Below are 57,671 nucleotides of genomic sequence, written 5' to 3' on the forward strand. Positions count from 1 at the left end.
TGTGCCTATGTTATCCAGAACCCATGGCCAACCAGCAACTCCCACAACCATGGGCAAGGAGTTAGTCAATTTTGTCGCTCGACTCAAAAGACCCCAACAGCAAATATGTGAAGTGTTGATTCCTGGTAAATTCAATGGTGCTGTTGGTAACTATAACGCCCATACTATTGCTTATCCCGAGGTAGATTGGCGAAAACATTGTGCTAACTTTGTTACATCACTGGGTTTATCTTTCAATGCTTATACGACCCAAATTGAGCCACATGACGGTTTGGCAGAAGTATCACAAATTATGGTGCGTATTAACAATATATTGCTCGACTATACTCAAGACATTTGGAGTTATATTTCTCTTGGCTACTTTAAACAAAAAACTGTAGCGGAAGAAGTTGGATCATCCACTATGCCTCATAAAGTTAATCCCATTGACTTTGAAAATGCAGAAGGAAATTTAGGGATGGCCAATGCTCTATTTATTCATTTTGCCAATAAGCTTACTCAATCACGATTACAACGAGATTTATCAGATTCTACTGTATTGCGTAATATAGGGATGGCGTTTTCTTATAGCCTAATTGCCTACTTATCTCTAGCAAAAGGCAATGATAAATTACAAATAAATAAACGTGCTTTACAAGAGGATTTAAAGGCAAATTGGGAAGTATTGGCAGAAGCAGTACAAACCATGATGCGACGTTATAATTTGCCTGATGCATATGAACAATTAAAATCGTTAACCCGTGGCCATGGAATTGATGAGCAAAGTCTCAAACAATTCATTCAAGAGTTAGCGATACCTGAAAAAGCCAAAGAGCAATTACTAAAACTTACCCCAGAGAACTATACGGGCCTAGCAACCCAGTTAGTAAAGGCCTTTTTATGAGTAATATGCTCTCCCAACAAGGGCAAACCTTTGAATTTGATGTCCTTGTTATGGGTACAGGGCTGGCAGGACTGCAATATTGTTTACAGCTTATCAGCCTGCAACCCCGATTAAAAATTGCTCTGATCAGTAAGGCTGAAGCGATTGAGTGTAACAGTCGCTATGCTCAAGGTGGAATTGCTGCTGTTTTTTCTGCAGAAGACTCCTTAGAATCACACATTTCGGATACTTTGGTAGCCGGCGATGGATTGTGTTATTTACCCGCAGTTGAATTCATAATTCGACAAGGTCCCGACATGATAAAACAACTGGGCCAGTATAATGTCCACTTTAAACAAGACAACAAAGGAAGTTTTCATCTTGCAAAAGAAGGCGGGCATTCACACCGACGTATTTTTAATTGCGGTGATCAAACCGGTTTATCGATTACGCAAACAATGAATCAGTTGGCAAAACAACAGCCCCAAATTCATTTTTTTGAGCATCACGTCGCTGTAAACCTAATCACTTATTACCATCCCCATCGTACCGACATTCAAGGAGAGATTTTAGGAGCTTATGTTCTGGATTGTGCCGCAAATCGAATTCATACTTTTTTAGCCAACTGTGTGGTGTTAGCAACAGGCGGTGCAGGTAAAACCTACCGGTATACGACCAATCCCATGGTTGCGACCGGAGATGGCGTGGCGATGGCATATCGAGCTGGGGCTCGTGTTGGGAATATGGAATTTTACCAATTCCACCCTACTCTTCTGCATCATCATACTTTAAATAATTTCCTCATCTCAGAAGCGGTACGCGGAGAAGGTGCTTTCCTTAAAAATGCTGAAACAGGCGAACGATTCATGAAACGTTATGCTCCAGAGCAAATGGAGCTGTCAACACGTGATGTAGTCGCACGTGCTATTTTTAGTGAGATTGAACGCAGTCAAATGGGATATGTTTATCTTGACATTACCCATCAGTCCAAAGAATTCTTAAAAAAACGTTTTCCACAAATTTATGCGACATTATTATCCATTGGCATTGATATGAGCCAAGATATGATTCCGGTTGTCCCCGCGGCCCATTATCAGTGTGGGGGTGTACTAACAGACATTGATGGACGTACTGATTTAAAACGACTTTACGCCATTGGCGAAGTTGCTTTTACAGGGTTACATGGCGCCAATCGTCTCGCAAGTAATTCGTTGCTCGAAGCATTAGTCATGGGATCCAATGCAGCTCGGTGTACTTTAAAAGATATTTCTGCTCCTTGGAAATACTCGGAACATATTCCAAATTGGAGCGCGCCCAGTGAAGTCAACGCCAGACGTGCCAGCCAAATCAATGCACAGTGGCGAGGTTTAAGAGGAGAAATGACTTCTTATGCGGGCATTGTACGAACAGAGGCAGGACTTGAAGATCTACTACAATTAATAATGAAACGTAAAAAAATAATTGAAGAATATTATTGGAAGCATTCCATCACTCGAGATTTTCTTGAGCTAAGAAATATTATTCTCAATGCTGAATTAATTGTAAGGGCTGCTCTAGCAAGACGAGAATCACGTGGGGGACACTTTCGTGAAGATTATCCGAATAAAAAAGCCGAGGCACAAGAAAGCATTGCTAAACTTGGTCTGATGGATACTTCACCAGAATAATAAATTAGCCTGGGTAGCGAAAGTATAACCAAGCTACAATATACTTAAGAGATCAGTTTAAATTGAATTGAGGCCAATAGATGTTTAAAAACTCCACACTTTACAAACCTGAAGCCACATTAATGCACATCAGAAATGATATGAGCATTTGTCAGAGTGACTACCCAATTGACTGGTATCAAGAAGAGTTTATTCCATATGCCCAGGAATACCAAGCTCTTCCAGATCGAAAACTTACGACCGTTTTAGCATGGATGACTCCTTATCTTAAAAAAGCTCAGGATCATTTTGGTGAGCGATTACTCCTTTTAGCTCATTATTACATGGGTGGGGATATTGTTCGCCTGGTTGAACAATTTGGAGGACTTATCGGTGACTCCTATCAATTAGCTTTGATGGCAGCGGAACACCCGGAAAAATCCGTCATCATTGAATCTGCAGTGCATTTCATGGCGGAATCAATTAGTATTTTGGCGAATAAAAACCAACACGTTTATATCACCAATCCTAAGTCGGGTTGCACAATGGAAATGCTTGCCAAAGATTTCATGGTTGAACCTGCTTTCCTTGATTTGAATGAGCGGTATGGTTCCGAAAATATTTTACCGGTTTGCTATATGAACACATCAGGTCGAGTCAAGGCGTTGACTGGTGCTCAAGGTGGAGCCGTTTGCACAAGTTCCAACGTAAAAAAAATATTTCAATGGGCACTCAAACAAAATAAAAAGATTCTTTTTATTCCAGATCAACATATGGGTGAAAACGTCGCCTATTGGTTAGGGATAAAAAATCTTGCCTATTGGCCTGGTGGAACTGCAGGGGCTCAATATTCACTTGCGAATCAAGATTCAAAAACTCTAAAACAGTTTGATGAAGCACAGTTAATATTATTCGCAAGCCAATGTGCCGTACATACCCATTATCAACCCGAAATGTGCGATTATTGGCATAATCAAGGATACACCACAATCGTTCATCCCGAATGCCGAAACTCCGTAATTAAAATAGCACAACACTCAGGTTCCACAGCGTTCATCTGGGATTATGTAGTTCATGATCGCGCCAAAACCAAACGTTATGCTATTGGTACCGAAAATCACATGGTAGAAAATCTCAAACAACACTGTAAAAGTTTGAATATAGACGTAGTTAACTTAGCGGAAGCCCCTAACAAAGAAAATGCAAAAGGAATAGGTTGTGGCTGCGCAACCATGTCACGCAACGACCCCCCGCATCTGGTTGCACTGGTCGATTTACTTAGACAAGGAAAAACCATGTCTTATAATGAAGTTAAAGCTGGTGATGTAGTCAATGAATTTACGGGAAGTAGAAACAGATTGCCTGAACAAGATCAGCAATGGGTTATTAATAATGCTAAAAAGTCCCTCCAAATGATGATCGATATCACTGAGGATCGTATTTAAGCATCTAAAATATAATTGGGATTAATATTAAGCCCGGATGTTCGATCCGGGCTATAGTTATCCCCCACTAATAGCCGAGGGATGAGTGCTTAATGACAAGCACAAGTAGGTGATTGTACACCGTCCTTACATCTTAAATAACCTGTAGTTGCATCACATTGAGCTACCCCTCCATGTTTTGAACAACAGCCTTTAGCACTTGTAGTTGTTGTGGTAGTTGATTTAGTTTTAGTAGCGGGTGTAGTAGTTGATTTTCCACCCCACCAGCTTTTTGACTTAGTTGTTGTCGTTGTAGTGGTTGCTGGAGCAGTTTTTTTAATGGTATGGGATTTTGTAGTTGTACTTTTGGTTTTCTTACACTTACACGAGGGAGAAGCGGTACCATCCTTACACATCTGGACTCCAGTAGTACCATTACAAGAAGCCCCCCCCCCATGGCCAGAACAACAAGCGGCATAAGCTCCAATCACTGGACTGCTCAATAAAAAAAGAACTGCTATAATTCGATTTGCCCATCTTGAAGCTAAATTAGCATTTTTCATTTGCAAACTCCATTTCAGTAAATGACATTAAATAATATAGACCATATTTATTAAAGCCATGATAACGAATGGAACTTCAGAAAACTTAAAATAACTTGCAAAATCATATGAAGGTCTAGCTCATATTGTATAAAATTGGCATTGCTCTAATCCTTGCGTACAGACGAAGCCGCCCAAGGTATCAATCCAATTATAGTCAAGACGAGATGGAATTTTGGTACGCACTTGCCACCAAATTGAGTAATCGCCTGCTGAATTTCTATAAGTGCAAACCACTCCTTGACCATATCCAGCAATTAAAATATTTGCCCGTAGGAAATAAGTATCTTTATCCCCCTGTGGGCGATTAGGTGAATAGGGATTCTCTTCCCAAGGAGGCGGAGGAATACCCCATTTTAAAGATGTGGTTTGTGGATCCGGGCAATTCACTGCATAACTAAGAGTCATAAGGTGGGCAAGAAAAAAACTAAAAATAATAAAATGATATCTCTTCACAAATCCCCCTTTAATCCTTCGTTATTTTTTAAATAATATATATAAAAATCCATTGTGAGAATTTATTTCTTTGTTATAATGGCCGCTCAAATGCCTGGGTGGCGGAATTGGTAGACGCGCCGGATTCAAAATCCGGTGGTGGTGACACCGTGTGGGTTCGAGTCCCACCCTAGGTACCATAATTTATTTTCTTATTATTCACTCTCTTATTCAAATTTTTCATAATAAATTCATAAAGACATCGCTTCCTCAAGCCTAATTGTATTCATCTAAATCTCGTATTCACTTAACTTTAATCCCTCTTCCTAATATTACATTTAGATAATTTAAATTAATTGTTCTATATTTAATCTTATAGGTGAATGTTTAATCGTTAAAAGGAATAGGTGATCATTATGAATAAAAAGGTATCGAGCGACTATGAAGCGCTTCTAAAGCATGTAACTCAAAGTAAAAATATGGATCTCCCTCTTACAATTACACAAAAAGAGGCAGAGGCCATTTTACATGTCGTGCATGACGTGGGTGGAGAACCCGATGGTCCACTTGATAAATCGGAACATAAAACTGCTTTCTGGGAAAAAAGTACTCATTGTGTTGCAGAGTGTTTGGCTTGGCGTGGACATTGGTGTTCTGAAGAAAGACGTCGTCGGGAGAATGATTTGGGTGAAACCATATATTTCGCCACCCCTTACTATGCACGTTGGTTGTTGGCTATAGCAAAGATGCTAATTGAAAAAGGTTTGATTACTCCAGATGAGTTAATTCAGAAAATGGATGTAATCCGTCGACGGGAGGGATATATCAAATGAATAAATTTAAGATTGGTGATCGTGTCATTGTTAAAGATTTACCCTCATTATTTCATACACGGACACAGGGATATACCCGCAACCATATAGGTGAAGTTGTTATGTTAAGACCAGATTGGGTTATTCCTGAGGATGAAGCCTGGGGACGAGAAGATGGTCGAGCTGAACCTTTTTATATGGTTCGATTTAAACTTGCTGATTTATGGTCAGATTATACAGGAGAGCCAATTGATACCTTAGAAACAGAGTTTTCTGAGCGTTGGCTTGACTTTCCACCAGACAAATAAATCAGGATAACTTAAAGAGAGGATGCTATGAGCAAGCAACATGAACATGAGCATGAGCATGATAAAATCGAAGAGAACGATGAAGCTTATGAATTTACTGTTTTAGAGGCTACTATTAGAGAATTAGCCATTGAAAAAGGATTATTTTCGGCCGAAGATTATCGTCGTTTTATGGAATGGCATGATGATATGGAGTCCTCCAAAGGCGGAGCACGAGTTGTGGCGCGTGCCTGGGTCGATCCGGAATTTAAAAAGCGACTGCTCGCAGATGGCGTAGCGGCCTGTAAAGAGTTGGGCATTGATTGGCTTAGACCAACTGGTTCTGGTACTCCCAGTGATTATACTTACTTCGTTGTCTATGAAAATACACCAAAATTGCATAATACAATGGTTTGCACCTTGTGTTCTTGCTACCCGAGGCCTGTATTAGGGTTTGCACCAGCTTGGTATGAACGGCCCAATTATAGACGCCGCTTAGTTCGATGGCCACGAGAGGTTTTGGCTGAATTCGGTACTATAATTCCGCCTGATGTAGAAGTGCGTGTGCATGATTCGAATCAGAAATCGCGCTTTATGATGTTACCTTTGCGACCTAAAGGCACGGAAGATTGGAGTGAAGAAAAATTAGCAACAATCGTGACTCGAGATACGATGATAGGAGTATCCATTCCTCGTATTGATTGGACATCATCATCAACTCCAGGAAAATAACCACATGATTGAAAAATGTCGTGAGGATTTATTATCCCTACTTTACGCCGCGGGCCAGGGACATATCGATATAATAAAACGGTTTATTAAATCGGGTATGGACATTAATCAAGCTGGAAAAAATGGCATGAGCGCATTAATGGTCGCGGCGGAATATGGCCAATCTGATGTTGTAGCCGCCCTTTTAGAAGCAGGAGTAAACATAGATCAAAGTAATCATACTGGGCATACCGCTTTGATGTTTGCCGCAGAATACGGTCACGAAGACGTTGTAAACCAGTTATTAAAAGCTCGAGCTGACGCTTCACTGACTAATTATAATGGCGCAACTGCTCTAAGTCTTGCCAAAAAATATGAACATTTTACGGTAGTTAACCTATTATCAAAGCAAGATGGTATTTCCGATGAGACGTACAGAGCAAATTGAACTGCTTTAACTGGGGATGATGCTGTTGTTCACTTATGTTTATGCCGATGGTGGATATCAGGATAATGCGGATGCGAATGCTTCATAAGCGGATGCACATGAGCATGAATGTGAGGCTCCTTACCGTCCCATGGGAAATCATGACTATGCTGGTGGTGTTCATCATGGAGATGAGAATGGGTATGAGCAAGCGTTTCATGCCTGTGTATATGTTGATGGTGTTCCGAGAGATGCAACCAAACACCAATGACAATTAGCACCATTGCAATCCAAAAAGAAATGGAGGTAGCCTCATGAAAAAATACAATTGCAATAAGTGCGCCGATAAATGGTGCGGTAGAAAAATAAGCTCCGGTTCTTCCAGTACCAAGCTCACGTATAGCAAGCACGAATAAAACCAGGCTGGCTCCGTAACCAATAAAACCAGTTAACAAGGCATAACTCATAATTACGTAATTGGGTAATTTTATTCCCCAGGAAAGAGATATAGCGACAATTACAATTCCCGAAACGAGTCCTTTAATTCCCGCTATGAAAAAAGGTTCCCCAGCAGAAATTTTTTGAGTCAAATTATTGTCAATAGCCCAAAATAAGCATGCACCTGCGATGCAAATAAAGCCAAATATATTTTCTGGAGTCACAGTACCATGAGGGACAGATAATAAAATACCTCCGGCTACAATTAAAAACATACCAAGCACAATACGCTTTGTTGTATGTTCTTTAAAAATAAACCAAGCAATCAAAGCAGTAAAAACTGCTTCCAAATTCAAAAGTAAGGATGCACTTGCTGCATTTATTTGTTGCAAACCCTCCATTAATAAAATGGGACCCAGTACTCCGCCACAAATCATCATACCTAATAACCAAAACCAATCGCCTTTTACCAGACCAGAAGGGCTAAAGCCCCGATCTTTGATCACGCGGATTATAATTAATCCTGAACCACTACCAATATAAAGTAACCCAGCCAACAATATAGGAGAAATTTGACCAACAAGATATTTTGCGAATGGAGTACTTGCACCAAAAAATAGGGCCGCGACCAGTACGGCTAAGGTTGGAGAAGTAGCAGCAAACCTAAACAATAGATTCGTGCTATTTTTTAAGTAACGATTCAATTTTAGATACCTGTACATGGGTCATTGAATAAGTAAGAAATAAATAACGCATATTTTTTATTATGTTTCCTTATAATCAGGGGTTACTAAAATTATAGCAACATTCCCAATTTACAAGATGGCAGAATAGGGCAAGGATTTCATTGTGAACGAGCTTCCTACTATTTGGGATTGGCTTGGTTTGATTTTAATAGCCACTATAGAAAGCAGTCGCATTTATTTATAAATACTAACTTGACAATGTTGTGCTAATTTTATTACCCCATGCCATAGGCTGGCCAATAATCTAAATTATCACTGGACTTCTCTTATCGCGTTCAGTGTATTGCGACCAGACTAAAAAATACATGCAATTAACTTATTATTGTATTGGATTTAATTGGCCTTCTTTCTCTACAGTGTTTAGGTCTTGTCGGATTTCTTTAGTTTGATTTTTGATCAAAATCAAAAAAGGGATAAACGCTAAAGCAAATAAAATAGAAAGTTCATACAAACCAACCCACCCTATCGCCATTTGAATGCTTGCAGCAACTGGTCCAGAAATAATACGGGGTATTGTTGATAAAGCCACAAGCATCGAAAATTGAGTTCCAGTATATTGCTTATTCACTAAGCGCATGAATAAAGCAACTAGAGCTGTAGAGCCCATTCCTGCTGCGAAATTGTCAAAAAATACTGCAATGGCCAGTAAGGTAACGTTCTTCCCTACCATGGCCAATACAAGAAATAGCACATTGGTTAATGCTTGTAATAAGCCAAAAAAAAGTAAGGAACGATATAACGAACAACGTATTAATAAAAATCCCGCCCCCAAACCTCCAAGCAAAATGGCTCCAACCCCTAACATTTTATTGATGTAGCCAATGGTCTCTAAAGAAAAACCAAGCCCTTGGATTAAGAAAGGCATAACAATCCCACTTGTAGTGGTTGTAAATGCTTCACCCATCTTATAACAAAAAATAAACAGCAAAAGAGGAATTATGCCGGGACGTAGAAGCAATTCCTTAAGCGGAGCGAAAAAAGACATACCAAAATTATTCTTTTCTTTGGTTTCAAGACTCGGTTCTTTACTAAAGACCACAGCAAACATGCCCGCAATCATCAGAATACCCATAAATCGATAGGTTAAAGCCCAACCGAGCTTCTGCGCCATAATCAAGGCCAAACCACCCGATAACAATAACGCAATCCGGTACCCTAATACTGCTAAAGAAGCTCCTAACCCATGTTCACTAAGGGGTAAATATTCGGCTCGATGTGCATCGATCGCAATATCTTGAGTAGCAGAAAAGCAAGCTAAAACTAAAGCAATTAACGCCATCAATTTAGGGTATTGTTCGGGGGTAAACCAGGCCATTAAGTTAAATCCAAGAAGCAATAAACATTGCATACTTATAATCCAACTCCGCCTTTTACCCATGCTGAATAAAGAATAGCGATCGAGAATAGGTCCCCAAAAAATTCGATAAGCATAGGGTAAACTAATTAGACTTAATGTTCCGGTAGCAAGCACTGACATTCCACTGTATGCAAACCATGCCTGTAACGTACTACTGACTAATGCCATCGGTAAGCCAGAGGAAAAACCTAAAATGAAAATAATAAATAGGCGTTTATTCACATGCAGATCTCTTAAAGGCAGTAGAATTTTTATCTAAAAGAAAAATCCTACTCCCATTTTTAAGGAGCAGGATACAATAAGGAAGGAAATCCCTTCTTCATTGATTAGGCTTTTTTCACAGAGATTAAATGAATTTTGAAAATTAAAGTTTCATTTGGACCTATAGGGCCACCTACACTACGAGGGCCGTAGGCTAAGTCTGAAGGTACATAAATTTCCCATGTAGAACCAGCAGGCATCAATTGTAATGCTTCTGTCCAACCAGGAATTACTTGTGATACTTGGAATGTAGCAGGTTTACCTGATTTCTCAGTGCTATCAAATACAGTACCATCAATTAAAGTACCTGTGTATTCAACAGTTACTGTATCAGATTTACTAGGCTTGTTACCTGTACCTGCTTCAATAACTTTATATTGCAAACCACTAGGCAATACAACTACACCAGATTTTGACTTGTTAGTTGACAAAAAAGCGTCGCCTTTAGATTTGTTCTCTTCAGCTTTCTTGTTAAATTCTGCGCTGCGTTTTGCCATCAGATCTTTCTGAAATTTATTCAGAACATCTTTCATTTGTTGTTCGGTCAAAATCAATTGGGCACCAGACATACCATCTTGCATTCCTTTAGCCAATGCTTCCGGATTAATATCAATACCTTGATTTTTGAAGTTTTTTCCTAAATCAGCACCAATACTATAAGATAATTTATCCTTATCCGTAACAAGCGATGTAGCATCAGTAGCAGCCATTGCAGTAGACATTGCCAGCCCCATAATGGCCGCAGTGACCAATTTCATCTTCATAAAGAATCCCCTTGTAGTCTTTCTATTGTGCATATCTTCTCAATTTTTAAATTGAAGACATTGCATTCTAACTAAAATGCATCATAATTCTGCCTAAAATTACATGAAATTACCAGCATTTGTATACGATTAATTGTAACTATATTATAAAGTACATCGCATTAGAAACTCTTAATACATTTCTCCGATGTCGATTTCAGTCGCTGCAAAAATATATGACAAATTATAAAGTCAATAGTTAACTATAATTAAAATAGACAAATAATTAAGATCCCTCTACACTTTGCACTAATTGTAACTAGAGATGAACACATGAACATCAGTGTATTTGATTTATTTTCCATTGGAATTGGCCCATCAAGTTCTCATACTGTAGGTCCAATGCTTGCAGCTAATGCCTTTTTAAAATTACTTGAAGACCGACAACTCATGAATGAGGTTCAACGAGTAAAAATAGAACTCTATGGTTCACTTGCTTTAACCGGAAAAGGCCATGGTACCGATAAGGCGATTTTAAATGGGTTGGAAAATAAAACACCCGAGACTGTAGCTCCAGAATCTATGGTGCCTCGTATGCACGAAATACTTAGTTCTCATACGCTTAACCTAGCAGATAAAAAGAACATTAATTTTAACGAAGCTACTGATTTTCTCTTTTTACAAAAAGAGCTCTTACCCAAACATTCAAATGGCATGCGTTTCTCAGCCTTTGACGCTCACGATAATGTATTAATTGCACAAGTTTATTATTCAATTGGTGGTGGTTTTATCACTACGGAAGAAGATTTTTCCAAAGCCACTGAAGATACGAATCCACCTCCTTACCCTTTTTCTACAGCCACCCAACTCTTAGAACTTTGCCAAAAAAATAACTTGAGTATTGCTGAATTAATGCTTCTCAATGAAAAAACATGGCGTAGCGTAGATGAAATCCATTCCAGTATTTTAGCCATTGCCAAAGTAATGGATGATTGCATTACCAATGGATGCCAACACGAAGGGATCTTGCCAGGAGGGCTTAATTTAAAAAGACGTGCTCCTGATTTATATAAAAAGCTTATGAACGAAAAAGGAGTGAAGAGCGTTTTCGAACAATCTGATATCATGAATTGGTTAAATCTTTATGCCATGGCTGTGAATGAAGAAAATGCGGCCGGTGGCCGTATTGTTACTGCGCCGACCAATGGTGCCGCAGGTATTATTCCTGCCGTACTTAAATATTGCCAACGCGCCCATGATAAAATGAGCAATGAGGATATTTATACCTATTTTCTTACTGCGGCTGCGATAGGCATACTTTATAAAAAGGGTGCATCCATTTCAGGTGCTGAAGTAGGATGTCAAGGTGAAGTGGGCGTTGCATCTTCTATGGCTGCAGCAGGTCTTACTGCTGTTCTTGGTGGTACTGTAGCTCAAGTAGAAAATGCTGCAGAAATTGCAATGGAGCATCATTTAGGTATGACCTGTGATCCAGTATTAGGTTTAGTACAAATCCCTTGCATCGAACGAAACGCTATGGGTGCTGTAAAAGCCGTGAATGCAACACGAATGGCTCTCATTGGTGATGGTCAACATCAAATTTCTTTGGATAAAGTAATCAAAACCATGAAACAAACTGGAATGGACATGCAAAGTATTTATAAGGAAACTTCTATGGGAGGCTTAGCAGTTAATTTGCCAGAGTGCTAAGAATAACTTAGATGGCATTGATCGCTATCTTGTTTTATTAATTTTTCTAAACCGGATATACGATGTCTCTGTATTCCTTCATTGATTTGTTGAACATCCTCTGAGGAACTTAATAAAGAGGATGTTTCACTCGCGGCTCCTACCACCTTTTCCATTTTTTTATTGACCCTCATGTTTCTGTACTGCTCTTGATCCAGGCGGTCTCTGACAAAAAATAGATTTCTATCAATAGATTCCCATGCAGTTTCTTCTTTACTGTTCACAATTGCATCTCTAAATTCAGAGTCTCGAACTTCGCGTTCTAAATCGCTAGTTGATTGTTTCGTGCGTAAAAGTCGAACGGGTAAAGAACTAACAACGAGATTAAACTGATACATACTATTAAGCTCATCCTCCATATAACAACAAGCCATAGACATACGAAATTCATTCAACGTGTCAATAGCGGCTCGTATTTTTTCTTGTTGTTGATGAGAGTCCATGTAATCATAAATTGGACAGTAACTCTCTTGATTCGATAGCATCGAAATACTATCGGTAACAAAATAGGCACAGATACGACCTTTGATTTGCAAAATATCTGTCGGGATATAAACCTTTAAAGTGCATCCTTCACTTAAAATACCAAATTTCATTTTACTGCTTAATAAGCTCGTTAAAACAAGCGATTGGTCGAAGCCCAATGGATCACAAATCAAAATATCCAATGTCGGACGACTCGTGATTCTCCTAAAATTAAACTCTAAAAAAGACCAATGATTTAATTGTTCACTTCCATCCCATTTTGAAATTGCGATTTGAAATTTTAGGTCGCTTTTGCAATATTCAATCATATGTTCAATAAGTTCGTGTAACAAATCTATTTCATTGGTGCTGATTGCGAATGCTTTAAAGTTTCCCCTTTTTTTCACTCGCTTCATTTCTTTTAAATATAAGAAAAAAGCCATAAGGTCTACTGATATGTTGGCGGGGTTGTCGCATAGGGCAAGTAATTCTTTAATTTCTGAGATGCTTTTCATGATGAACACCATTGAAATTTTATGAGTCTATTAATCTAAATGAGTTTAATAAAAATCAAAATGATTTAGTGAGCGAAAGAAAATTATTTAATTTTATTTGCTTGATACTTGTGTTTTATGCTTTACCCTGCCCCATCTCGCTCTTTTTTAGATCAGGGTAAAATAATGAAATTACTGCTCGCGAGTGGATGAGTGAAGAGGGAGAATTTAATCTTAACTAAACAGGACAGCACGTTTAATCAAAATATTGATCCTCAAGATAAATGGTTTGACAACAAACGTGCAAGAGATTAGGAATAATGTGAACAATGCTATGGAAATTACATACGAATAAATACAGAGCTTACCCAAAAAGAGCGAGGTGATCTAGAAAGTCCCCGTTTCGGTTTCTAATTAAATCTAAAATAAAGACTTGAAACAAGTTTTCTCAAGTCTATATTTCTAAATACTATTGCATTTAGTTAGAGCCTTGGTGAAGCGAAGCAGAAGCCGGGGAAAGTTCCTACAGGAAATTACGGTTCCGCTTCTAAGGCTACACCATAGTATCAATGAACGAAAATCCACCCCTCAGTGTGCTCTTTAGAAAAAAATAAATCACTCATTGCGTAACCTACAACTGCCGCAAGTGTATCATTAAAATAAACCAAGGGAACTTGCTCTCTCAACCATGGTGGAACCCCCCACTCTTGGAATAATTTTTTTAGCCGTTTGGTCTGCCCATGCCAAAAAAACTCTTCTCCTCCTTGCCTAAAACGGACAAATATTTTGGTATTAGCAGGTATTACTAATCCATGGCTGCTTTTTTTTGCCAGTAAATTAATGCCAGTATTAGGTAGGATTAAGGGTAAGGGAAATGCAGACCATTCAACGCAGGAAGTTAAAGTGCTCACATTTTTTTTATCTAAATATAAATACTTCTGATAACGACGGATGATCACTTCCCCCCAACTCACTTCAGGAACTGCATCTTGACTGGCAAAAATTACTTCATCAATCAAACGTCGAAAAGTGGCAGCTGAAGGGAGTTGGACTTGATTATTCTTCAACCACACTCTTAGCACATTTGCAATACGATCCCGACTTAATTGATGTAATGGGGTAAGCAATAAAAAATCCCTTTCTAATGCCTCTTGGCTTTCTTCTACGACCATATCTTGCGCTGCAAGTACCTCTAGGTTACGTTTTGCTTGTTGGCAATGAAGCGCCGTTCTTGCAATATTACCCACAACTCCAGGCCATTTTTGTTGCAACTCAGGTATAATTTGTTGACGGAGGTAATTGCGAGAAAAGCTAATATCTTGGTTACTCTCATCGTCAATCCAGCTTAATTGATGTAACGCAGTATAATGCTGCAATTGCTCACGAGAATGGCTTAAAAAAGGTCTGGCAATCGCTCCTACTTCAAGTTGACTAAAATCAGTCATAGCAGCCAAACCGTCAATTCCGGCTCCGCGAAAAAGTTGTAAAAGTACGGTTTCTGCCTGATCGTCGAGATGATGTCCTAAAATCAAGCAATCTTGTTCTGCCATTAATGAAGAAAAAACTGCATAACGTGCAATACGTGCACCCTCTTCAACATTTGCAGAACGATCAAATTGAACTGACTGGGTAATGAAAGGAATTTCCAAATCATGACAAAACTGCTCGCAGTGAACTTGCCAAAGAGAGGCCTTGGCATTAATACCATGATTCACATGCACTGCGACTAATTTGGTCAGTAAAGTGGGGTGGGAAGCAAGAACATGCAAGAGCACTGTTGAATCAAGCCCACCACTAAAACCCACAACTAATTTATTAAAATGACTCAGGCGAGAAAACCACTCGGCACTTAATAAAGGTTTAATCACTTGCTCCCATTGCCATAAATTTTTGATATCGTTTTTCGACTAGCTGATCTAAAGATAATTTCTTTAAGTTGCGTAACTCACTCACTAAAAGATCCTTTAATCGAGCAGCCATCTCATCCACATTACGATGAGCGCCACCTAGCGGTTCAGGCACTACGAGATCAATTAATTTATTTTCGAAAATTTTATCTGCAGTTATTCTCATTGCACGTGCAGCTTCACTTGCTTTGGATGCATCCTTCCATAGAATTGAAGCACAACCCTCGGGAGAAATTACTGAATAAATGCCAAACTGGAGCATTAAAATACGATCTCCAACCCCAATCGCTAATGCACCTCCAGATCCTGCTTCTCCTGTAACCACACAAATGATGGGTGTCTTAAGACGTGACATAACAAATAGATTACGGGCAATTGCTTCAGATTGATTGCGTTCCTCGGCACCGATCCCTGGGTATGCTCCGGCGGTATCGATGAAAGTAAAAACAGGCAATTTGAATTTTTCAGCCATATTCATCAAACGTAGAGCCTTTCGATACTCCTCTGGACGCGCCATACCAAAATTACGGTACACTTTTTCTTTAGTACGTTTACCTTTCTGATGACCAAGGACCATTACAGGTTCACCATTTAAACGCGCCAAGCCCCCAATAATTGCAGGAGCTGAAGAACAGCTCCTGTCTCCATGGAGTTCCTGGAAATCAGTAAAAATACGTTCGATATAATCTGTTGTTTGTGGCCTTAGCGGATGTCTTGCCATTTGTGCCACTTGCCAAGGTTCTAAGTTTGAAAAAACTTGTGAAGTTAGCTCAGAACATTTTGCTTGAAGTCGCGCTATTTCATCACTTAAATTCACTTCGTTATCATGACCTATCATGCGAAGTGCTTCAATTTTTTGATTCAACTCTTCGATGGGTTGCTCAAAATCCAAAAATTGTCGGCTCATTGAATACTCTTTGGTGAATTAAATATCATGGTATATGATAACCTTAACCGACAATTGATGCCAGATTCAAACAAAGCATATGATCATTACTGGATTCAACCCTTTAAATACAGAAAACTGCGTCTTAAACGAAGCTCGAATTGACCTTTGGCAATTTTCTTTAACACATGAACTAAGAAATGCATATGAATTTTTAAATCGAGATGAGCAAGCGCGTGCCGAACGATTTTATTTTAGTAGACACAAACGCCGTTTTTCTACTGCTAGAGCAACTATGAGAATCATCTTAGCAAAATATCTAAATATTCCAGCGGAACATTTGGAATTTACCTATAATGATCACGGTAAGCCCGAGGTAATTAATGCAACAAAGTTGCAATTTAATATCAGCCATACTGGCGATTTGGCATTACTGGCAGTGGGAAAGAACTTCCCCATGGGTGTGGACATAGAACAATACTCCGCTCGGCCTTATGAAGGGATCGCAAAAAATTTATTTTCTGATCAAGAATATGAAGAGTTTATTAAAGTTCCACCTGCTCTAAAACCTGCCATTTTCTTTCATGTTTGGGCCCAAAAAGAAGCATTTATTAAAGCGTGTGGCTTAGGTCTTTCGTACCCAACCAAACATTTTAGTGTTCCCATCTCTATGCCAACCAAGCAATTGGTAGATGATCCCTTACATAACATAACTTGGCAATTACGCTCTTTTATGCCTGAAGTTGCCTGCAGTGGCGCATTATGCCATCACCCTACAGTAAGAGAAATCAGACATGGATTTATTCATCTACAAGAAAGTAACACTTTAATTTTTTAGGTTTAAACCAATGTACTTCACTTCTTCACAACTCAATTTATTACAGTTGCTTGGCGACGGAAACTGCCATAGTGGTTCTGAATTGGGAGCAACTATAGGTATTACCCGCTCGGCAATATGGAAACAAATTAATCAATTAATTGCGGCAGGAATTCCTATAAAAAGAATAAGACATCAAGGATATCAACTCACTAGCCCTCTGCTTTTATTAAATAAAGAACAAATTATGGAGCACCTTGAGTTACAAAAAAAAATGCCTCCATACAATGTACATGTGGTTACTTCTATTGATTCTACAAATCGCTATCTTAAAGATTTGCCTCCTACAAATACTGTAGATATTTGTTGTGCTGAAATTCAAACTCAAGGGAGAGGTCGATTTGGCCGCCACTGGCACTCGCCATTTGGCGAAAATATTTATTGCTCAAGTCGTTGGAATCTCAATTACGATTTGACCAAACTTTCAGGGTTAAGTTTGGTGACCAGTTTGGCAATAGCAGCAACGCTCAATGAATTAGATATCTCATCGAATATCAAAATTAAATGGCCAAATGATATTTTGTGGTTCCACAAAAAGTTATGCGGTAGCTTGATTGAAATATTGGCAGAATCCAATGGTAGTATTCAAGTTATCATCGGTATTGGTTTAAATGTTAATACGGATACACAAAACCACCCTCTTCCAGACAAACCCTGGTGCTCCTTATATGAAATAACCCAACAACACTTTGATCGTAATATTCTCATTGCAAAGCTGATTATCAATTTGGAACGTTATTTGAATAAATTTATTCACCATGACCTAAACTATTTTATGGATGAATGGAATAAATCGGATTATTTGTTTGGAAAAAATATAAAAGTCACACAATCTTTAGATACACTATCTGGAGTTGCTTGTGGAATTAATCCATTAGGACAATTAATACTGCAAGATGAAGGAGGAACTATGCATTTTCTTTCTTCAGGAGATACATCACTTCAGGAAAAATGATATGGAATTATTAAATGTGAGGATACAAATAAAAATTAAGGGTTCGTCCCGAGCATTTTCACATGCTCGGAACTGGATGAACTGCGAGGAAATCGATTTATACTGCTTCTTCAGACTCGTCTGATTGTTTTTCTTGTTGTATGCGTAAATAAATTTCTTCACGATGTACAGATACATCTTTAGGTGCATTAATACCTAAGCGAACTTGGTTACCTTTCACACCTAACACGGTAATATTAACATCATCACCAATAATTAAGGTTTCACCGATGCGCCGAGTCAAAATTAACATAAAAATCTCCCTAACAAAGCAGCTATCTATTCCTCCACAGAACGCTATCCATGGTATTCTTGATAGCCAAAAAAGACTAAGACAAAAAAATACTTGCTATACGAATTTAATTTTACACTGTGATTATTAACAGAGTATTAAGAAAACGGGTAAATTATCTCTTTTTACACGGTTTCGTGCAAAAATTTTTTCTCTAACTTCCCTTAAAACCAATTAAATTAGTAAATTGAAGATTAATTGCATACATACCTGTGACCCATTTATTTTAAATATATAAAGGATTATCCATCAAACAAAAATAATATTAGTGTCCATTTTGAACCAAAAGAGCAAAATATAGTCTAAAAAAATGATTGTCTGTAAGTCCGAAAAAACGAATTAATTAATTTTTCCTTGATGACCAGTCGCAAATTTCCTTCATTTAGGGATATACTTACCAAACATTATTAAACGGGAAATTTTGCATGTCCTTGAAGGCCATGTACAACGACATCGCTGAACACTATGCTATGGCTAATCGCTTTGGTGCAATTAGCCAGAGTCACCAAGTCGCAATTGAACAAATGAAGCGCTTTTATTTGGGAATGAAACCTCATTATAAAATTCTTGATTTGGGGGTTGGTGATGGTGCGTTTCTAAAAAAACTGCAACAAATTATGCCGCAGGCAGAATTCACTGGAATTGATGTATCTGCAGAGATGTTAAAACATGCTCGTGAAACATTACCCCTCATCACCATAGAAGGTAGTGCTGCACAAGCCAGTAAATTCTTACCACCCCATAGCCAAGATTTAATTTTGGCTCATTTTATTAATGCTTATATTCCGATTAAAGTTTTATTTAACGAAGCCAAACTACTTACTCGAGCAAATGGTCATTTTTCAATGATTACCACAACCTATGATTCATTTCCGGTCGCTCAACAACGTCTAGCAGAATTTATTACAGAGGACTCCATATTAAGCAGTGTTGTGGGTCATTATTATAAATCTATTGTAAAAAATACCACAGTGGCTGCAAATAATAATGAATTGATGCACGCATTCAAGCACCACCAATTTGAAGTCATCGCTCATCAACGTCTAGAAATACCCATAACATTAAACACGATTGATGAATTAGCCCTTTTCGGTATAGAGGGAACATGGTTTCTTAATACTTTATCCATAAGAATGCTGCCAAAAATTTTTTTGATTCAAAGACTTAAGCGTCTATTTAGCAAAATATTCACTTTTCCTTATCACGATACTCACATAATTGATGTCGTTCTTGCTAGAAAATGATAATCTGATAATTATCTTTGGGTAGTGAGGTAGGAAAAATGATTTCTCAAGAAGTGAAGAATTATTTACCTGAATTGGCTCTCCGACAAAAACAAGCCAATAACATCATATTTATTACCTTCTGGAGCCAATTCTCTGTCTATGCACTGAACACCATCTTAGTTTTGTTTTTAACCCGCCCTGTATGGTCTCAAGGTCTAGGGTATAGCCAAGCCAAAGCCTATGCTTTTATTGGAGTAGCCCATGCCATGGGTTATTTGATGCCCATGTTAGGTGGGTATATGGCTGACACGGTAGTGGGAATTAGGAGATCCATACTTCTTGGAAGTATCTTATTAGCGCTTGCCTATTTACTGATTATGCTTAGTGGCTACACAGTCAGTTCTCTAGGAGATACTTTTTTTATTGCTGCATATGCATTTATTCCTGCCACTAACTCTCTTTTAATGGGAACTTCTTCAAGCATGGTCTCGCATATTTATTCAGATGATGCCATTAAGGCAAAATCAGCGATGACATACTACTACATAGCAATTAATGTGGGGGCACTGTTAGCTACTTTAATAGCCCCATTACTCTTTGAAAGTCGCTATGGACCGCTTTCTATTCTGACTTTGACTTTCGTAGGAAAATCGATCGCTGCTTTAAATTTTGCTAAGCGCTATTCCATTTATGAAAATGTCATTTGGGGTAAAGACCAATCTAAATTTTCCAAGTCAGGCATAGTTCGTTTAATTGCTTATATAGCCACTATCTATACTCTCACTTTATTTGCCTATTCTCATGTTTACATTGCCAGCACAATTATCGCCACCGGATGTGGTATAGGAATTGTATGGTTTTTAAGAAAAACGTTAACTCTTCATGGTATTGTTCGTGACAAACAAATGGTTGCGTTGCTGCTCATTGTTGAAGCCGTTGTTTTTTTTGTTATTTATAACCAAATGAATAGTACATTAATTTTATTTGCTGAAAATAATTCCGACCATAATTTATTTGGTTTAACCGTTTCACCAGCTCATTATCAAATATTAAATCCACTACTTATCTTAGCTATTGGCAGTCAACTACCGCGTTTCTATAAAATATTTCCACACTTTACCATTCCCTATCAATTTGCAGCAGGTACGGCGCTTGCAGGAATTGCTCTTTTAGTGATGTCCTGCGCGGCTTCGACAACTACCACCGGCATAATTAATGGCAACTATATTGCTTTAACTTATATCCTCATTTCTATTGCAGAATTATGGGTCAGTGCGATCGGCTTAAGCATGGTAGGTTTATATTGTGATAAACACTCAATTGCCTTTGCCATGGGTGTGTGGTACCTCGCCAGTTCTTTAGCACATGCTATATCGGGAAGAATTGCTGCATGGGTAGCTATTCCTAATACCATCCATTCACCTATTGAAAGTCTTCCTTATTATCAAAACTATTATTTGGTTCTAGGTCTCTGTGCTATGGGACTAGGGATTATGATGTATCTTTTCGCCTATTTTTTGCAAAAAATAATGAACAAACGCGGCGTTATTTTAGGTTAGAGTGCAGAGCAGCTATTAAACGATTCAAATATATCCTTCAGGTGCCAAGCAGAAACTTGGCGCTCTACACAAAACAGCGTCCCTCTTACATTCTTCCTATGCCTTTAACATTTATTTAAATAAATACGTCCTTTGTTTTTACTATAAAAATATAAAGATAGGCTTGCTTGTTAAGTACGTAATTCGTACCATGTTTTTTTTAACTAGAGTGCATTCATATGAAGATTTATTTTCGAGATATTACATTCGAGGGACATCCACTAGTTTGGGAATTGAATGAAAAAACCAATCAAGCCACATGCTTATTGTATTGCATCAAAAAGGACAATGAAGTTCAATTTTTACCTAAAATGTCTCTTGAACTATTTAAGAAATTTTCGGGGATTACCCATGACAAGGGTGAAATTATCATTAAAGACGTTAAAACTTTCGGCCAGCCCTACCAAAGCGTCGATCATCTTTACGAAATAAAGGATAAAATCACTGCTCCTAAAGCCACTATTACAAGACAAAAAAGTTCTTTTTTCCTGCAACAAAAAAATAAGTTGCAAGACGAAGCTTCCACCTCTAAACCTCTCAAACGCAGCTTAAGTTTAAGCAATACAAACCATCCTCTTTTTACTCATATTACTTTGGATGAATTGATAAAAAATGATGAATCTACGTGTGCTTTATGGGGTGATACTGTTGCTTATGAGAATTATTTTGAAAAAAAGACCAGCACTGACGCTAAAGCTCGAGGCGCAAAATTCTTAAAGTCTTCAATGGCATTCAACGTTATGGTGCAGTATGAAAAAAATCGTCATCTTTATCCTTTAAAATCAAAAGTGATTAAAGAAATACGTGCTTTATTAGAGGTGCTTGATCCAATCTATACAAATTGGTATTCGGACAAAAATGTTCAGGTGAACAGAGAGTTGATTTTTCATTATTTTCAAAATGCAGTATTAGAAGCGATGCTCAATGGTAATCTCAATAACAAGCCGACAGAGTTTGAAACCAAAGAACCACCAAAATTGAATGCGGCACTACGAAAATATGCAATAGAAAAAGCTCGCTCTTTGCGTGCCGAATTAATGTTAATGAAGTTTAATATATTAATTAACCCAGAATTACCTCCTGAGCTTGCACTGAGTGAGAAAGAAGTACACACTCTAACCGAAATCACTTCCTTACGCGAATTTGTACTCAAACAGCCTAAAGAAATCCTAGAAGGCATAAGTGCACAATTAAATAAGATTGCTCAATTGATTATTGAGTCGGGAATGGTTGAAGAATCCTATACGGAATTAAGCACACAATTAAATGATTCATTAAGTATTAATGCACCTGTGATCATGAATTTCCACTCATTCAAAACACTAATACAAACTCTCTTGGAGCAGCAACTAACCAATAGTAGCAGTAAAAAAGAATTAAAAAATGAAAAAGAATTAATACCCGAAATTGTTACTCAAGTAACCATAGAAACAATAACCCAAATCTCTAAAATTCTTAACTCAACACATGGTCAATATATCGCTCAATTATACACGATAGATAGAAATTTTTACTTATGTAAGGAGTGGGCTGATAAATTAGCTGTTGAATTGGCAGATGTTAAACTCAAGCATCCTAAAGATGAGAAAAAAGTAATGGCTTATAGTCAGATGATTGCTAATAAAGTTGTGGTTTTCTTGCAACATCAATTGCAAAAATATCAACCTCCTCAAGATGAAGAGTCAAACACCGACTCTTTGTCCATTAAGTTATAAAGAAATTTACTTTTATAAACACATGGAACCTGGGAAAAATTCTTTTCCCGGGTTTCAACTCCCCCCGAGCAAAATATGGAGTTAATTATCTAAACCTAAATTATCTTGTTTAAATATTCGGTCTGCTCGATAACTTGAACGCACTAAAGGCCCGGAAGCTACTTCAAAAAAGCCTTTCTTTAATCCTATCTGCCTCAATTCAGCAAAGGTTTCGGGAGTCACGTACCGCGCAATGGGTAAATGATTTCTTGTTGGTTGCAAATATTGCCCCAGCGTAAGAATATCTACATTATGGACACGCAAGTCATCCATTGTTTGGATAACTTCTTCATCCGTTTCACCTAAACCTAGCATCAAGCTAGTTTTGGTCAAAACGTCAGGTCTGTAGCGTTTAGCAAATGAAAGAACATTTAATGTTTGTGCATATCCGGCTCTATTGTCTCGTACTGGATGAGTCAAACGTTCTACTGTTTCAACATTTTGTGCAAATACATCGACACCACTATCCAATAATACGGCAATATCTTTTTCTACTCCTTGAAAATCAGGAGTTAATGCTTCCACTTTAGTTTTAGGAGAGCGTCGTTTAATCGCACGGATAGTTTGCGCATAATGATGGGCGCCACCATCTGATAAATCATCTCTGTTTACGGAAGTTAACACGACATAATCTAAATTCATTAAGGCAACTGTATTGGCTGTATTTTCTGGTTCTTGCAAATCCAACCAACCATGAGGATTCCCAGTGTCTACTGCGCAAAAACGACAGGCACGTGTGCACACAGCTCCCATTAACATAATTGTAGCAGTACCATGCGACCAACATTCAGCAATATTAGGACACTTTGCTTCCTCGCAAACAGTCGCTAAACGATGTTTTTGCACCTGCTCTTTTACTTGATGATATTCAGGAGTAGTATGATTTACCACGCGCAGCCATTTAGGTTTCGGTAAACGCTCATAGATTAGCCCTGTTGGTTTTACTCCGTCTTTAATTGCTGTTACCCCGTGAGATGTTTTATATTTTTTTCCACTCTCTACGACCACGGGAATATTAATGGGCTTGCTCATGTTATCACCTGAAAAACAAAGGTAGTGCTCAGCTTCTTCTTCTGAAGGGTCGAATTGGCGCATCTTGCACGCAAATTCAACCATTCGAGTAAACATTCGAATGGGAACCAGAGCTATTACAAACAAAGAAAGATGATAATCCCAAATCATCTAACTAAGATCAAGTCAAATTTAAAAAGTTACCAATAATCATTAAGATAAATAAAAGCACAATTGAGATTCCCAAATTCGACAATACGAAGGGATAGACCACTAAACTAACAGCGATAGCAAGCAAAAATAATAACCCAATAGTGGCTAGTCTTGTTCTTGAAGCGGCAAAGCGTTTGATCCGGCACAAGAGAAAATAAATAAGTAAAATCAGCAGTAGAGGTAGTATGTATACTCCTTGATACAGCAATTGATACATACTGGCTTGCCCACTGGGTAAATGCTGATCATTCAACCATTGTTCAAAGATTGTAGACCAATTCATCACACAGGTTTGCTGATATATAGTAGTAATTAGCCCTAGGAAAAAGGCTAATACAAAATACAAAGTTTTAGGATACTGTTTTTTATAATATTGCCTAACAAAGTAAATAGTCATCAAGCCTAATAGTACTGCAGGTATACGCATCCAGGGCAACAATTCAAAAAAAGCACTGGGGTACACTTGTTGAAAATAGTGGACTATAGCTACAGAAGAGGCAAACAAAAACGCTGCAGTAATCTGACTTTTCCTTTGTGTCTCAATTAAAAGAAAAGCTAGAAATCCTGCAAAACAAAAAAAGGCGCAAGGAGCAAAGGAGTCCATAAGCGCAATGGTAGTTGTAAATTGAAGCCTTGACGGTTTTTCTACTATTCCTGTAATAAATCGATTTGCATTGGCCAAATGACGCAAAGTATTAACCGTTTCAATAGTTAATTCACCTTTATGTTCAATTTGCTTCTTACAATAGTTAATCGCTTGCAACAAATCTTTTCCAGTGGTATCTGCTGAAGCAAAACCAACCCAACGCGAATTACAAAAAAAGATTGATGGAACAGCAAAATCGTCCATTTGCTGTGCGCTCAATAATTGATAAAAACGACCTAATGAGTCTTTATCCTGATTAATATAATATCGTTGAACCTGTAAATCCGGATATTTTTTTTCCATTTCATGGAAAAAAGCATCAGCCTTTTGACAGTGGGGACAGGTGGTCGACAGAAACATTTCTACCTTTATGATCGCTTTATGATCTGTGATCGAATACCATGTGGGCAAAGGTTGAGCAGCCCACCCTGTAGCGCAAACAATAAAGAGCATTATGAGCAATTTGAAAGCAATTTTCATAGGATTCGGAGGTGCATTAAAAGGATACTATATCATCCTAAAAAACTCTGTTAATAGGTATGAATGTAATTTTCTAATTGTTCTATCACTCTAGCCTTATCTTCTAATAGATGATAAAGCAAATCACCTATTGATAAAATAGCGACCAACTCATCATTTTCATCACGAATTAACACATGTCTTCTTTTAGTGGCGGTCATAGCTTGCATTGCTTTTTCTACAACATCGTTAGGGCTAAGTATCGTTATATCTCTATGCACCACATCGTCAACCGTTCCTGTGTCGAGATCAATGCATTTGTGCAAGCAAGAACGAACTATGTCTCGCTCACTTACGATACCTACTAATTGATTGTCGTTATCTACTACAACTAAGGCACCGATATCTAATTCCGTCATCATATTAATGCATTTTCTTACAGAATCTTCTGGATGGATAAAAATAATTTTTCGCTTCGGTACTGGTAAGGCATTATGGATTAGGTCAGCCATTTTATTCTCCATTTGAACATACTTAACCTATTTTATAAATATAGTACAAATGGAGAGCTTTAAAGACTATTGTCGGACAATTATATGATTTTCTACACCACGTACACCAGGTACCTGGCGCGCTATTTGTTCTGCAGTATCACTGAGTCTTATTTTTTTAACGTATCCAGTTAAAATTACAACATCTTGTCTTGTTTGAACATGCACTTGCGACACAGCAAGATCATCATTACGCATTAAAGCTTCTTGTACAGTTTGTGTTAAATCCGCGCCTGGAGCAGCCATAGGTGAAAACGACCTAAATATATTAGGAGTTGCTTGGTTCGACTGACAACCAACCAAAGAAAATAAAACAAAAACCACCAAGATATTTAGTACGTACTTTTGCATAAAGGTCTCCAATATTAATTCATAACGGTACTGTGATACTTCATGTAGTTGTTAACATCTAGCTAAAGTTCTCAGCAACAAGAAACCATTGCTCAAACTAAACAAAGTCAACCTATAAAAGAGTCCTGAATTACAGGATTACAACTCATGACAACATCCACAAGTATGTGGATAGTATGTACTTTAACTGATTAATATACAAATAAATATCCAAGAGACTATACAATTTTATAACAAAACGGTGATGAAAAACTGAAACCATGTAAAAATGTTTAGATGGTTGCGCATAATAGAAAAACAGTCACATAAAATATAGAAATAAAAGAGTCAACTAAGCTCTGACTTTAAAGTAAACGAATCCGATATTGCCAAATCAGGAAAAAGCTCATTGTAGATTGCCTGACATGATTGACTAGTGAGACAATTGAGTTGTGGTTGAGCTCACCACCTAAAATAGATAAACATTACCTAACGCTCCGGGAAAATATGTGTTACAAAAATGAATGATATTTAAATTGAGTAAACAAATATGGATAAAGACTATTATAAAATAATGGGAGTAAGTGAGGATGCCTCTGATAAAGACATTAAGATGGCATATCGAAAATTGGCTCGGAAATATCATCCTGATATAAGTAAAGAGCCAAACGCAGAAGAGCGCTTTAAAGAAATGGGAGAAGCCTACGAGGTTTTAAGAGACCCAGTGAAAAAAGCAGAGTATGATAATTATCGAAGAAATAAAGCGTTTCATCAGCAAGGAGGATCAACGCATTGGCGACCGGAAGAATCCGAACATTACTACAGTGGCCAATTTAATGAGGACTTATTTGAAAATTTATTTGGGCATTCTCGCTATCGCCAACAACCGATGGCCGGACAAGATTATCATGGAAAAATAAATATCAGCCTGGAAAATGCATTTAAAGGAACGCTGACAAACATACAAATTCCTATGACAAACGGATCAGAAGTCACCATGCAAACCCTAAAAGTGAAAATACCTCCAGGAGTCAAATCGGGCCAACAAATTCGGCTTGCAGGACAAGGAGCCCCAGGAATTCATGGGGGCCCACGCGGTGATATTTATTTAACGATACAAATTGAGAAACATCCACTCTTTGATCTAATGGATGGTGATATCTACCTCACACTCCCTATTACTCCATGGGAGGCGGCGTTGGGTGCAACTGTGGTCGTTCCTACATTAGGAGGAAAAATCGATTTAAAAATACCTCCTGGCTCTCAAGGGGGGCAAAAGTTAAGACTTAAAAATCGTGGGTTACCTGGAAAAACACCTGGACACCAATACGTACTTTTAAAAATTATTACCCCACCAGCAACCACTGAAGCTGCTACAGAGCTCTATAAAAAAATGGAGCAAGTAATGCCTTTTAATCCACGTGACAAAATAGGAGTATAAGCATGAAACAAGACAATACAATTATTGGCGTGCTTATTGAAGAAACAATGACGATATCATTTGATGAAGTATGTCAAAAATATCAGATACCTGAAGAATTGTTACATGAAATGGTTGAGTACGGTTTATTTTCTACAGAAACCACAAAAACAGAGCACCTGAAGTTAAATCCGAACGATCTCCGAAAAATTGAGTCGGCATTTCGCCTCCATCAGGATTTGGGAATTAATCTTCCGGGGGTAGCCCTTGCACTGGACTTATTAGAAAAAATAGATCAATTAAACGAAGAGCTTAACATTTTACGTAAACATTTTTGATTGTTTGATTGATAGTATTAGCTTGTAGCCTGGTTGGAACCAGGTTACAGGCTCAATCAATAACATTTTTTTAGTTATAGATTTAACTCCTTAATCTAACTAGTTTTTCTGCAATTTTATGTTTTTTATGTCTAAAGTAAAAAAATTCCTCGAGCACATATTGCTACACATTGTGATATGGTAATACAATGGCAAAAGGATACCTTTTAATTAAGCAAAACCTATGCGCCCTTTGTTTATAATTTTAATTGTTTCCCTGGTCGTTTTACAGCATAAGCTGTGGCTGGGCGATGGAAATTTAATTCAATGGCAAAATCTTGAAAAAAAACTGGTTGTTCACGAACAAGAAAACAATAAACTGGCAACACGAAATCGAGCGCTTGAAGCAGATATTAGAGAATTAAAAGGTGGCGAGCAAGCTCTGGAAGAACAAGCACGCTATGAACTTGGAATGGTAAAAGGGACAGAAGTCTATTATCAATTTGTAGACTGATCATTCTCCGTTAGGCACTTAGTAATTCAAGATATTCAGGTGGTTGTTTGTCCCAAAGACTTAGCACAAATCCCCCTCCTCCAGAACCTGTTGGTTTTACAGCCAAGGCTCCTTCAGCAGTTAATCGATTCATATGTTGCTGCAAACTCTCGCTAACTAAGTTCCATTGATAAAAACAATCTGCCGCTTTATTAATTGCTTGCGATAAAGAAGGGATTGCATCTGTTCCCCCCAGTTCTAAAGCATTTCTAGCTTCCTCAACTGCTACAACCATTTGTGCATCGATTTGCTCAGCTAATGTAGGATTTTTAGTCCATAAATCCTGGACCTGATGAATACAATGTGAGGTAATTCCGATTTGCTTACAGGAAGATAAAAAAAATTGAGGACGAATTTTTTGCTGAAGTGGTATAATTTTTCCCAATTTGAAATAAACCCCTCCCTCAGTAGCGACGCCTGCAACATCGAGCCCACTACTTTTTCCATGGAACAAATGTTCTAGTTCTTTTGCAAAATCATTACATTGACTTTGTTCTATCATTTTTTGCGCACAAAACCAGCGACTCATTGCCACACAAAGAGCTGCTGAAGCCCCCATTCCGGCTCCTACAGGAATTGTGCTATCTAAATGAAAATAACCACCTAATTGATTTAAAGAACGTCCCAATAATTGCATGCCATGTTCCAATACACTCCAAAACAAAAGCTGCATATCAGCACCACTAGTTCCCGTATAATCTGCCCCTAAAGAAGTTGCATTAGCAGAATAAGTTAAGGTTAACTTTTTTTCCTTGATCGGAAATACAAGAGCTGGATGTCCCCGTACTACAGCATGTTCACCTGCTAAAATCCATTTGCCAAACGTTGTGGTTTCAAAATCACAGAACATCATAATTGCCTATTAAATAATCACGTTTAAATTCACGTGCCAATTCTGATTGGTTAGAACGATACAACAAATGAATATTTGGTCCTGCATCCATAGTCACTATAGGTCCATCACCTTTTTTATGCCAAAAATTCTCTAAATGACGCAATAAATCAATGCAATTTTCAGTCATGTAGGAAAAAGGTTGCTCGCACGTATTAAATAACCGGTGCATATCTTGAAATTCACGCCAACAGATTTGGTAGGCCGAAGTCCAATCTTGGCTCATCAATGCGTCTAATAAAAGCTTTAAGTTCTCTTTTGCTCTTTGACTACGTGTTTCATAAAAAGGACTAGTCTTTACTCGTTGATGTGCTTCACTGGAGGGAACTTCCTTCTTCTTACTACTAATAATCACCCCTTGATAAATTAACTCTGGGTAAGGTAAATCTACTGCTTTAACTTCATGATCATCCCATAAAGCCCAGGGAGAATAAAAAGAGCGACAGGATGATCCTGAGCCTAAACGGCTTAATTGTGCTTGTTCATCAACAGACGGCGTGGGTTTATTAGTTAATTCGCTCAAAGCGATCACAGCACAGCGAGTTAATGCCGCGAAGCTTGAAGCAGAGCTCGCCATTCCACTACTGTGAGGAAAATTATTACAAGACTGTACTAAGAACCCACCATCATAGCCAAAATATGCTTTTATGCGAGCGAGATGATCAAGAAACCTTTTCTGTCCTTCTGCTGAAAGAACAAAATTGTCAATTCCGCCAGGTATAAGCAATGGTTCCCAAATGTCTTTTTTCGAACTTGCTTTTTCAAGTCGAACTGTGCTTTTAAGTTCATTTAACGTATAAGACAACGAAGGATTATCAGGACTATTAGAACTATCATCCTTTTTTCCCATATATTTGATCAAAGCAATATTAGCTGGGGCATGAGCTAGCCAATACATAATTTCTCCTTGGGATCCATAAACTATTTCAATAGAGCCAGGTATGGCCTATAAGCGGTAACTCAAAAAATTTTCAATAGAAAAACCCGGGTTACGGTGTGCCTCACCCAGGCTACAAATACAAATTTCTGAGTTACATTTTCATTTAATTATATTGTACGTAATTTTGAATTAGCCAATTGTGCTGTTGGGGTACCAGGATAAGCTCTTACAACTTGTTGTAGAAACTTCTTAGCCTCTTGTTTGTCACCTCGTTCAGCGTAGGCATAGCCAACCTTTAACATGCTCGCAGCCGATTTACTTGAAGTGGGAAATTGTTGTAGTACAACGTTAAAATGCTCTATGGCTTGAGAATAATCTTTTTTAACTAAGTAAAGCTCGCCTAGCCAATATTGTGCATTAGCAGTGTAACCACCTCTTGGATATTTTTGTGCGAATAAATTCATTGCACTCAAAGCATCATCATATCGTTTATTTTTTACCAATTCATATGCAGCTAAATAGCTAATTTGTTCATCCGCAGGGTTTGCTCTGGAAGCAGTAGATACAGGTACGGTAACAGGCGTAGTAACCGCTTTATTTGCTTGTACATCAGGAACAGATACAGTTTTCTTAGGTGCAACGGGTTCCTTAGAGCCCACTGAAAGATCCAATGAAGGTTTATTTGAAGAGGCTTTCGCAGAAGTGGTCCCACTTAAACGTGAATCCAAATCCTTATAAAAAGCGACTTGCTGTTGCTGTAATAACTTCAAATCATGAGCCTGTACTTCTAATTGTCCACGCAGTTCTTGGATTTCTTGTTGTAAACTTTGGATTTTGTCAATCAGCTTGGCACTATCAGTAATATTATTATTTGAATCATTTGCTTGATCATCTTTAGCAAGCGCAGGTTCATCATCGGTTTGAGAATGATCTATTGTGTAATTCTCGTTACGAGCGATTTCAAACTGACCATTATCAATTTGTGGTTCATCATACTTAGGGCCAACAGACGTTTCATACGCCTGTTGGTCAATCATTGCAAAATTTTCACTGTCATCAACCACAGGTGCCACGGACCAACTGGTCAAAGGTAGCAGAAAAATAAAACCTGTAGCGATAAGGTGTTTTTTGCAATTTATCATCTTGTTGCCTCATAAGTAAATTCAACGCGTCGATTTTGTGCATGTGACGCATCATCATGTCCTAAATTAATTGGACGCTCTTTACCGTAACTCACAACACGCATTTGTTGTCTATTAACACCGGCCATACGTAAAATGTCAGCTACAGTATTTGCGCGACGCTCACCAAGAGCTACGTTATATTCACGACTACCTCGTTCGTCAGTATGTCCAGCAATTAACACACGAGCACCTGGATGAGTCTTCAAGTATTCTGCCTGAGCATTGACGGAGGGTAAATACTTGGGAGCTAAGTTACTATCATCATAAGAGAACAGGTACAATTGATTATGAGGTGCCTTGGTTGTATAAGATTCACCTGGTTCTTGACCCGCAAAATGAGTGAACTGTCCTAAACCTTGAGCAGAAGCTTCGGCATCAGTAACTCCTACGCCATCTGCACTACCTGGTGTTTTGGAGCACGCAGCAACTAAAACAGCACTCGCTACAAGCAGACCTAATTTACATAATGATCCGGCTTTCATCCTCAATCTCCTCGTTCTTTTTATTATTAACAAATTTCAAAGTTCCCATATAGGGTTCATGGGGGCACATTGTACAATTCTTTTTATTTTTTGGCTACACTAACTAATTAAACCAATTTCATCTTAATTCATGACCAGGTGCAGCGTATGAATCTTCTAGCTTGCTAAAAGCCGCCTGCTTTATCCTAAGGTCCGTCCCTGTTCGCGGTCTTCTCCAGAAGATCTGCCCTAAAACATTGACTAAGCGGGCAGCAAGGGAGTGGAACCCGGTCTTGAGAACTTTTTGTTCAAACCTTGGATTCCATTATGCTAACCAGATTACGACGTAATTTACTGGAAACGAATTGATTAATGTTCAATATGAGATACTACAAAATGTGCTAAGATCGCAGTAAATTGTTGTGTTGCTCTATTGGCTGCGATTACACCTCCGTAAGGTGTATCACTAGGGCATGGAATTTGTAAATTGATAATTTTTGAAGCCAGTACTTTGTTATCACTTACATGGGTTAAAACCATTTTGGCTGAAAACTCCAGGACACTTGGTTTTTTAAGAAAATTTTGTTCAAGCGCCAACAATTGGGTATCTAATCGGTAATTTACACCTAAGGTATAGGCATTCGATGTAACCGCTTTAAATAGGTTGGTTCGTTGCAAGCTTTGCAGGATTAAAGGATAAAGCATATCTGCGGGTGGATTTACCCATGCATTTTTTGCAAACGGTGCCAATTCATAAGGTTTTTTACTATAGAGCATCTGCTCTGTTTGATATCCGGCAGCGGCATCCGGTGGCGTAACCAATAAAGTAATTGGCATCGGTTCTTTCACCAACTGTTTCGAACTGTATGCATTCAATTGATACTGATTTTTTACAGAGACTTTAACAGGTGAGCATGCACTTAGTAATGCTGTACTCAAGCCCACGAGAAACACGGTCAACTTTTTCATCTTTATTCTCCAGGCCCAGGTTTTGGCGGTTTAGTTCCACGAATAACCACAGCAGGGTTTTGGCGCATTTCACTACTTACCTTTTCCAAGTTTGCAGAAATTGCATTCAATCTTCGTAATAAGATGACCGCTGGTGGGAGCGCTTCTTGAGAAATTTTATCAATAGCATTTTTTCCTGTACCCATAGTTTTTGATACACTGTTCCCAGCTTTACTCAAACTTTCCGCCATTGTATTAAATTTAGCTATTCCTATTCTTAATTCCTCAAGCATATGCGGGAAATCACGACTTGTTTTGGCAAGATTATCCATCAAAACATTAACATTCTTCCCGTTACTTGCAAGATCTTTAGAAAAATGATCAATATTAGTTAAAATATGCCGTACATGTTTTGCATTTTCTTCATTAAATATGCGTTTTGCTTCAGTACTTACCGAGTCTACGTCCTCGGAAACCTTTTTTAAAATACCATCCAATTGAGTAAAAACAGAAGGTTTTGAAGGGATAACTGGATAAGGCTCACCTGGCATTTTTTGGATTGGAGTCAGATCAGAAGTGCTTGCGCTCAAACCGATATAGGTAACTCCAGTGATCCCTTGGGAATTTAACGTGGCGTATGTACTTGTTGTAATAGGTGTCCCTTCTTCGATATCCAACAAGATTTCAACTTGTCTTGGATCGCTTTGGTTTAATTTTATTACTTTAACATGCCCCACTTGTACTCCATTGTATTTCACAGGAGCATCCTGGGTCAGTCCAGATGCCGCTTCATGCATGAAAATGGTATACGTTATATATTTTTTTTGATTAAAACCAACAGACAACCACAGCATTGTAGCTACTAAACCTACCAGCAATATAAGTACGACTACACCTACGATCGTGTAATTGGTTTTCGCTTCCAAGTATTCTGTCTCCAGTTACGCTTAGTGCCTTTCATACAATTAATGTTGGGAGGCTCTAGATTACATTTTACTGAAATAACCAGCAATTATTTTATTCTTATTTTTCATTAAATCTTTAATCGGCTCAACACTTAAAATTTTCCCATCACCAATAAAGGCCACGCGATCGGTCGTCCGCTTTAAAGATTCTATATCATGACTCACCATGACTATAGTAAGTTTTAAAGAATCTCTTAAAAAAATAATCAATTCATCGAAAAGCCTAGCACTAAGTGGGTCTAGTCCTGTAGTCGGCTCATCTAAAAACAACAATTCCGGATCCATTGCGATGGCACGGGCAGCTGCTGCCCTTCTTTGCATTCCCCCACTCAATTCTGATGGCAATTTGCCTGCGGCTTCTTTAGGTAACCCCACTAAAGCAATTTTTAACAAAGCCAATTCATACATGAATTGAGGATCAAGACTAGTGAATTCTCGCATAGGAAACATAACGTTTTCTATAACATTCATTGATGAAAATAATGCGCTATGCTGAAAAAGCATCCCCCAGCGACGCCGAAGCAAGAAGGATTGCTCCATATCGAGATGACTAATGTCTTGGCCAAATATTTTGATTGTACCGGCTGTAGGCTTCAGTAACATGAGTAGACTGCGTAATATGGTTGTTTTTCCGCTTCCTGAACCACCAATAATGGCTAAAATTTCGCCTTTTTCCACGGTCAAATTTACATCAGAGTGTACCCATTGACCACCGAGGCAATTCTTTAGTCCTTTAATTTCAATAATGGATTCACTCATTTATAAATGCATCCGACTGTAAATGACTGAATAAATCGCGTCAGCAATTATTATTAAAAATAATGCTTGCACTACGCTTTTGGTAGTTTGGCTCCCAATATTTTTTTCCGTACCTGCCTCCACTCTGAATCCCTGAAAACAACCAACTAGCGCAATCAACATTGCAAAAGCGGGTGCTTTATATAAACCTAAATTCAATTGTGAAAGTCCCACAGAATCTTTCAATCGTTGCAAGAAATCGATGAAGGTAATGCCCAGCATGTTATTAGCCATTATCATCGCACCTAAAATACTAAAAACATCAGACCAAAAAATCAATAAAGGGAATGCGAGCAATAAGCCAATAACTTTAGGAAGGACTAATAATTCCGTGGGAGAAAGTCCCATAGTTAAAAGTGCATCCACTTCTTCATTCAGTTTCATACTGCCAATTTGTGCGGTAAATGCAGAACTTGTACGCCCAGCAACAATAATAGCTGTAATCAAAGGCGCAAACTCCCGAAAAATAGCCATCCCTGATAAATAAGCAATGAAGCTGTTCGCTCCATAAGTTTGTAATTGCAATCCCATTTGATAGGCCAAAACGACACCAATTAAAAAAGAAAGCAAAGCAAGGATGGGTAATGCAGTAACACCCGTAGCATGTACATTTGCGATAATGCTTGGTAATTGAAATCGTCGCCAATTACCAAATGCTTCGAATAATTTAGTAGCCAAATCACCAATTAAAGCGACAAAACCATCTGCTTGTCGGAATTTATTCTCTGATTCTTTACCTAATTGATAAAGTAGATTTTTTTTATCGGGGGCAGGAATATGATAATCTAAAACATCTTTTTTTGATTTAATTAAATCAATGAGTTGTTGTTGGGTTTCGCTAAAATCAGACAGCTGAACTTGATTTCCTCGTTGTTCGAGCAGGTCAATGCATTTAATTAAAGTTAAAGCGCCTGCACTATCAAAACCACTGATGCTTTCGCCGTTAATAATCACTTTTTGTTTTTTGGGTAATTCCTGTTCTTGGAACTGTGATAATAAATTCCCAATTCTCAAAACAGACCAGTGACCTGTACAGTGAACTCTGGCAAGTTCCTTATCGAACGTGATTTGCGCGCTGTTTTGTACCATAGTCGTATTTATTGAGAAATAGCTTCAAGAATAATAGAAATATTCAGGAAGAGCAAAAACAATAAAACATGGTAACACAATAATATATTATTGGGGAGGTAAAAAAGGAACCTGAGTCAAGGTAATTAACTCAGGCAATCATTGTTAGAAATTAAACTATGCCTTTAGAGAACTAATTGAATTATTTAGTTCGGTAACTTTCTTGCCTCCATCGGCAAGAGGTTTAAACAGTGATAATTTAGGCAAATGCACTGAGGAACCTGCGCGATCCAATCCGGTATTAATAAGATTCACGAGATCATCCAAAAATTTTTCCCACCATCCACGATGTGTCCGTAATGTTTTTACAGAGCTTTTCTCATCGCCTAGAACCTCTTGGCTTTTTGATTTAAAAGTAACTAAATCACCATCACGGAGATATGTGTCTTTTAAGGCACTTATTTGGTTATAAATACTTGTTGCGGCTTGTGCAGCTTGTCGATATTTAGATGCTTCTTTATAATTTTTTTGTTCTTTATATTTTTTTTCTTTTGCTTGATATATACCCAACTTAGTATAAATAGCCCTTAATTTTACATCGACATCAAAAAGCTGAATGTTTCGTTGTCTCATGATTCTATAATCAACACTAGTTACTTGGGGCAGCTTATTATCACTTAAAGTTTTTTTATGTTGCTGATGATCTTCTGAAATTAAAAATGTAACGGCTTTTTTATTCTGATCTGCTATGCTAGATTTCTCTTTTTCTATTTTCGTCTTTTGTATGCCTTTAAGTGGCGATTTAGTCTGAGTGGAGAGAAGAGCTCCTCCTTTATCTTTCTCGAGAGAAACCTCGATTTTATGCTCATTCAGTTGAGGAGGATGTTTTTTTCCAGGCTCTGCTAATGAAGTCGAATTTAGACTTGAATTTTTTTCTACGACAGCAGATACCATTTCAGGTTGATCACTACTTGTTGGAATGATTTCAGTTCGAGCCTCTTGTGCGAACCGTTTTCTTAAATTCTTGATCAATTCATCGATTTCTGCATCCAGTTTTTTGATCTCTCCTTGGTGGAAAACAGTCAAATTTGTAGTACTTCTGCCCTTCTGTTTATCATTAAATTTCTTTAGAAATCGCTCCAAAGCTTCAAGAGAGTTGCATTTTTTCAATTGCCCGATAAGTGTTTCCCTTATGCTTTTTGCCCAGGTAAACGACTCCATTTCTCTCGATTTCCCCATAACTTCTCCAACAGTTGAATCTAATTAAGTGCGCTTAATTTACACTTCATGCAAAAAAAACACCAGGGGAATTCAATAAAAAAAGGAGCAATTATAAAAAGTTACTTTACTGAAACAAAAATTCCTATTGTTTCATAAAATAAATTACTTCTTAAGGAACAGACCAACTACATGAGGTGATCATGTACCCAAGAACCTAAAAACAAAATCCTATATAAGCTACGATTTTCGAGTAGTTTGCGGTCCTATTTTATGATAAAATTGCTTTTATTTTTTTCAAGACACTAAATTCAGGTATGCAAGAAAATTACAGCCAATTTGAACAACGCAAACATGGCATTACAAAAACTTGCGTTAATGCCGGCTACTCAAAGGAGAAAGCATGCCTTTAACTTCTAATACTGATGAGCTATTCCGTGGATTTTCAAAACTTTCTAGAGAAGAACGTTTTAAGCGCTTGTTAGCCTTAGGGGCAATCACCACTGAAGACATTGCATTTCTTAAAAATGGTGGCGTAAAGGATTTAAATTTAGCAGATAAACTGATTGAAAACGTCATTGGTTATTTTCAACTACCTTTAGGTGTAGCAACTAATTTTAACATTAACGGCCAAGACTATGTGATTCCAATGGCTGTTGAAGAAACTTCAATTATTGCCGCCCTATCAAAATCTGCCAAATGGATCAGACAATGTGGCGAAATAAAGACCTGGGTTCAAGGTGAGTGCATTATAGGTCAAATTCAATTAGCCAACGTAAAAGATTTCTCTAAATTTTCACAAATTTTTCATGAAAACCGTGCTTATCTCATCAGTAAAGCCAATAAAGATGTTGCTGAAAACATGGTAAAACGCGGCGGCGGCGTCATGGATTTGCAATTACGCCAACTCAAAAGAGAAGATAATCAAGATATGGCTGTCATTCACTTAACCATGAATAGCTGTGATGCCATGGGTGCCAACATTATTAATCAAGTTCTTGAATATTTGAAAACACCTATAGAGCAGTTAACTGGTGAAGAAGTCACTATGTGTATTTTATCCAATTTGAATGATCAAAAGTTAACAACCGCTCAAGTCACAATCCATACCATCGACCCAGTACTTGGTCAAAAACTGCAAGAAGCATCCCTTTTTGCAGAAATGGATCCTTATCGAGCCGCTACCCACAATAAAGGGGTAATGAATGGCATCGATCCTGTTTTGATTGCAACAGGTAATGACTGGCGTGCAGTAGAGGCTGGGGTACATGCTTATGCGGCTCGTGATGGCCAATATCGAGCAATTACCCGTTGGCGTTATCATGATGGAATACTTACTGGACAACTCACAGCTCCAATTATTGTAGGAACTATAGGGGGGGTTACTTCACTGCACCCTACTGCAAAAATGTGTTTACGAATGATGAATATTTCTTCAGCGAATGAATTAGCTCAAGTAATTGCAGCTGTAGGCCTAGTCCAAAATCTAGGTGCAATTAAAGCCTTATGTACTGAAGGTATTATTCAGGGCCATATGAAATTACATATTGATAATTTGCTCTTGGCTGCAGGAGCCAATGAAAATGAAATGCCTGTACTCAAAGAACATTTACAAAAATGGCTGGATTTGCATAAAAGAATTAGCCTTAACAATGCTCATGATTTACTGGCCAAAATCAGACAAACACCAATTGCCGTATGAAATGGTTAATCCCAGCAAAAACTTTTCTATTAGGTGAATATGCTGCCGTAGCTCAAGCTTCAGCATTTCTCATCACCACTGCCCCCTGCTTCGAGCTTACGTTTACAAAACAAGAAAATCACTCGGGAATTCACCCAGAATCTCCAGCTGGGCTTTGGTGGCAGCAACAAAACTTAGAACAAAATCTTGTCTGGAAGGATCCTTATGCAGGCCGAGGTGGTTTAGGGGCCTCGAGTGCACAATTTTTGGCAAGCTATTTGGCAGGTTGCTTCATAAAAAACACTATACCCAATTTAGACCAAATGCTTAAGGCATACTATGCATCATCATGGACTGGGAAAGGATTAAGGCCAAGTGGTTATGACGTAATGGCACAATCTCAACAAGGCTGCGTTTACATTAATAAGCAACACAATATAATGAAATCCTACGACTGGCCCTTTCATGATTTGTCTTTCTTTCTCATTCATACTGGCGTAAAACTTGCTACTCATCATCATTTACAGGCCACTGACTTACCCGATCAGATTGATTATTTGTCACTTTTAGTTGATGAGGCAAAACAGGCATTCGAACATACTAATTCCCAAAAATTGATTAGGACGATCAATCTCTATCATCAAAAACTCGCCGAGTTAAATTTGGTTGCAGAACATAGCCTAAAAATTATAAGTGAATTTAAACAGGAGCCGGAGATACTCGCAATCAAAGGTTGTGGCGCTTTAGGAGCTGATGTTTTATTACTCATTAGTGCAACCAAAAATGCGCAATCCCTTGCCAATAAATTAAAAATGCATCATTGGACTGTATTGGCTACAGAAAAAAATATTTATGTTCATGCTCCATTAATTAAATAATCTATTTTTTATAATGCCAATTTTGCCTAAAAAAAATATTTGTGCCCTTTAAAATAACAAAAATTTAAGAAACATTATAAAAAGACTTGAAATTCTGTGCTAATACGGTATTATTCCAGCCTCTTTAGGGCCGTTAGCTCAGGTGGTAGAGCAGGAGGCTTTTAACCTCTGTGTCATAGGTTCGAATCCTATACGGCCCACCAGTTTTAGAGTACAGTTTAAAAAATATTTTGCCTTAAGGGCCGTTAGCTCAGGTGGTAGAGCAGGAGGCTTTTAACCTCTGTGTCATAGGTTCGAATCCTATACGGCCCACCATTCTGGTTACCAGCATACAATATCAACCAGAACCTAATATGGCAAAATATTAAACCCATACCTTATTGCGCTCGTAGCTCAGCTGGATAGAGTACTTGGCTTCGAACCAAGGTGTCGGGGGTTCGAGTCCCTCCGAGCGCGCCATTTAAAACAAGCACTTAGCTCTAGTTCATGTCCAAAAAACCAAGTTACTGTGACCAAAACGTGTCTAAACACGTTCCGCCGCAGCTCTGAGATGTGCGCATACCCATACCGCAACACCATTTCATAATAAGACCCCCCCACCGAGTTGTTAACTCATCGTGCGATTAATTTATTTTTCCATTGCAGCCCTACACCCCATATGTCCCCCAACAGAAATCTGCTTCAATAGCTGTTCACGATTGTAAACCTTCTTGCATAAATAATTGGCCACTTTAGCTAAAGTCTTCTTTCGCGTCTTTATTGGCTTTAATTTATTTCTTCTGTGGTAAGAATCTATTATTTGCTATAAATAAAATTCCAGTTTCCAATTTGGAAATCGGAAACTATAATGCTATAATTTCACTAAAATTGATTGGGGCTTTTCATGCTTAAAGGGCAAGACGTAGCTATTCTTATTAAATTGCTTTTAAAAAATAATTCTAAAGAAAAAATTGAGTTTAAAAGCATCGCTCATGAGCTTTTTATCAGCCAATCTGAAGTGACCAAAAGTATTAAAAGGCTAGAGGCTACGAAGCTTTTATCGCGTTATTCGGATGATAGCATTGAATTACACAGGCACGAGCTTTTGGAGTTTTTTGTCCATAGTGTGAAATATCATTTTCCGGCGGAAATTAATATAGCAACACGTGGCATGCCAGCGGCCTATAGCTCCCCTCATTTTAAAAAATTAATCTTGAGTGAGTATTTTTATGTATGGCCCTATATTAATGGTGATACAAAAGGCCTTGCCTTAACCCCTATATACAAAACATTACCCAATGCTTTGGATAGATGCCCTGATGAGAATTTTTATTCCATTATTAGTGCACTTGATCTGATCCGATTAGGCGGGAAACGAGAAAATATAATTGCAAAAGAGCTATTGGAACATTTTGTATGGAATCAATAAGAGTTAAACAAAACAATGAAGCCCTTTATAAGGCAGCAACCCCTTTTAAAAGCTAAATGAACAAGTTGTTTATGTCGGTGGCAGAATCGTTGGGCTATTAATCACTGATTTAATAAAAGATGATGTACGACCAACCTATGATATTGATGTCGCTCTGGACTTAGGCAGCTCAACGCAGTCTATTTCATTGCTACAAAGCTTGAGGCATTTACTGATAGAGCCTATAAGAATAATGATTAATTGGGATTGTAAGGATTTAGAAGATATTATCAATGTTATTAATGGCAGGCCTGAATTATTAGAAGAAATAATGAATTCACCAAAAGATGTTGTCCAATTTATTTCAGGATACTTTAAAAAGCTCATTGAAGACCCCAAATGGTTAGAGGCGATAAAAAGTAATCACTCGACTAAGACATCTTATAGATGAAGGGGTGGCCAGCGGTTAACCTCAAAATAGGATATGTGATTCCTAACAAAATGAAGAATAAATCCCGATTAATTCAAATCAAAATAAATCCGTAATTTATTAAAGCCTCTCTAATGTCTATAACAACAAAAAAATATATAAAATGAATTCATTATCAGAGACTTATTTATTAATTTAAGCGTTTATTTAAAAGTTTCCCGGTACAAAGGTCTTTGAAACCCAGAGAATTGTCTTAATAATGCCATAATATTATTAGATTATAATTGCTATATTATTATCATATTGAGGCTATTATGTCCAAATGGAAGATCTTTCAAATGCTGAATGCTGAGCCTAAAATGTCGGCAGGCAAAGCAATTGCCGCTCGTATTAGAGAAAACCTTTCGAATCATTTAACAACACAGAAAAAACAAGGGGAGGATAAAGAAAATCATCCCCAAGATCTTCTTAGTAATGCAACTTCAACCATAGGCAAGCTATCCCGAATATTTGAGCAAATGGATTGGCCTATACCTGAATATGAAGAAATATCAGCTGAAATTAAAAAAGTTGGCCTAAGAGCTTATACACAATCCTTGTTAAAGGATATCTTGCCTGTTCTCTTAGATGATACAGGCACCAAATTAAATGACGATGTAATCCGGGCGATTAATCTTGCGGGAAAAAATTTTAACCCTCCTGTAGCCAATTTATATGATGAATATCGCAAACGCAACTTTGAAGAAGAAATAGCGAACCAGTTTGCCCAAGGTATCATTGTGGCTTTTACCCAAAAAGTTCTTGATGCTGAAAAGGCAAAGTCTATAAAGCTCATGGATACGGAAATAAATAAACTAACAGAAAAGTTTGGCAATGATGTACAAAAGGTATCAAGTTCTAAAAAACCAGAGGTTCTTAATAAATTAGACCAATTAAGGGAAGACTATCATATGGCCCTTGAAGAGCAACGGAATGCTAATCGGGCCAGGCAAACAAGATTTCATGAACAGTTTAATACCCCAATGGACGAACTGGCAAAACGTACTTCTACACAAGGTATACAACCAACACTAGATATTGATGATATGGTGCAAGGAGCAGAGTTTATTCAGGCTTTTGATCGGCTGGTAGCCCAAGCCGCAGATAAAGAAATTACAATTCCTGGATTAACTAAGGCTCAAATAGATATAGAAGCGGCTCGATTTATGTTGGGGAATGATGAGCTTGATGTGAAATCCAAAGTAACCCTGATAAGTAAAAAATTAGAAAGTGCAGCTAATAAAATAATTGATGCAATGGATTCAAAACTACAAGTGGATATCCCAAGCCCTGTTGAAATCAGCGTGTGGCAAAAAATTCTTAATTTGTTTACTACAACAAAAGAAATGAAAATATATAATAAACAACAGGAGCTTTTAAATAAACTTGCTCAAGGTTATGAAATGCAGCATGAGAAGATAGCATTGCTTAAAGTGGAGCTTAAAGGGAATAGCATTCAGGTCAATGGCTTGCAGTCGAATAAAGCAAGGGCAAGATTTCTAGACCAATTAAATGCTGATAGTGAAGTTAAATATAGTTTGGACCCAGATGGTAATTTAAAAAAATTGGTTGCAGAAAAAAACGAAAATCTATCCGAAGAGGATATCCCTGAATTAAAAGAAAAATTAAATGCAATGAATAGTGCTCAAGGGAGCTTATATCGAATAATACAAATCGAGATAGAGGAACCTTCGAATACTAAAAATATGAACATGTAGCGAGTGTAGTAACTGTCTTGAATTCTATGTCAGGACAGTAGTTCTCCTTCTACCCAAATAGTTTCCTTATGATATGATTATGGGGATTGGTAAGGATCTAAGCTTTTTAAAGTATATTATAACATTTCATGGCTAATTTTCATCAACATGGCATGCATTTTCATTTAGGGTCCTCCCATAATGTTGCAGAATCTAGATAAGAAGGAATGTCACATGTCCAATGAAATTGTTGTTCTATTTTAGCTTTTAGTGCTTGTGCTGCTTCTATTTCACCATGTGTAATGAATAGTTTACGAGGAGCTTTTTTTAGATGGCCCAACCAATTAAGCATTTCAGCAGAATCTGCATGTGCAGATATATTTTCTATTTGTGCTATTTCAGCACGTATTGGAATCATTTTTCCAAACATCTTTATTTCTCTCTCGCCTCGAATCATCCTATCTCCCCGAGTTCCACCTACTTGAAAGCCACTAAATAAAATCGTATTTCTAGGGTTTGGTGCAAAATGACGAATGTGGTGAATAACGCGGCCACCGGTTGCCATTCCACTTGCTGAAATAATAATGACTGGGTATTTTGAGTGATCTAAAGCTATAGACTCATCGACTGAGTTAACATAATGAGCTACCGCGCACACCGCTTGGTTTTGTTCTTTAGTTAAGCGGTTTTGTTCCGCATAACGAGCAAAAATTTTTGTGGCATTGCTTGCCATTGGACTATCAACAAATACTGGAATATCAGGAATTTCTTTTTTAGATTTTAATTCATGAAGATAATAAAGTAAGGACTGGGTTCTTCCCACTGCAAAAGAAGGGATAATTACAGAGCCGCCACGCTTTACAGTACGATTAATAATTGCTTTTAACTGAATCAAGGGATCAGTATTGTCGTGAATGCGATTGCCATAAGTTGATTCAATAACCAAGAACTCAGAAGATGGAGGCTCTTTGGGTGCAAACATCAAAGGATCTGTTGACCTACCGAGATCACCCGAAAATAATATAGACGTATCAGCCTGCTCTAAACGAATGAAGGATGCACCTAAAATGTGGCCACCGTAATAGAATACCGCGTATAGATTTTTAGCAATTTGAATGCGATCTCCAAAAGAAATGGCCTGAAAATATTTTAATGAATCTTCCGCTTCTTTTTGCGTATAAAGTGGTAACGCAGGATGATGTTTAGAGTAGCCCTTCCGATTTGCATAACGTGCATCCTCTTCATGAAGATGACCACTGTCTGGCAATAAAATACTGCACAAATCTTTTGTGGCGGCTGTGCATAAGACTTTTCCCCGAAAACCATTTTTTACTAACAGAGGGATATAGCCACTATGATCAATATGAGCATGGGTCAATAACACATAATCAATTTTCTGAGGGTTAAAAGGTAAATTTGTCCAATTTCGTAACCTCAACTCTTTATAGCCTTGGAAAAGGCCACAATCTATCAAAATGTTAATTTGATTGGTTTGAATAAGGTATTTCGATCCTGTGACTGTTTGTACTGCGCCCAAAAATTGGATTCTCATATAGGCTCTAGTAAAAAGGTAATATATTGATTATAGATTAGTTTTTTGTTCTAATAAAATTACCAAGATTCATAAAGATATTTGGTTTGAGCAGTACAAAACACTGTATATGACCAGCAAAATAGCTTCCTCAAGTATATTTCTTACGCCCCTTCTAATAGTTTTATGGATTCAAGCTGGGTATAAAAAAAGGCAATTGGAAATTAAAATACGAGTGAAAAAGAAGAGCTTAATCAAAGCATTATTTCCTAAATGCCTATGCATAAATAATTATACTTGTTATGATAACTTTTGGTGAAAACGCATTGTCAGGCTGAAGTGCGTAGCAATTTTTATTTTATAGGAATGACATGTTAAGGAAAGCAAACCTCCTCGGTATAGCATCTTTATTACTAGCAAATCCCTGTTTTTCCGGGTTTTATGTTGGTGCGGGATTTGGTCCTGAAGGAGCTCATTTTACCCAAAAGGCTCATGTAGTTAGACCCGGTACTTTTAATGTTTACGATACACAGCACTTTTCCGGCATAGGTGTATTTGGAACTTTATTTGGAGGATATGGTTGGCGCCATCACCGGTATTATCTGGCTGGAGAAATCAATGGTAATCTCAGCTCAGTTGAATACAAACTGGTTAATGACGAACTCCTACATAGGAATTTTTCCAAAACCACATTTTCCATAAAAAGCAGTGAAGGCGTCAGTTTATTGCCTGGATTTTTTCTTTCGGACCTTTTTTTAGTCTATGGAAGAGTTGGTTATGCTAATGGTCGGGTCAAAATAAATGAATCCGATCCAACAATCCAGAGCTCCACATCAAATCGTAGCGGTATTCGCTATGGGGCGGGGGTTCGTTACAATATGTTCGAGCGATGGAGTTTGATGATGGATTACAGCCAAATCAATTATAGTAAGATAAAAAGTTTTGTATTTGAGCCTTTTGGGGGAGTGTCTAAGAGTACCAGAATTTATCCAAATACAGCTCAAGTTGCTTTTGGGATAATTTATAATTTTGATGTGCCTCAACCTGTCTTTGTTAAATAGTTAGGTGGAGGCTCAGCTGGGTCTCCTTTAATCTCTGGCATCTAGATAGAATAAGCTATCTAGATACAATTAAATAAGCGAAAGCCAGTTCTCACTAACACCAGCCGCCCTTCGCGACGCCATTATTTCCTTTGAATCCAAGGAAGTTCTGTTGCAATTGGGGTTAATAGCAAAGCCCACCTCTGCGGCCCAAGACCCAGGATAGACCCTATTAATTCTAATTTTCGAACATAAAAATGTGAACAAATGTAAATTAAAGATCACAAAAATCTAGCCCTAGACATATAAAACTAAAAATTAAAAAAGTTATTAATAATGTTGTAACTATAAATTTGATATTTAAAGGGGTTTTAGGTTTTCGAAAAAAGGAATAGGCACCTAGCAATCCACAAGAAACTCCAAGTAAAGCCCCGCCTAAGACATCTGAGAGCCAATGAACTTGAAGCGCTATCCGGGAATATGACTCAAGTATTATGAGAAAACCAGCAATAATTACTCCGAACCAAGGACGCTTCATTTGCGGCACAATGAGTGAGGTTAAAAGAGTAACATACGCTGAGCATAAAGTAACATGGCGACTGGGGAATGCATAACTGTGTAATGTGCTTGTTATTATTTCTGGTCTAGGAACGGCTATAACATTTTTAAAAATGTAAGCAAGAAGAGCTGCGATTGAAATGACCCCAATCAAATGCAGACCTATCCACTTTTGGTTCTTGATGTATAAGATGGCACCCGTGCTTATGAAAGAAGGTACAATAATGTATTTATCACCAAATAGCGAAATGAAATTACTAAGAATGTGAGTGGAATTGTTTTGTATTTTATTGCTTAATAAATATAGCTCATGATTAATTGATAAAAATGAGCTTTGAGAATAGACAGCAAACAAAAGTACCGTAAATAAAAAAAGACTTAAAATTCCGCCTATTAATAAATAAAAGCTATTGTTTCTTATTATTTCTTTCATCATTATTTAATCTTAATTTTTATAAAAAATATGAGACTACAACCAATTTAAAAGTTATGTAATCTCGCGCTTAAAATCTTCTCTTCGTGCATCCACCCTAAAACCATCGAATTGCGGCTTTACGTCCTTCCTCTAAAATCAATATAGAAGAAGAAATGCCAATGGCTATTAACCACTGAGTAAGAGTTAAATGGGACGTCCCGAAAATTGACTGTGCCGGTATCCAGTATACTGCCAGTACCTGAAGAATGATGACGGATGTGAGCGATAGCCATAACATGCGATTTTTGAAGAAACCTTTGTCAAAAGCCGAGTCATTCTCAGCACGGGCATTGAACACATTAAAAAACTGGAATAGCACAAATGTGGTAAATGCAAGTGTCAGTGCTGTTTGCTCATTGTAATTGTTTACTGCATAGTGCAGCACACCAAGTGTTCCCACCATCATTGTTAAACCGAACATAAGGATGCGTGACAAACGCAACCATGGCAATACGGGTTCCGAACGATTACGTGGCAAATCATTCATAATTCCTGGGCGTCCCGCATCTAAGGCCAGGGATACAGCAGGTGGGCCATCCATGATCAGTGCGACCCACAAGATCTGGATTGGATTAAAGGGTTCCGGTAATCCTAGTATGGGCGCGAAAAAAACTGTCAGAATTGCGCCCACAGTGGTGGAAAGTTGGAAGCGGATGAATTTAAGGATATTATCATAGAGTATTCTCCCCTGCTGTATCGCTCCAACGATTGTTGAGAAATTGTCGTCCATGAGCACCATAGTAGCAGCTTCTTTTGCAACGGCCGTCCCCACAACACCCATTGCCACACCAATATCTGCATTTTTTAAGGCAGGGGCATCATTCAGACCATCACCAGTCATCGCTACTATATGCCCCTTATTCTGCAGCACTTGCACGATCTTCACCTTATGAGCAGGCGACACTCGCGCAAATACGATAATACTGTCGATGACTTCGGCAAGCTGTCGATCATCCAACCGGTCGAGTTCTTTACCAGAGAGAGTCCCACCTTGAAGACCAAGTTCATGTGCGATAGCCATTCCCGTATCCCTATGATCACCCGTAATCATTTTGACCGCAATGCCAGCCGCTTTACAGTCCGCGATAGCTTGCTTTGCCTCGGGTCGTGGAGGGTCCTGCAATCCGATCAGACCTAAAAATGTGAGATCGTCAACCCAAATGGATAAGTTATCTGATACCACAAATTCTTTTGCATCCAAAGTACGAGACGCTATAAGCAGACATCGAAGACCACGGGAGGCCATGATGCTGTACTGATCTTCTATTTCCTTTTTATGCTCACTGTCCAACAAACCATTGTGCTCATCATCAATAATAAAACGGCTGCAACGAGCTAGAAGAACATCGGGGGCTCCTTTTAGGAAAATTCGAACATGTTCTCCAACACGGTGAAATGTAGCCATGAATTTATAGGCTGAATCAAAAGGTATCTCGGCCACGCGTGGGTATTCATTCAATAAGGATTCATGGTGAAATCCTGCTTTTTCCGTAAGTACTAGAAGAGCTGCTTCGGTCGGATCTCCAATGATTCGCCCATCCTCAACATGGCTATCATTGCAAGCGGCTAAGGGGACCAAAATTGGACGCATGTCTGGCAGCAATGAGCTCTCCGTCTCATGAAGCACTGAACCCGCAGTACTGTAGCCCTCGCCAGTAACTTTGAATCGCTGGCCAAGGTAGAACAATTCACGTACAGTCATTTGGTTAAGGGTCAGTGTTCCAGTCTTATCCGAGCAAATGACCGTTGTGCACCCTAAGATCTCAACACCTGCCAGACGCTTTACAATCACATTGTGTCGTGCCATCTGATACATACCCAAAGCCAGGGTTACCGTGACAACTACAGGCAAACCCTCTGGCATTGCGGCGACAGCCAGCGCGATAGCATCAATAATAGCATCAGTGAGGTTCTCGCCACGAAGTAGTTGAAATATAAAAAGAAGACTTATCAACATTAAAGCTATCGCACCCAAACGTTTGCCGAGCTGGTCTAACTGAACTTGTAGTGGGCTAAGAGTTTCTGGTGTCATAGCCAGCTGTTGCGATAACTTTCCCATCTCAGTTCGCACCCCAGTCTCCGTAACCAGAAGTTCTGCTCGTCCGCGAGTGACCATCGTATTCATATAGGCCATATTTAACCGGTCAGCTACTGAAAGATCTATTTCTAACATGGCTTCCACACATTTGCTAATGGGTTGTGACTCACCGGTCAAAGTTGACTCATCAACTTCAAAATTGGCTACAACGACCAATCTGCCATCAGCAGGAAGTCTGTCACCAGCTTCCACCAGTACTATATCACCAGGCACTACGGCTTCAGCATTAATCAAATGTTTCTTACCTCCACGCCGAACATGGGTTGTCAATGGAAGCATCTTTCGAAGCGCAGCTAAACTTTGTTCGGCCCGGTACTCTTGATAAAACCCGACGAAGGCGTTAATAACTACAATCCCCAGGATCACGCAGGCATCCTTGAAGTTCCCTATTAAAGTGGCGAGTACAGCAGCTCCGATTAGGATGAGAATCAAGGCGCTTTTAAACTGGGTCAGAAATAGCAGGACAGGTGATCGTGAAGATTTTATTGGGATTTGATTAATACCCACCGAAGCCAATCTTATTGCTGCTTCTTGCTCCCTAAGTCCTTTGGATAAATCAACATTCAGACGCTGCGCAACTTCACTGATTTGAAGGGTATGCCATGACTCGGTTTGACTCATGCCAGAATCTTTCGATGATTTCCCATTCAATTGCATAGCAAATCCCTTTTTAGCAAGTCAGAAGCAAATATAGTTCTGCGACTAATCATCTCATCACACTAATTAGCAAGCTCATATGAAAAACACTACAGAGGTGTTCCAAAATTTTAGACGACCTAATACTAATAGCACAACCTATTAATAAAGTTATTTTTGGAGTGAAGTTCCTCGCATTTCAACGGTAATATCTTTTGTTTTTGCGCTCTCTGAAAAATTATTAATCACTTCCTGCACATCGTTATCGATGTATTTTGAGCTGCTGCTGTCAATGATAAGAGTAGATTTAGGTGGAATTTTTCGAAATTGATGGATGATGCTACCTTTATTTAAAAAAGATACTTCCTCAGCTAGCTCCATGTGATACACCATTCCTTTTTCCATAACAATACTAGTGTCATGAGCGTTTAAATAATGGTGGCGTAAAATAATGAAAATAGCTACAGCAAAGCCCACACTAATACCAAAAAGTAAATCGTCTACTACAATACCAACTACAGTAACAATGAATGGTAGAAATTGCTCCCATCCCATTTGATACATTTGCTTAAATACAGAGGGGCTAGCTAGTTTATATCCAATCATAACTAAGATTGCCGCTAATGAAGCCAGTGGAATTTTATTTAAGATCATAGGAATAGTGAGTACGCAAACTAAAAGCAATAGACCATGCAAAATAGTGGATAACTTAGTTTTAGCGCCAAAGGTAATATTTGTAGAACTACGTATAATTACCTGAGTGATAGGTAATCCACCAATTAAGCTAGAAAGCATATTACCTATCCCTTGAGCTTTCAATTCTCGATCTGTTGGTGTAACTCTTTTATATGGGTCCAGCTTATCAGTGGCTTCAACACATAATAAAGTTTCTAAGCTTGAAACTAAAGCAATAATGGCCGCTACTTGATATACCTTCATATTACCCAGTTGTGAGAAATCAGGTAAAGTTATAGATTCAGCCAAATCTGTAATACTTTTAAACTCAGGAATTTGTACGAGCTCTGATGGCTCTAAATGAAAGGGAAGCCAACCTTTTTTATAAAGCAAAGACAGAGCAAGTCCACACAACACGACTACTAAAGGAGCTTGTAAAGTCTCGAATAGTTTGTATCCCCTATTAATTAAGTATTGCCATAGTATCATGATTAAAAGTGAGATCATGCTAATGATGACAACTCCTGAGTTAATATTCTCAATCGCTTTATTAATATAAAAAAATTCGAGTCGACCATTAGTTAAATCTGTTAAAATAGGAGAGATATCATATCCAATTAAATGGGGAATCTGCTTTAATATTATGATAATCCCAATCCCGCTCAACATGCCCTTTATTACCGATGAAGGAAAATAATAAGCAATTATTCCCCCACGTAGAAATCCGGATACAATTTGAAAAATTCCTGCGATAAATCCGGCCAATAAAAATGTGTTCCACGAACCTAAGGATTGTTGCGCAGCGAGAACTATTGCCACAAGGCCGGCAGCAGGACCACTAACACCAAGGGCTGAACCGCTAAGAAACCCCACAACAGTACCACCTATTATTCCAGCAATAATACCAGAAAATAAAGGTGCTTCTGATGCCAGAGCAATACCAAGACACAAAGGCAAAGCGACTAAAAATACAACTATTGAAGCTTGAAAGTCATATTTAAAATTGGAAAAAAATCCTTTTTTCATTTCTAAATCCTTAAAATAATTCCACGTTCATGTTTGAATTGAAACGAGCTTTAATTTCTTGTCTTTATTTCTTTAGAAAAATATGTATAAAACATTATAGTACACTACGAAATAATTATATTGGGCTGTTGACCATCATATTTATGATGCGAATTAAAACCATTTTTTAATCTGAATCCAATCTAATTGAATGATTTCAGGATAAGCCGATTAATATTGTGCTAAAGAGTCTAACTATTTTTAGCTCACTGAGCATCAAAGTTGAACTACGTATTGCGCTTATTTTCAGCATTAAATCGACAGGAGGACAAGGAACCCATCTCATTTTTCTGAGTCTTATTGACTAAATTTTTTCTTGATTCCCTGGAAAGACAACTTACTGTTAAGATTCATGCATTTATTAAGGTTTTTTTAATTGAGGCTTCATTTGAAAAGAAATTTGCCCCCCTCTTTCAAGAATAGCAGTATTTACTAATCGAAGATTACTTAGACCAGATTGCAATCTTAATGACTGCATTATATCGTTTCGTGTAATTCGTGTACATTCAAGGTTCCTTTTAATAAATTTCCCATTTTTTATGAGTATAATTTTTTCTCCTTTAATATATTTTCCTATCCGATGACTTTTATACGTTAAAAAAGCCAATAATCGATACATAGTAATAATAAGTGTACACACTATTATAGAAGGCAATAGAGGAATATTATTTACAATAGCTTCACCCAGAATGGCACCTAAGATTATATAAATAATAAAATCAAGGGCGCTATGATTTCCATAAAGTCGAGACAAGTTCATTCTGAAAATAACAATTGCATACAAGGTAATTACTATCCCTCGTAGATAGAGACCATAATCCAAGACCTTATCTATTCCTAAAAAATTACTCATCATCGCTCAATTTTCGTTCGATACTCATTATCATTTGATAATCCTTTTGATAATCCTTTTGATATATCCTTTTCAGTGCCAATTTTAGTAGTTAAAAATAAAGAGGTTATTTTCTTAAATAATACAGCAAAAGGCATATATAATATATATATAAATTATAAGGCTATAATGATAACTATTTGATCGTTAAATGGATTATATTTCATAAAAAGGATTTTTATATGGCTAAGAAAGCCGAAAAACCAATTGTTATCATAACAGGTTCCAGTGGAAAAATAGGGACTGCTCTTGCTCGTGCTTTACAGAACTCCTACAAAATCGTGGGTTTCGACCAAAATAAAAATGCGTGTGAGATTCCATGTGACCTTTCATCGGATATATCTTTATCATTATCTTTTCGCCTATTTAAAAAGAAATACGGAAGTAAAATTGCTGCAGTGATTCATCTTGCTGCCTATTTTGATTTTACAGGGGAAGAGTCATCTTTGTATCAATCTGTAAATGTAAATGGTACAAAAAATTTACTTTTGGCATTACAAGATTTTGAGGTAGAACGGTTTATATACGCCAGTACAATGCTCGTCCATGAACCTTGTATATTAGGAGAAACTATTAATGAAAATACTCCCCTCTTGCCGAAATGGGCGTATCCGAAATCTAAATTAGAGGCAGAAAAAGTAATTAAACAATGTCATGGAAAAATACCCTATCTGATTTTACGTTTGGCAGGTTTATATGATGACATGACATGCGTTCCAACACTCGCTAACCAAATAGCTCGAACCTATGAACGAGAGATTAAAAGTCATTTATATGCAGGTGATTTGAATGTGGGTCAGGCATTTATTCATCAAAAAGACATGATAAACCTTTTTAAACAGGCTCTTTTATATCGTAATCAATTATCGAAACAAGAAGTCATTCTTGCTGGTGAACCTAAAACAATCAGCTATGGAAGATTGCAAAATCGTATAACTCAACTGATTCATGGAGAAGAATCTTCGCTTTATAAAGTTCCTTCGCCTGTCGCTAAAGCAGGAGCCTGGTTAGAGCACCAGGCAGAACCCTTAATACCTGATGATTTTGATCAGGGCGAAAAACCATTCATTCGTTCATTTATGATAGATCTTGCGGCAGACCATTATGCTTTAGATATTAATAAAGCTAAAAAACATCTTCATTGGGAACCAAAACACTCCATCGAAAAGACTCTTCCCAAAATTATCGATTCTTTAAAGGCAAATCCGGAAAGTTGGTATAAAAAGAATAGATTAATCCAACCAGACTGGATGGTTGCAGTAAAGCATAACCCTGAAAAAACACGCTCCCTTTATGAATCGAACTTCCGTAAACAATACCAACAAAACTTATGGGGACATTTTTTAAATATTGGTTTTGGAATCTGGTTGATAACCTCGCCAGCCTCTCTAGGATATACCTCTTATCCTCTCGTCTTAAGTGATATAATTAGTGGAAGTATACTTCTTTTATTTGCCTCATTAAGCTTATCATGGCGTTTATCATCAGCTCGATGGGTTTGCGCTTCCATTGGTTTGTGGTTAATATTTGCACCTTTGATTTTTTGGGCACCTACTGCTGCTGCCTATTTAAATGATACTCTTATAGGCACCCTTATTGTGGGTTTTTCTATAATTGTTCGTCCTGACCTAGGAGTAGCACCTAATGCTGCTATTGAAGGACCGATCATTCCTCCTGGATGGGATTTTTCACCTTCAAGTTGGTTCCAGAGGTTGCCGATTATTATATTAGCTTATATTGGTTTTTTTATTTCACGATATATGGCTGCTTACCAACTCGGTCATATTGAGCATGTATGGGAACCATTTTTTGTTGGATATTTACCTGATGCAAAAAATGGAACCGAAGAAATTATTACGTCTTCTATATCTAAAGCCTTTCCAGTTCCCGATGCGGGTCTTGGGGCAGCGGTTTATATTTTAGAAATTTTAACAGGCATTATTGGTGGCTCAAATCGGTGGCGTACCATGCCGTGGTTAGTACTTTTGTTTGGTATTATGATTGTGCCATTAGGAATAGTCTCGATTACCTTTATAGTCATTCAACCTATCCTTTTAAATACTTGGTGTACTTTATGCTTAATCGCTGCCGTTGCTATGCTCATCCAAGTACCCTATTCCTTTGACGAATTAATTGCTACAAGTAGTTTCCTTTGGCGAAGATGGAAAGCTGGGAGGCCAGTATTAAAAATTTTATTTGTGGGTGATAGTGAAGAGGAGAGAATTCATTCTAAAAAAGAAGTAGATAATTTTGAGCAATCGCCAAAAATAATTCTACAGGAAATGTTGAGTGGTGGCATCACTTTACCATGGAATTTAATAGGGTGCATACTTATTGGTATTTGGTTAATGTTTACACGTATTACTTTAGACACAACGGGTTCCATGGCTAATAGTGATCATATCATTGGCTGTCTGATTATAACGATAAGCATTACAGCATTAGCTGAAATGGTTCGTATTGTGCGCTTTCTTAATTTATTTTTAGCCCTAGGCTTATTTATTACACCATTTATTTTTAATTCATCAGTTTTAGGAATTTTTGCAAGTATTGTTAGTGGAACTCTTTTATTCTTTTTATCCATCCCCAGAGGAAAAGTTCGCTCTTCATACGGAGCCTGGAATAAGATTATTATTTAATCCACTCTTTTGAGTAAATGATTTTTACTCTAATATTTATTTGGTCTTGGATTTTGACTTTGTTTTTTGTTTCGAACCTTTATGCTTATTTACTTTATCACATACCTCCCCTATATGTGGGTTATTCGGTGTTATTTCGCAAATATTTTCGATATCGATGATCTCGGGATGCTCTTTCTCGTGTTTTTTCATACATTACCCCTTAACTAAATAATTTATCCTATAGTAAAAATTTTAGCACTTAATTCACGTTTAGGGTAAAAGCTAACAACTGTGGCTGATCTAAAACTAGGCCAATGTAAAATTAATACTTTCTAAGTGTTAAATATTTATACCTGCGAGATTTATTAGATATGTACCCTGAAGCCCCCCTTTCACAGCCTTTAGGAGTTGGATTGGTCAGTCATTTTGACGGGAATGAAAAAATTTCCAGGATTTCTTATCGCTGCCTCTAATTTCAAAATTGTTTATTAGTGGACTAAATGCTAATCATGAATAAAAATTCATGACCCACGTTAAAAGCCGCTCACTGAATGGGATTAAGTCTTGAGGTAGAATTCTGCATTCCACCTCAAGGAGTTAGCTGTATTTAATTATCATTAGCGAAAAATGTTGGGTTATCCTGAGATGACACTTCATAGGAGGTACAACCTTTGAGTAATGAGTCAACCTTTCTCTTGAAAAATCCCACCTTGCTAACAAAATGTTGATAACTCTGACTAATATCTTCCATGTATTCCACCATACGAATAGTATTTGCCACCTGGGATTTGAATTTTTGATGGATGGCTTCACTGGCATTAACCTGTTTTAACACATCGATTAGTTCTTCAGTCGATAATTCTTTTTGGAAATCTCGTAATGCCAAAAGTCCTTTACGTACTCGCATTAAATAGCTGGTCGGCTCACCCGCTTTAATCGCTTTTTGTATTTGCTTTGTTAACAGCAGGTCGAAGCTGGTATGAAACAGTTTGTTTTTTATAGCCGCTTTGGGAATATCGGACAGGACATTGGCAAACTGCTCTAACTCCACCGCACTGGGCGGTTGTAAGGACATTTCACCAAAATCATATAATCCCAGCTGATGGTTCTGATGACGCAATTGATTACCATGGCGATCAGAATCAAAACACCCCCCCTGAAGAATATTAATGAGCTCCACCGTGATGATTGCTTTAGCAATGGCGCGACGAATTTCATTGTCTTCCGGGGTTTGATTAGGAAGCTCATTAAATTCCGTTCCATAAATACGTTCAATGAATCGATAGCCTTCCCCACTTTTAATCAAATGAGCGGGATTCATAGTAAAAGTATGGGTTTTTTCATCTACTTTAACTGTAATGGAACGAGCGTATAAATTGGCTGCAATCTGGTTTTGCTGCTCACTTAACTTCCTGTTCATTTCAATTTTCGAAAGTTCTTTGGCTTCACTGATAATCGATAAAACACTCTCGCGAATGGGATTCATATCAACGTGGGAGCAAGCTTCAATGGTCTTTTGCAAATGCATGAAACCCTCTTGCGCATTTTTTGCTGCATTTTCACGCAACATCAATAGCACTACATCTTGTCCATCTTCTAACTCTGCTTCTAGAGCTAGGTTATAAGAAGCCGAGCCTAAAAGAGCTCCGACACGTTTAATCATTTTGCGATCCTCACGAGAAACTACTTCGCGCAAGAGTCGCCATAATTGCCAACGATGAGGTGGGTTCGCTCTTCCCTTCAGGTGATCCAGATCCCGACGAATATGTTCCGGCGTATTCGGATGACTATGAACTGCCTGAGCCAGTTTGACATAGGCAGGACCCATGTGTTCACATAACATGGCTAATTTTTTACCCGCACTAGGTGATTGCCCCATTTCATTCGACTGATTGGTGGCTACTAACATCCCAGCTAACAAATGGCTGCGTATGTATTTATCCGCAGTGTCCAGATAAGCTTTTAGCAAAGCACAGGCAAAATTCTCCTCTTTATCTATTTCGGCATGCGGAAATAATTTTTGAACAACATAGGAAAAGGCTTCTTCGTAGGCATCTTCCATCTCATCAGCGGTTTTTACCTTATTGGCAGGAATAAGCAAGTGATCCACAATAACTGCTCGCTCCTCCAGGCTTACATCCCAAAACTGTGCATAGAAAGTTCTTAACATTAAGGCGACAGTTCCTGGCTTTTCCTTTTCCATTTCCGCCAGATCATCACCATAGCCTAATAGTTTTGCCAGGTTGTTTATTTTGTTATGTCTGAGCAAATAGCTGGAAAACTTCTCTGTTGTTTGATAACTGATAGGAGAGGAAATAAAATCCAAAAATTCCTTTACGTCGTTCTTATCTTCACTAAGTTTCCGAGATGCTGCGGCAAGATTACTAATAGAAAAATCGATTTTCGACTCTTGATGTGTCGGTAAATATTTATCAGGCTCTAACAAAATACCTAAATGTTCCGTCACTTCCCACTGAGACTCGATAGCATTGGCCAATCGGGAAAGCAATAAAATGACATCTCGATTGGAACTGTTTTTATAGAGACGATCAATCACTGCAATTATCTTTTCTCTATAATCCTGGGATTGGTCATCACGTCCATATTTATTTGTTAGATCTTTGACTAGCAGTTCAATGGCTTCATTGCGCATAGAAATATAGCTAATCGGGAGACTTATTGAATTCTCTACAAAGAGAAGCTCTTCCAATGCCTGAATACGCTCATCGAGATCTGAAATCCCTTTTATCCGTTCGATAACCAGGTGAGCAAAATGCTCTTGCACTTCGGTAGAAGGAAATATCAGTTGTGAATCAAACAAGCGATAGAGAAGAATTAAATCATTAGGAGTTAAATGATTTGTTCCATTAACATCTTGAGGTAAAGTCCATTGGAATGATTTAAATAACTCCATACGCTCAACAGGATTGCGTACATATTGAATGGAAAGTTTTACTAAGGTTATAGCCTCTTTAGTTAATACCTCATAATTTCCATATTGTTTGATATGTTCCTTAAAAAAATTGATTTCCAAATTGTGGAACCGCATCCATTCTTGATC

51 protein-coding genes and 4 tRNA genes (2 of these 55 cut by a window edge) are annotated in these 57,671 nt (G+C 37.9%); 26 read left to right on the forward strand and 29 right to left on the reverse strand.

What is annotated here, in order from left to right; translation table 11 throughout:
• The 3 genes from purB to nadA all read left to right on the forward strand — a co-directional run.
• A protein-coding gene (gene purB, locus HBNCFIEN_RS10700) for an adenylosuccinate lyase (protein ID WP_182391077.1) crosses the window boundary here: on the forward strand, window positions 1-883 show its 3' portion. Its footprint begins 488 nt before the window's first position; the window shows 883 of its 1,371 coding nt (coding positions 489-1,371); its start codon lies off the left edge, out of view; its stop codon occupies window positions 881-883.
• A complete protein-coding gene (gene nadB, locus HBNCFIEN_RS10705) occupies window positions 880-2,529 on the forward strand; it encodes an L-aspartate oxidase (RefSeq protein WP_182391078.1) in 1,650 nt (549 codons plus the stop codon). The genes purB and nadB overlap by 4 nt, the downstream gene beginning before the upstream one ends.
• Before the next feature lie 80 nt (window positions 2,530-2,609).
• Window positions 2,610-3,953 carry a quinolinate synthase NadA gene (nadA, locus tag HBNCFIEN_RS10710; protein WP_182391079.1) on the forward strand — a complete coding sequence of 448 codons (1,344 nt, stop codon included), beginning with the start codon at window positions 2,610-2,612 and terminating at the stop codon, window positions 3,951-3,953.
• Between the two features lie 89 nt (window positions 3,954-4,042).
• Here the strand turns inward: nadA and HBNCFIEN_RS10715 are convergent, their stop codons facing one another.
• Entirely contained in the window at window positions 4,043-4,495 is a 453-nt protein-coding gene (locus tag HBNCFIEN_RS10715) for a hypothetical protein (RefSeq protein WP_182391080.1), read from the reverse strand.
• 120 nt (window positions 4,496-4,615) lie between these two features.
• Window positions 4,616-4,990, reverse strand: coding sequence for a DUF3757 domain-containing protein (locus HBNCFIEN_RS10720; protein ID WP_370530101.1), 375 nt, complete (start codon window positions 4,988-4,990; stop codon window positions 4,616-4,618).
• Window positions 4,991-5,082: 92 nt separating this feature from the next.
• Between HBNCFIEN_RS10720 and HBNCFIEN_RS10725 the strand changes: the two genes are divergently transcribed.
• The 5 genes from HBNCFIEN_RS10725 to HBNCFIEN_RS10745 all read left to right on the forward strand — a co-directional run bounded on the left by HBNCFIEN_RS10725 (window position 5,083) and on the right by HBNCFIEN_RS10745 (window position 7,227).
• Window positions 5,083-5,169, forward strand: a tRNA-Leu gene (locus HBNCFIEN_RS10725).
• A 216-nt stretch (window positions 5,170-5,385) separates the two neighbouring features.
• On the forward strand, window positions 5,386-5,802 hold the full coding sequence (locus HBNCFIEN_RS10730) for an SH3-like domain-containing protein (RefSeq protein ID WP_182391081.1): 417 nt from the start codon (window positions 5,386-5,388) through the stop codon (window positions 5,800-5,802).
• Window positions 5,799-6,089, forward strand: a complete 291-nt coding sequence (locus tag HBNCFIEN_RS10735) for an SH3-like domain-containing protein (protein ID WP_182391082.1) — start codon at window positions 5,799-5,801, stop codon at window positions 6,087-6,089. Before HBNCFIEN_RS10730 ends, HBNCFIEN_RS10735 begins: the two co-directional genes overlap by 4 nt.
• A gap of 27 nt (window positions 6,090-6,116) precedes the next feature.
• A complete protein-coding gene (gene scnC / locus HBNCFIEN_RS10740; protein ID WP_182391083.1) occupies window positions 6,117-6,800 on the forward strand; it encodes a thiocyanate hydrolase subunit gamma in 684 nt (227 codons plus the stop codon).
• Window positions 6,801-6,804: 4 nt separating this feature from the next.
• A complete protein-coding gene (locus HBNCFIEN_RS10745) occupies window positions 6,805-7,227 on the forward strand; it encodes an ankyrin repeat domain-containing protein (protein ID WP_182391084.1) in 423 nt (140 codons plus the stop codon).
• A gap of 29 nt (window positions 7,228-7,256) precedes the next feature.
• Here HBNCFIEN_RS10745 and HBNCFIEN_RS10750 read toward each other — a convergent pair whose 3' ends face one another.
• The 3 genes from HBNCFIEN_RS10750 to HBNCFIEN_RS10760 all read right to left on the reverse strand — a co-directional run bounded on the left by HBNCFIEN_RS10750 (window position 7,257) and on the right by HBNCFIEN_RS10760 (window position 10,772).
• Window positions 7,257-8,348, reverse strand: a complete 1,092-nt coding sequence (locus HBNCFIEN_RS10750) for a DMT family transporter (protein WP_255464194.1) — start codon at window positions 8,346-8,348, stop codon at window positions 7,257-7,259.
• A 361-nt stretch (window positions 8,349-8,709) separates the two neighbouring features.
• Window positions 8,710-9,969 (reverse strand): MFS transporter, encoded by a 1,260-nt coding sequence (locus HBNCFIEN_RS10755; protein ID WP_182391086.1) that lies wholly within the window; start codon window positions 9,967-9,969, stop codon window positions 8,710-8,712.
• A gap of 104 nt (window positions 9,970-10,073) precedes the next feature.
• Window positions 10,074-10,772: an FKBP-type peptidyl-prolyl cis-trans isomerase gene (locus HBNCFIEN_RS10760; RefSeq protein ID WP_182391087.1), complete on the reverse strand. Its 699-nt coding sequence runs from the start codon at window positions 10,770-10,772 to the stop codon at window positions 10,074-10,076.
• A 312-nt stretch (window positions 10,773-11,084) separates the two neighbouring features.
• Between HBNCFIEN_RS10760 and HBNCFIEN_RS10765 the strand changes: the two genes are divergently transcribed.
• Window positions 11,085-12,461, forward strand: a complete 1,377-nt coding sequence (locus HBNCFIEN_RS10765) for an L-serine ammonia-lyase (protein ID WP_182391088.1) — start codon at window positions 11,085-11,087, stop codon at window positions 12,459-12,461.
• Here HBNCFIEN_RS10765 and HBNCFIEN_RS10770 read toward each other — a convergent pair.
• The 3 genes from HBNCFIEN_RS10770 to HBNCFIEN_RS10780 form a co-directional block, all read right to left on the reverse strand.
• Complete coding sequence (locus tag HBNCFIEN_RS10770) at window positions 12,458-13,480, reverse strand: hypothetical protein (protein ID WP_182391089.1); 1,023 nt, start codon at window positions 13,478-13,480, stop codon at window positions 12,458-12,460. The two genes, HBNCFIEN_RS10765 and HBNCFIEN_RS10770, sit on opposite strands and share 4 nt — an antisense overlap.
• Window positions 13,481-14,025: 545 nt before the next feature.
• Window positions 14,026-15,327, reverse strand: coding sequence for a tRNA lysidine(34) synthetase TilS (gene tilS / locus HBNCFIEN_RS10775; protein WP_182391090.1), 1,302 nt, complete (start codon window positions 15,325-15,327; stop codon window positions 14,026-14,028).
• Window positions 15,320-16,273 (reverse strand): acetyl-CoA carboxylase carboxyltransferase subunit alpha, encoded by a 954-nt coding sequence (locus HBNCFIEN_RS10780; protein WP_182391091.1) that lies wholly within the window; start codon window positions 16,271-16,273, stop codon window positions 15,320-15,322. The genes tilS and HBNCFIEN_RS10780 overlap by 8 nt, the downstream gene beginning before the upstream one ends.
• Window positions 16,274-16,352: 79 nt before the next feature.
• On the opposite strand from HBNCFIEN_RS10780, the gene HBNCFIEN_RS10785 reads away from it, so the two are divergent.
• Both HBNCFIEN_RS10785 and HBNCFIEN_RS10790 read left to right on the forward strand, forming a co-directional pair.
• A complete protein-coding gene (locus tag HBNCFIEN_RS10785) occupies window positions 16,353-17,090 on the forward strand; it encodes a 4'-phosphopantetheinyl transferase superfamily protein (RefSeq protein ID WP_182391092.1) in 738 nt (245 codons plus the stop codon).
• A 10-nt stretch (window positions 17,091-17,100) separates the two neighbouring features.
• A complete protein-coding gene (locus HBNCFIEN_RS10790; protein WP_182391093.1) occupies window positions 17,101-18,084 on the forward strand; it encodes a biotin--[acetyl-CoA-carboxylase] ligase in 984 nt (327 codons plus the stop codon).
• Between the two features lie 97 nt (window positions 18,085-18,181).
• Here the strand turns inward: HBNCFIEN_RS10790 and csrA are convergent, their stop codons facing one another.
• Window positions 18,182-18,376 carry a carbon storage regulator CsrA gene (gene csrA / locus HBNCFIEN_RS10795; RefSeq protein WP_010654169.1) on the reverse strand — a complete coding sequence of 65 codons (195 nt, stop codon included), beginning with the start codon at window positions 18,374-18,376 and terminating at the stop codon, window positions 18,182-18,184.
• Between the two features lie 464 nt (window positions 18,377-18,840).
• On the opposite strand from csrA, the gene HBNCFIEN_RS10800 reads away from it, so the two are divergent.
• The 3 genes from HBNCFIEN_RS10800 to HBNCFIEN_RS10810 all read left to right on the forward strand — a co-directional run bounded on the left by HBNCFIEN_RS10800 (window position 18,841) and on the right by HBNCFIEN_RS10810 (window position 22,954).
• Complete coding sequence (locus tag HBNCFIEN_RS10800) at window positions 18,841-19,659, forward strand: class I SAM-dependent methyltransferase (protein ID WP_182391094.1); 819 nt, start codon at window positions 18,841-18,843, stop codon at window positions 19,657-19,659.
• A gap of 38 nt (window positions 19,660-19,697) precedes the next feature.
• On the forward strand, window positions 19,698-21,200 hold the full coding sequence (locus HBNCFIEN_RS10805; RefSeq protein WP_182391095.1) for a peptide MFS transporter: 1,503 nt from the start codon (window positions 19,698-19,700) through the stop codon (window positions 21,198-21,200).
• 218 nt (window positions 21,201-21,418) lie between these two features.
• On the forward strand, window positions 21,419-22,954 hold the full coding sequence (locus HBNCFIEN_RS10810; RefSeq protein WP_182391096.1) for a hypothetical protein: 1,536 nt from the start codon (window positions 21,419-21,421) through the stop codon (window positions 22,952-22,954).
• A gap of 81 nt (window positions 22,955-23,035) precedes the next feature.
• On the opposite strand, the gene lipA is transcribed toward HBNCFIEN_RS10810, so the two are convergent.
• The 4 genes from lipA to HBNCFIEN_RS10830 all read right to left on the reverse strand — a co-directional run bounded on the left by lipA (window position 23,036) and on the right by HBNCFIEN_RS10830 (window position 26,224).
• Complete coding sequence (lipA, locus tag HBNCFIEN_RS10815; protein ID WP_182393682.1) at window positions 23,036-24,025, reverse strand: lipoyl synthase; 990 nt, start codon at window positions 24,023-24,025, stop codon at window positions 23,036-23,038.
• 160 nt (window positions 24,026-24,185) lie between these two features.
• The gene (locus tag HBNCFIEN_RS10820) at window positions 24,186-25,343 is read right to left on the reverse strand and encodes a thioredoxin family protein (protein WP_182391097.1); all 1,158 of its coding nucleotides are present in this window, start codon (window positions 25,341-25,343) and stop codon (window positions 24,186-24,188) included.
• Window positions 25,344-25,393: 50 nt separating this feature from the next.
• A complete protein-coding gene (locus tag HBNCFIEN_RS10825) occupies window positions 25,394-25,834 on the reverse strand; it encodes a CBS domain-containing protein (protein ID WP_182391098.1) in 441 nt (146 codons plus the stop codon).
• A 66-nt stretch (window positions 25,835-25,900) separates the two neighbouring features.
• Window positions 25,901-26,224 (reverse strand): BON domain-containing protein, encoded by a 324-nt coding sequence (locus tag HBNCFIEN_RS10830; RefSeq protein ID WP_182391099.1) that lies wholly within the window; start codon window positions 26,222-26,224, stop codon window positions 25,901-25,903.
• 529 nt (window positions 26,225-26,753) lie between these two features.
• On the opposite strand from HBNCFIEN_RS10830, the gene HBNCFIEN_RS10835 reads away from it, so the two are divergent.
• The 3 genes from HBNCFIEN_RS10835 (at window position 26,754) to ftsB (ending at window position 28,454) form a co-directional block, all read left to right on the forward strand.
• Complete coding sequence (locus tag HBNCFIEN_RS10835) at window positions 26,754-27,644, forward strand: DnaJ C-terminal domain-containing protein (protein WP_182391100.1); 891 nt, start codon at window positions 26,754-26,756, stop codon at window positions 27,642-27,644.
• Between the two features lie 2 nt (window positions 27,645-27,646).
• Complete coding sequence (locus tag HBNCFIEN_RS10840) at window positions 27,647-27,961, forward strand: chaperone modulator CbpM (RefSeq protein WP_182391101.1); 315 nt, start codon at window positions 27,647-27,649, stop codon at window positions 27,959-27,961.
• 223 nt (window positions 27,962-28,184) lie between these two features.
• Window positions 28,185-28,454: a cell division protein FtsB gene (gene ftsB / locus HBNCFIEN_RS10845; RefSeq protein ID WP_182391102.1), complete on the forward strand. Its 270-nt coding sequence runs from the start codon at window positions 28,185-28,187 to the stop codon at window positions 28,452-28,454.
• 10 nt (window positions 28,455-28,464) lie between these two features.
• Here the strand turns inward: ftsB and HBNCFIEN_RS10850 are convergent, their stop codons facing one another.
• From HBNCFIEN_RS10850 to HBNCFIEN_RS10890, 9 genes are all read right to left on the reverse strand, one after another.
• Window positions 28,465-29,343: a mevalonate kinase gene (locus HBNCFIEN_RS10850; RefSeq protein WP_182393683.1), complete on the reverse strand. Its 879-nt coding sequence runs from the start codon at window positions 29,341-29,343 to the stop codon at window positions 28,465-28,467.
• Window positions 29,333-30,283: a diphosphomevalonate/mevalonate 3,5-bisphosphate decarboxylase family protein gene (locus tag HBNCFIEN_RS10855; RefSeq protein WP_182391103.1), complete on the reverse strand. Its 951-nt coding sequence runs from the start codon at window positions 30,281-30,283 to the stop codon at window positions 29,333-29,335. Before HBNCFIEN_RS10855 ends, HBNCFIEN_RS10850 begins: the two co-directional genes overlap by 11 nt.
• Before the next feature lie 149 nt (window positions 30,284-30,432).
• Window positions 30,433-31,407, reverse strand: coding sequence for a tol-pal system protein YbgF (gene ybgF, locus HBNCFIEN_RS10860; protein ID WP_182391104.1), 975 nt, complete (start codon window positions 31,405-31,407; stop codon window positions 30,433-30,435).
• Window positions 31,404-31,931, reverse strand: a complete 528-nt coding sequence (gene pal, locus HBNCFIEN_RS10865; protein ID WP_182391105.1) for a peptidoglycan-associated lipoprotein Pal — start codon at window positions 31,929-31,931, stop codon at window positions 31,404-31,406. Before pal ends, ybgF begins: the two co-directional genes overlap by 4 nt.
• Before the next feature lie 348 nt (window positions 31,932-32,279).
• Window positions 32,280-32,879, reverse strand: coding sequence for an ABC-type transport auxiliary lipoprotein family protein (locus HBNCFIEN_RS10870; protein ID WP_182391106.1), 600 nt, complete (start codon window positions 32,877-32,879; stop codon window positions 32,280-32,282).
• A gap of 2 nt (window positions 32,880-32,881) precedes the next feature.
• On the reverse strand, window positions 32,882-33,784 hold the full coding sequence (locus tag HBNCFIEN_RS10875; RefSeq protein WP_182391107.1) for an MlaD family protein: 903 nt from the start codon (window positions 33,782-33,784) through the stop codon (window positions 32,882-32,884).
• 60 nt (window positions 33,785-33,844) lie between these two features.
• Window positions 33,845-34,582 carry an ABC transporter ATP-binding protein gene (locus HBNCFIEN_RS10880; protein ID WP_182391108.1) on the reverse strand — a complete coding sequence of 246 codons (738 nt, stop codon included), beginning with the start codon at window positions 34,580-34,582 and terminating at the stop codon, window positions 33,845-33,847.
• On the reverse strand, window positions 34,583-35,710 hold the full coding sequence (locus tag HBNCFIEN_RS10885; protein WP_182391109.1) for an ABC transporter permease: 1,128 nt from the start codon (window positions 35,708-35,710) through the stop codon (window positions 34,583-34,585). It lies immediately after the preceding gene.
• Between the two features lie 156 nt (window positions 35,711-35,866).
• The gene (locus HBNCFIEN_RS10890) at window positions 35,867-36,928 is read right to left on the reverse strand and encodes a hypothetical protein (RefSeq protein WP_182391110.1); all 1,062 of its coding nucleotides are present in this window, start codon (window positions 36,926-36,928) and stop codon (window positions 35,867-35,869) included.
• A 382-nt stretch (window positions 36,929-37,310) separates the two neighbouring features.
• Here HBNCFIEN_RS10890 and HBNCFIEN_RS10895 point away from each other — a divergent pair, with 382 nt between their 5' ends.
• From HBNCFIEN_RS10895 to HBNCFIEN_RS10925, 7 genes are all read left to right on the forward strand, one after another.
• The gene (locus tag HBNCFIEN_RS10895) at window positions 37,311-38,609 is read left to right on the forward strand and encodes a hydroxymethylglutaryl-CoA reductase, degradative (RefSeq protein WP_182391111.1); all 1,299 of its coding nucleotides are present in this window, start codon (window positions 37,311-37,313) and stop codon (window positions 38,607-38,609) included.
• Window positions 38,606-39,466: a hypothetical protein gene (locus tag HBNCFIEN_RS10900; protein ID WP_182391112.1), complete on the forward strand. Its 861-nt coding sequence runs from the start codon at window positions 38,606-38,608 to the stop codon at window positions 39,464-39,466. The genes HBNCFIEN_RS10895 and HBNCFIEN_RS10900 overlap by 4 nt, the downstream gene beginning before the upstream one ends.
• A 127-nt stretch (window positions 39,467-39,593) precedes the next feature.
• Window positions 39,594-39,669, forward strand: a tRNA-Lys gene (locus tag HBNCFIEN_RS10905).
• A 36-nt stretch (window positions 39,670-39,705) separates the two neighbouring features.
• Window positions 39,706-39,781, forward strand: a tRNA-Lys gene (locus HBNCFIEN_RS10910).
• A 67-nt stretch (window positions 39,782-39,848) separates the two neighbouring features.
• Window positions 39,849-39,925, forward strand: a tRNA-Arg gene (locus HBNCFIEN_RS10915).
• 424 nt (window positions 39,926-40,349) lie between these two features.
• On the forward strand, window positions 40,350-40,874 hold the full coding sequence (locus HBNCFIEN_RS10920) for a LysR family transcriptional regulator (RefSeq protein ID WP_182391113.1): 525 nt from the start codon (window positions 40,350-40,352) through the stop codon (window positions 40,872-40,874).
• 723 nt (window positions 40,875-41,597) lie between these two features.
• On the forward strand, window positions 41,598-43,040 hold the full coding sequence (locus HBNCFIEN_RS10925) for a hypothetical protein (RefSeq protein ID WP_182391114.1): 1,443 nt from the start codon (window positions 41,598-41,600) through the stop codon (window positions 43,038-43,040).
• 160 nt (window positions 43,041-43,200) lie between these two features.
• Here the strand turns inward: HBNCFIEN_RS10925 and HBNCFIEN_RS10930 are convergent, their stop codons facing one another.
• Window positions 43,201-44,571 carry an MBL fold metallo-hydrolase RNA specificity domain-containing protein gene (locus HBNCFIEN_RS10930; RefSeq protein ID WP_182391115.1) on the reverse strand — a complete coding sequence of 457 codons (1,371 nt, stop codon included), beginning with the start codon at window positions 44,569-44,571 and terminating at the stop codon, window positions 43,201-43,203.
• A gap of 350 nt (window positions 44,572-44,921) precedes the next feature.
• On the opposite strand from HBNCFIEN_RS10930, the gene HBNCFIEN_RS10935 reads away from it, so the two are divergent.
• Window positions 44,922-45,611 carry an outer membrane protein gene (locus HBNCFIEN_RS10935; RefSeq protein WP_182391116.1) on the forward strand — a complete coding sequence of 230 codons (690 nt, stop codon included), beginning with the start codon at window positions 44,922-44,924 and terminating at the stop codon, window positions 45,609-45,611.
• 253 nt (window positions 45,612-45,864) lie between these two features.
• Here HBNCFIEN_RS10935 and HBNCFIEN_RS10940 read toward each other — a convergent pair whose 3' ends face one another.
• The 4 genes from HBNCFIEN_RS10940 to HBNCFIEN_RS10955 all read right to left on the reverse strand — a co-directional run bounded on the left by HBNCFIEN_RS10940 (window position 45,865) and on the right by HBNCFIEN_RS10955 (window position 51,953).
• On the reverse strand, window positions 45,865-46,584 hold the full coding sequence (locus tag HBNCFIEN_RS10940) for a phosphatase PAP2 family protein (protein ID WP_182391117.1): 720 nt from the start codon (window positions 46,582-46,584) through the stop codon (window positions 45,865-45,867).
• A 94-nt stretch (window positions 46,585-46,678) separates the two neighbouring features.
• Entirely contained in the window at window positions 46,679-49,378 is a 2,700-nt protein-coding gene (locus HBNCFIEN_RS10945) for a calcium-translocating P-type ATPase, PMCA-type (RefSeq protein ID WP_182391118.1), read from the reverse strand.
• 150 nt (window positions 49,379-49,528) lie between these two features.
• Entirely contained in the window at window positions 49,529-51,058 is a 1,530-nt protein-coding gene (locus HBNCFIEN_RS10950; protein WP_182391119.1) for a SulP family inorganic anion transporter, read from the reverse strand.
• Window positions 51,059-51,458: 400 nt separating this feature from the next.
• The gene (locus HBNCFIEN_RS10955; RefSeq protein ID WP_255464195.1) at window positions 51,459-51,953 is read right to left on the reverse strand and encodes a DUF421 domain-containing protein; all 495 of its coding nucleotides are present in this window, start codon (window positions 51,951-51,953) and stop codon (window positions 51,459-51,461) included.
• A gap of 218 nt (window positions 51,954-52,171) precedes the next feature.
• On the opposite strand from HBNCFIEN_RS10955, the gene HBNCFIEN_RS10960 reads away from it, so the two are divergent.
• A complete protein-coding gene (locus HBNCFIEN_RS10960; protein ID WP_182391120.1) occupies window positions 52,172-54,628 on the forward strand; it encodes a vitamin K epoxide reductase family protein in 2,457 nt (818 codons plus the stop codon).
• A gap of 36 nt (window positions 54,629-54,664) precedes the next feature.
• On the opposite strand, the gene HBNCFIEN_RS10965 is transcribed toward HBNCFIEN_RS10960, so the two are convergent.
• Together HBNCFIEN_RS10965 and HBNCFIEN_RS10970 are read right to left on the reverse strand one after the other, a co-directional pair.
• Window positions 54,665-54,820, reverse strand: a complete 156-nt coding sequence (locus HBNCFIEN_RS10965) for a hypothetical protein (RefSeq protein WP_182391121.1) — start codon at window positions 54,818-54,820, stop codon at window positions 54,665-54,667.
• Between the two features lie 397 nt (window positions 54,821-55,217).
• On the reverse strand, window positions 55,218-57,671 hold the end of the coding sequence (locus HBNCFIEN_RS10970) for an ABC transporter (protein WP_182391122.1). 3,096 nt of this gene lie beyond the right edge of the window; the window shows 2,454 of its 5,550 coding nt (coding positions 3,097-5,550); its start codon lies beyond the right edge, outside the window — the gene reads right to left on this strand; it ends in the stop codon at window positions 55,218-55,220.

Origin of the sequence: Legionella sp. PC997, from assembly GCF_014109825.1 — a bacterium.
Classification (GTDB): domain Bacteria; phylum Pseudomonadota; class Gammaproteobacteria; order Legionellales; family Legionellaceae; genus Legionella.

Coding starts and splice junctions, on each gene's coding strand:
- nadB (WP_182391078.1), top strand. CDS start 880: ATGAGTAATATGCTCTCCCAACAAGGGCAAACCTTTGAATTTGATGTC.
- nadA (WP_182391079.1), top strand. CDS start 2,610: ATGTTTAAAAACTCCACACTTTACAAACCTGAAGCCACATTAATGCAC.
- HBNCFIEN_RS10715 (WP_182391080.1), bottom strand. CDS start 4,495: ATGAAAAATGCTAATTTAGCTTCAAGATGGGCAAATCGAATTATAGCA.
- HBNCFIEN_RS10730 (WP_182391081.1), top strand. CDS start 5,386: ATGAATAAAAAGGTATCGAGCGACTATGAAGCGCTTCTAAAGCATGTA.
- HBNCFIEN_RS10735 (WP_182391082.1), top strand. CDS start 5,799: ATGAATAAATTTAAGATTGGTGATCGTGTCATTGTTAAAGATTTACCC.
- scnC (WP_182391083.1), top strand. CDS start 6,117: ATGAGCAAGCAACATGAACATGAGCATGAGCATGATAAAATCGAAGAG.
- HBNCFIEN_RS10745 (WP_182391084.1), top strand. CDS start 6,805: ATGATTGAAAAATGTCGTGAGGATTTATTATCCCTACTTTACGCCGCG.
- HBNCFIEN_RS10760 (WP_182391087.1), bottom strand. CDS start 10,772: ATGAAGATGAAATTGGTCACTGCGGCCATTATGGGGCTGGCAATGTCT.
- HBNCFIEN_RS10765 (WP_182391088.1), top strand. CDS start 11,085: ATGAACATCAGTGTATTTGATTTATTTTCCATTGGAATTGGCCCATCA.
- HBNCFIEN_RS10770 (WP_182391089.1), bottom strand. CDS start 13,480: ATGAAAAGCATCTCAGAAATTAAAGAATTACTTGCCCTATGCGACAAC.
- HBNCFIEN_RS10780 (WP_182391091.1), bottom strand. CDS start 16,273: ATGAGCCGACAATTTTTGGATTTTGAGCAACCCATCGAAGAGTTGAAT.
- HBNCFIEN_RS10785 (WP_182391092.1), top strand. CDS start 16,353: ATGATCATTACTGGATTCAACCCTTTAAATACAGAAAACTGCGTCTTA.
- HBNCFIEN_RS10790 (WP_182391093.1), top strand. CDS start 17,101: ATGTACTTCACTTCTTCACAACTCAATTTATTACAGTTGCTTGGCGAC.
- csrA (WP_010654169.1), bottom strand. CDS start 18,376: ATGTTAATTTTGACTCGGCGCATCGGTGAAACCTTAATTATTGGTGAT.
- HBNCFIEN_RS10800 (WP_182391094.1), top strand. CDS start 18,841: ATGTCCTTGAAGGCCATGTACAACGACATCGCTGAACACTATGCTATG.
- HBNCFIEN_RS10805 (WP_182391095.1), top strand. CDS start 19,698: ATGATTTCTCAAGAAGTGAAGAATTATTTACCTGAATTGGCTCTCCGA.
- HBNCFIEN_RS10810 (WP_182391096.1), top strand. CDS start 21,419: ATGAAGATTTATTTTCGAGATATTACATTCGAGGGACATCCACTAGTT.
- lipA (WP_182393682.1), bottom strand. CDS start 24,025: ATGAGCAAGCCCATTAATATTCCCGTGGTCGTAGAGAGTGGAAAAAAA.
- HBNCFIEN_RS10820 (WP_182391097.1), bottom strand. CDS start 25,343: ATGAAAATTGCTTTCAAATTGCTCATAATGCTCTTTATTGTTTGCGCT.
- HBNCFIEN_RS10825 (WP_182391098.1), bottom strand. CDS start 25,834: ATGGCTGACCTAATCCATAATGCCTTACCAGTACCGAAGCGAAAAATT.
- HBNCFIEN_RS10830 (WP_182391099.1), bottom strand. CDS start 26,224: ATGCAAAAGTACGTACTAAATATCTTGGTGGTTTTTGTTTTATTTTCT.
- HBNCFIEN_RS10835 (WP_182391100.1), top strand. CDS start 26,754: ATGGATAAAGACTATTATAAAATAATGGGAGTAAGTGAGGATGCCTCT.
- HBNCFIEN_RS10840 (WP_182391101.1), top strand. CDS start 27,647: ATGAAACAAGACAATACAATTATTGGCGTGCTTATTGAAGAAACAATG.
- ftsB (WP_182391102.1), top strand. CDS start 28,185: ATGCGCCCTTTGTTTATAATTTTAATTGTTTCCCTGGTCGTTTTACAG.
- HBNCFIEN_RS10850 (WP_182393683.1), bottom strand. CDS start 29,343: ATGTTCTGTGATTTTGAAACCACAACGTTTGGCAAATGGATTTTAGCA.
- HBNCFIEN_RS10855 (WP_182391103.1), bottom strand. CDS start 30,283: ATGTATTGGCTAGCTCATGCCCCAGCTAATATTGCTTTGATCAAATAT.
- ybgF (WP_182391104.1), bottom strand. CDS start 31,407: ATGATAAATTGCAAAAAACACCTTATCGCTACAGGTTTTATTTTTCTG.
- pal (WP_182391105.1), bottom strand. CDS start 31,931: ATGAAAGCCGGATCATTATGTAAATTAGGTCTGCTTGTAGCGAGTGCT.
- HBNCFIEN_RS10870 (WP_182391106.1), bottom strand. CDS start 32,879: ATGAAAAAGTTGACCGTGTTTCTCGTGGGCTTGAGTACAGCATTACTA.
- HBNCFIEN_RS10880 (WP_182391108.1), bottom strand. CDS start 34,582: ATGAGTGAATCCATTATTGAAATTAAAGGACTAAAGAATTGCCTCGGT.
- HBNCFIEN_RS10885 (WP_182391109.1), bottom strand. CDS start 35,710: ATGGTACAAAACAGCGCGCAAATCACGTTCGATAAGGAACTTGCCAGA.
- HBNCFIEN_RS10890 (WP_182391110.1), bottom strand. CDS start 36,928: ATGGGGAAATCGAGAGAAATGGAGTCGTTTACCTGGGCAAAAAGCATA.
- HBNCFIEN_RS10895 (WP_182391111.1), top strand. CDS start 37,311: ATGCCTTTAACTTCTAATACTGATGAGCTATTCCGTGGATTTTCAAAA.
- HBNCFIEN_RS10900 (WP_182391112.1), top strand. CDS start 38,606: ATGAAATGGTTAATCCCAGCAAAAACTTTTCTATTAGGTGAATATGCT.
- HBNCFIEN_RS10920 (WP_182391113.1), top strand. CDS start 40,350: ATGCTTAAAGGGCAAGACGTAGCTATTCTTATTAAATTGCTTTTAAAA.
- HBNCFIEN_RS10925 (WP_182391114.1), top strand. CDS start 41,598: ATGTCCAAATGGAAGATCTTTCAAATGCTGAATGCTGAGCCTAAAATG.
- HBNCFIEN_RS10930 (WP_182391115.1), bottom strand. CDS start 44,571: ATGAGAATCCAATTTTTGGGCGCAGTACAAACAGTCACAGGATCGAAA.
- HBNCFIEN_RS10935 (WP_182391116.1), top strand. CDS start 44,922: ATGTTAAGGAAAGCAAACCTCCTCGGTATAGCATCTTTATTACTAGCA.
- HBNCFIEN_RS10940 (WP_182391117.1), bottom strand. CDS start 46,584: ATGATGAAAGAAATAATAAGAAACAATAGCTTTTATTTATTAATAGGC.
- HBNCFIEN_RS10945 (WP_182391118.1), bottom strand. CDS start 49,378: ATGCAATTGAATGGGAAATCATCGAAAGATTCTGGCATGAGTCAAACC.
- HBNCFIEN_RS10950 (WP_182391119.1), bottom strand. CDS start 51,058: ATGAAAAAAGGATTTTTTTCCAATTTTAAATATGACTTTCAAGCTTCA.
- HBNCFIEN_RS10955 (WP_255464195.1), bottom strand. CDS start 51,953: ATGATGAGTAATTTTTTAGGAATAGATAAGGTCTTGGATTATGGTCTC.
- HBNCFIEN_RS10960 (WP_182391120.1), top strand. CDS start 52,172: ATGGCTAAGAAAGCCGAAAAACCAATTGTTATCATAACAGGTTCCAGT.
- HBNCFIEN_RS10965 (WP_182391121.1), bottom strand. CDS start 54,820: ATGAAAAAACACGAGAAAGAGCATCCCGAGATCATCGATATCGAAAAT.